Raw genomic sequence first — 48307 nt, 5'->3', positions numbered from 1 at the left:
AGTCGAGAGAGTCCCCTTCGTTTCGTGTGGAGAGAGTTGGAGACACCGGAACAGAGGGAGCGAGGAGTGCGTCAGTACCGTCGTTAGTGAGCATCAGCGCTCTCCGGTGCGTCCAGTTGAACCACATGAACCGTACCGTGAGTCGATATTAAATATTTCGGTACACCACCCATGAAACATATATGTTGGCATATTTATGAGTGCTCCCGCATGGGTTCCGTTGTCGTAAAGAGGACTATAGCTTCAGTTTCACTGGGTTAGACGGGCATGGCACGGCAGGGGTATGAGTGGAGGGGAAGGGGAGCCATGGAGTGGTTCCGGGAGCTGGTACGCTGTGTGAACACGAGTGGTGGTACCACGGCAGGACGGGACCTGTAGGACAAAGCGACCGTAACGGGCCAACCCCCCCCACCCCTCCGTTTCCGGTGGAACGGGAAACAGGCCCGGGGGGAGGGGGTGAGGGTGACGAAAATGTCCTCTAGTAAGGGGAAAGGTTTAATACACTACCTCATAAACCAAAGCCGCACTAGATAAAACAAATCCCTAGTAGAGGGTAGTATACAGTTTTCTAGTGTCTAGGCCGTTCTAACTAGCGGTATGGCGAGTCGCGCCGATTTGAACAGCTGGTCCGCTCCCGATTTGATCGGTAATTCTCCACCCCCTCCCCAGGGATGTCTGTCGTTCCACCTGAAACAAAGGGGTGGGGGGCTAGGATGGTCCACCCCTAATCCGAATCGCTGGGTTTCGGATGACCGGACTCCACCCGAACAGTTCCCGTCCCGATTGCATCCGCGGAAACGCGCACACGCTGATCTGTGCTATGCCTCCCCATGTCAGAAAAAGGACTAATGTCTGACGTAGGCTTAAGTGAATTCGCCTATCTTTTACGGGCAGAGCCGCCATACCGGACGACTCCGGGCGGCGGGAGGATAGGATGGGATTGTTAACAAACCTCAAAGATAGCATCTCACGCGCGGCATCGACGCTGTTCTCCGAAGAGGATCCGAAGCGGATCGGTATCTACGGCCCGCCGAACGCCGGCAAGACGACGCTGGCGAACCGCATCGCACGGGACTGGACTGGCGACGCCGTCGGTCCGGAGAGTCACGTTCCACACGAGACTCGCCGTGCGCGCCGAAAGGAGAACGTCGAGATCGAACGCGACGGGAAGAAAGTGACAATCGACATCGTCGACACGCCCGGCGTGACGACGAAGGTCGATTACACCGAATTCCTCGAACACGACATGGAGAAAGACGACGCCGTCCGTCGCTCCCGCGAAGCGACCGAGGGCGTCGCCGAAGCGATGCACTGGCTCCGCGAGGACGTCGACGGTGTCATTTACGTGCTTGACTCCGCGACCGATCCGTTCACGCAGGTCAACACCATGCTCATCGGCATCATCGAGAGTCAGGACCTGCCGGTGTTGATTCTTGCAAACAAGATCGATCTGGAGGAGTCCTCCGTCCAGCGCATCCGAAACGCCTACCCCCAGCACGAGACGATTCCGCTCTCGGCGCTCGAGGGAGACAACATGGACGAAGTCTACGACAAAATCGCGGAGTACTTCGGGTGATATAATGGCAGAAGTCAAAGACCCAGACGACGGCGTCCAAATCGACCTCATCAGCGGCGAACGCATGGCCGGACTGGCCTCGATGGAGAAGATCCGAATGATTCTCGACGGGGTTCGTGACGGCAACATCGTCATTCTCGAAGAGGGACTCTCCCCCGACGAGGAGTCCCGCCTGATCGAAGTCACGATGACGGAGATCAGCCCCGACGAGTTCAACGGCATCGAAATCGAGACCTACCCCAAGTCCGAGGCCGCCGACGCCAGCATCCTCGACCGGCTGATGGGCAAACAGTCGACCCAGAAGCTGACAGTCATCGGGCCGGCGAACCAGATAGAGACGCTCCACAAGGACGAAACGCTCATCAGCGCCCTCGTCTCCCGGAAATAATGCCCCACCAGTGTACGGACTGTGGCCGTGGCTTCGACGACGGGTCGAAGGAGATGCTCTCGGGCTGTCCCAACTGCGGCGGGAACAAGTTCCAGTATCAGCCCGAGGGGGCCGACATCTCCGAGACGCCGGACGCGGAGCCACCGGAACCACCGGGACCTGACAGCACTGTCGCCCGTACCGTCGGCAAGACCGCCGCCTCGGTACGTGACTTCGTCAGTGGCTCCGCTCCGGACGGCGACCGTCCCGCCGAGCAGTCCCATCTCGACGCCGACCGGTCGGCTGACTCACAGCCGAGTGACCCATCCCACACGTCCGGCTCGCCGTCGACCGAACCCGACCGCACGTCTGCGACCGAGGATTCAGCCCAGGCTAGTGCCCGCGGCGATATCGTCGAACCGGACGAACTTCCGTCCGACGCACCGTCGGCGTCCGAAGCAGAACACCAGTTCCGCCCTGTCGGTGCGGACCCTGACCCACCGGCGGAACCAGAGCAGGAAGACCGGCCCGACCTAGAGGAACTGCGCGCGGAACTCAACGACCAGTTCGAGTCGATCAAGGTACTGGAACCCGGCCAGTACGAACTGAACCTGATGGAACTGTACGACCGCGAGGAATACATCATCGCGCTGCAGGAAGACGGGCACTACTCGATTCAGGTCCCCGAAACCATCCGTTCCGAGTGACCGACACGGTCTTATTGCCGCTTTCATATATTCGTTAGCCCGAATTACGCCGTAGAACGGCTGCACACTCCATTGAGTATCAACGCGGGCACAACCATTATATAATATGCCGTGGATGCTTCGGATAACGCCATGAGCCACCGAGAACTCTCGACATCGGATTCACACCTCGAAGAGTGGGCGTCACTCCTCGGTGCTGATCTCGACGACGACGGGCGCGACAGCGATTTGCTTGAGGACCAAGACGAACCCGCGTAACGGCCACTGTTCGTCAGGGAGCACCTCTCGCAGTTACAGCCACGTCTCTCACACCGCTGGCGAGGCGAAAAATACAGCTCGGGACGGATGCCGTCCCGAAACCCGACGGTTGCGAGCGATGCCGGGTTACGAGATCTTGTCGTACTGGTCCGAGAGCTTCTCGGCAGCGTCGGCCATCAGGTCCTGCTCGTAGTCGTCAAGATCCCACTCGACGATCTCTTCGACGCCGTTGCTCCCGAGACGGACCGGGACACCGAAGGCAGTGTCCTCGTGCCCGAACTCGCCTTCGAGCTTGACCGACGCCGGTAGCACTTCGCCGGTGTCGTGGAGGATGGCTTCGACCATGTGCGCGACGCCGCGTGCCGGCCCCCACTCGGTCGCGCCCTTGCGCTCGATGACGTCCATCGCCGATTCCTGCAGGTCGCCGAGCAGTTGCTCTTTCTCGTCGTCGCTGAACTCGGGGTCGGTGCCGTCGACGCGGACCTTCGAGAACACGGGGACCTGTGCATCGCCGTGTTCCCCGAGGATTGTCCCTTCGACGTTCTGGACCGGGGCGTCGAACTCCTCGCTCAGCACGTAGCGGAACCGCGCGGAGTCCAGGCGGCCGCCGAAGCCGATGACCTGCTCACGCGAGCGGTCGCCGGCCTCGTAGAGGTGGCGGTTGAGCAGGTCGACGGGATTGGAGGTGGTCAGCGAGACGTAGTCGTCGTTGTGCTCGTCCAGCGAGGACTGGATGTCCTCCATGATCGGCGCGTTGTCGCCGGCGAGGTCGATACGGGTCTGTCCGGGCTGGCGGGGAATCCCGGCCGTGATGACCACGACGTCCGAGCCGGCGGTGTCCTCGTAGCCGCCCTGGCGGACACGCGTGTTCGAATCGTAGGCGATGCCGTGGTTCGTGTCGGCGGCCTGCCCGACCGTGTCGTCTTCCTTGTCCGGGATGTCCACGAAAACGACTTCGTCAGCGATGTCACGGAGCGCGATGTTGTACCCTGCGGCTGCGCCGACTGTGCCGGCTGCGCCGACTACGCTTACCTTTGTCATACCATTCGGAAAGGCTCGGGCGCGAACGTTAAACGTGTCGAAACCCCGATTCCGCCGCACAGCGTTCAGCCAGTACCGACGTCTCGCACCCGTAAACTGTTTTCAGCCCCGTGACGTTGTGACTCGTATGAGTGATTTCGACAAGGAAGCCGAACGCGAGAAACTCCGCGAGAAATTCGAGCAGGAGGAGGACAACCGGGCGGCGACCGAGCAGATGAGTGAGCTCCTGTTGAAGGGCGCGACGATGACGAACGCCCACTGCAGCGAGTGTGGCGACCCCATCTTCCGCTACGACGGCCAGGAGTTCTGCCCGACCTGTCAGAAGCCAGTCGCTCGCGACGCGCAGGCCGACGGGGCGGAGACGGACGACGGCGACGAGGAGACGGCGGACAGTACGGGCGACGGGGACAACATCGAGATGGCCGCCCCCAGCGACGAGGCCCGCGTCCAGTTCGGCGACGACAGCAACGAGCCGGACCAGACTGCAGCCGAAGCCGGAGCGGCGGACGGGCAGACCACACCGGACGCTGCTCCCTCCGCACCTCAGGAACCATCCCAGTCGGACTCGTCGACGAACGCATCGCATTCTCCACCCGAAGCGGGGGGCGATAGGACCACACAACCCCGGAGCCAGCCCGATTCACCCGCCCAGAACGCCCGAACCGGCGCTCCGAACCCCGCTGACCGGACCACTGAATCCGAGCGGCAGCCCGGGAACAGTTCACAGGACCCCCCCGCTTCCGCTCGACAGCCCGCGCCATCCGAAGGTGGGGCCGGTGACGTTGCGGCAAATCTGGATGCGGCGTCTGCGCTACTGGCCGAGACTGTCCACCGCTTCGCCGAGCGCGCCGCGGCGACCGAGAACCCACGCGAGGCTCGCGAGCATCTGCAGGCAGCGAGAGAAGCGGCGGAAGCGCTGGACGCGACGCGGTTCTGAGCGGAGCTACGGGTCGTAGTCGCTGGCGATGACTTCTCGAATCCGGTCGGCGGTCACGTCGCCGATGCCAGACACCTCCAGCAGGTCGTCTTTGTCGGCGGTCATCACCGCCTCGACGCTACCGAAGGCTTCCAGCAGCGTGCGCGCGGTCACCGGCCCGACTTCGGCGATTGCGGCGACGACGTACTCCTGTTGCTCCGGGAGCGTCTTCGACTGTTTCTCGCCGTGGACGCTCACCTCGCGGTCGGCCACCTCCTGCTCCCGCCCGGCGATGACTTCCAGCAGGTCGGCGGTCTCGTCCTCGTCGCTGGTCCGCAGCACGCTCGCGCCGAAATCGACCGCGAGCGACGCGAGCGCGCCCTGGATCGCCTTGTGATGGACGTTCCGCGCGCCGAAGAGGTCTTCGCCCTCGATGACGACGACGGGCCGACCGTAGTTGCGCGTGGCGTCCCCGACCTGCTCGAACATCGACCGGTCGCCGCCGGTCAGCGTGTCCATGAAGTCAGCGACGGTCTTGCGCTCGACGACCACGCGGTCCGAGAGGACGTAGTCGCCGACGGCCAGCGTTTCGAGTCGGGTCTCGATACCGTCCCGCGTCGAGAGGTCCCGGGCGATGTTCGAGTCGAGTTCCCGCTGGTCGGCGACGATTTCGACGGGGTCGTCCTCGTCGTCGCGTCCGGCGCTGGCGACCGTTCCCTCGTCGTCCCCTGTTCCGGTATTCTCCTCGTTGGCCGTGGCCGCTTCGCTGTCGACCTCGGCTGCTTCCGACGGGTCGTCTGCGAAGGCGTCCAGTCCGGCCTGACCGTCACTGCCATCGTCATCCTCGACTGACTTGTTAGCTCCGCTACCCCTTTTGTTTCGAGTGGAATCCCCGCTCTGTGTAGCGGTTTCATCCTCGCTGGTTCCACCCGAAGCGGTCCCTTCGCCGTCCTCGTACTCGTCGAGCCCGGTCTGGTCGAGGCGGGCCTCCAGTTCGCCGGCGACGCTTTTGAGTTCGTTCAGCTCGCGTTTCATCCGCTTCTGGTCGTTGCGGGCCTTCCAGAAGTACGCCTCGTCGCGGGTGTCCTCGGCCAGCAGGACGACGACCCGGCCCTCGGCCTGTCGGCCGGTTCGGCCTTTCCGCTGGATGGCCCGAATCGCGGTCGGCACCGGTTCGTAGAACAACACCAGGTCGACTTCGGGCACGTCAAGCCCCTCCTCGGCGACGGACGTCGAGACGAGCACCTCGAACTCGCCATCCCGGAACCTGTCCAGCGTCTCCTGTTGCTGACTCTGGCTCATCCCCTCGCTGCCGTCGGTGTCGCTCTGGCCGACGAACTTCTGGGTCGTGAAGTGGTCCGAGAGGAAGTCGACGAGCGTTTCGGCGGTGTCGCGGGACTCGGTGAAGACGATGACGCGCTCGCCGTTCTCGATGCCCAGCGTCTCGGCGAGCAGCATTCGCGTCTGGCGGAACTTCGGGTGCAGGTCGTCGTAGTCGCTGGCCTTCCGCATCGCCTCCCGTACTTTCGGCTCGCTGACGAGGCGCTGGTCGGCCTTCGACGCGCCCGAGGAGCGGGCGGCCTCCTTCAGCCGCTCGAAGTACCGCCGCAGGGACTCGACGCTCTGCGTTTCGACGTACGTGACGGCAGTCCGGAGCTTGCGGACCTCCGCGAGAAAGCTCATCCCCTGGTAGCCCTCGCTCTGGTCGTTGTTCATCAGGTCCCGAAGCTGGCCCTGAATCTGCTGGATTTCGCGCTCGGAGATGTCCGCCGAAGACTTGTTCGTGACGCCGAGTTCCCGCAGCTGGTCCAGCCGGTCCTCGATGACCTCATTGATTGCGTCACGGATCTCGACGACGATATCGGGCAGTTCGATGCGGTTCCAGTCGACGCTGGTGTCGTGGGTGTACTCGGCCACGTCGGCGTCGTTTTCGGTCATCACCGCGACCTCGTTCAGCCCGAGGTTCTCGCACACTTCGAGTATTGCCTCCTCGTCGTCGCCGGGGGAGGCGCTCATCCCCGTCACCAGCGGGTTCTCGGCGTCGGCGTGGTAGCGGTCGGCGATGTAGTTGTAGGCGTAGTCGCCGGTCGCCCGGTGGCACTCGTCGAAGGTGCAGTGGGTCACGTCGGCAAGGGAGATGCGGTTGCCCACGAGGTCGTTCTCGACGACCTGCGGCGTCGCGATGACGATGCGGGCGTCCTCCCAGAGGGCGGCCCGGTCGTCGGGTCGGACCTCACCGGTGAACACGACCACATCTTCGTCATCCAGTTCCAGCGCTTCGCGGTAGAACTCGGCGTGTTGCTGGACCAGCGGCTTCGTCGGGGCCAGCATGAGTGCTTTCCCGCCGACGGCGTGCAGCCGTTCGGCGGTCACCAGTAGCGAGACGGTCGTCTTGCCCAGCCCGGTCGGGAGACAGACGAGCGTGTGGTCTCCGCTCGCCGTTTCCGCCAGTTCGGTCTGGTAGCGGCGGTTCTCCAGGAACTCCGGCGTCACCAGCGGGCGCTCGACGTGCTCGCCACCGGCGTCGGTGGTCGCCATTACCCACGCGTTCGTCCCGCCGGTGGTTAAGGGTTCAGATACCGCGGTGAAAGTGAACGGACGGCCTTAGAGGCCGAAGCCGGGCAGGTACTGGACGCCGACCCACATCGCCAGCGCCCCGAGCACCGGAATCGAGAAGTTGTCGTCGATGACGTAACCGGCGATACGCGGCTTGACGCCGTCGGCGAACGTCGCAGCGATACCGCCAAGCACTGCGGCGGCGGGGGGAACGAACGGCGCGGCGAGTAGCGTACAGACGCCGAACATCACCAGCAGGACCCAGGCCTGTTTGACGTTGCTGGCATCAGCCGAGCCCAGCAGGCCGCTGATGGGGTCGCCGATAGCGAGCATCAACATCGCCGGGACGGCGACCGTCTCGGTCATACTCGGGAGTTCGACGGCGAAGGCGACGATGGCGATCCCGACGATGTACAGCGCGTAGCCGGCGGGGTTGTCCTGCTCGTACTCCCGGGTGAGCCGGTCGTACACCACCCAGTCCAGTCCGGTGGTCAGCCGCACCGCTTCGAGAATCAGCACCACGACCAGCGCCACAGCCAGGAATCCCTGGACGACGCGCCATGTAATCAGGTCCGGCCGGAGCAGGTGTGCGAGCGGGACCGCCGCACCGGTGACGTGGACGAGCCGCCGGGATACCTCGTCGGCCATCTACAGGTCGTCGAAGGTCAGATCGCCGGTTGCGAGCCGTTCGAGCCGGTCGGCGAGCCCGTCGATGGGGAGGCGTTTCTGCTCGGTCGTGTCGCGCTCGCGCACCGTGACCTCGCTGTCTTCCAGACTCTCATAATCCACGGTGACGCAGTAGGGCGTGCCGACCTCGTCCTGCCGGCGGTAGCGCCGCCCGATGGCCCCGGAGTCGTCGTAGGTGACCGAGAGACCGGCGGCCCGGAGGTCGTCGGCGATGTCGGTCGCGAGGTCGGCCATTCCGTCCTTGTCCATCAGCGGGAAGACGCCGACCGTGGTCGGGGCCTGCTCCGGCGGGAGGTCGAGGTAGGTCCGCTCCTCGCCGTCGACCTCGTCGGTCTCGTATGCGTGTGCGAGCACGGTGTAGATGATCCGGCCCACGCCGAAGGAGGGTTCGACGACGTGTGGGCGGATGTGCTCGCCGTTCTCGGTGACCTCGTCGACGCTGAAGTTCGTCTGTTCGACGGGGACGGTGTGGGACTCGCCGTCGACCTCGACGGTGACCTCGTCGTCATCGAAGGCGTCAGGATTCCTCTCGGCCAGCGCTTCGAGTGCGTCGGCGACCGCGCCGGCGTCCCCGCCGAACTCCGGCCCGAGGTAGCTCATGTCGGGATCGACGGTCGCGCGCTCGACGGTAATCGGCTCGTCGTACTGCTTGAACACTGTGTAGTCCTCGCCGGAGTGCTCGGCGTGTTTCGAGAGGTCGTAGTCGCCCCGGTAGGCGAAGCCCGTGATCTCGATCCAGTCGCCGTCGACCTCGCTCTCGGCGTCCCAGCAGTCGGAGGCGTAGTGGGCGCGCTCGCCGGCGAGGTGCTGACGGTAGCGAAAGCGGTCCATGTCGACGCCAACGCGCTCGTACCACTCTCTGGAGACGCCCAGATAGTAGGCGACCCACTCGCTCTCGACGACGCCCTCGTCGACGGCCTCGCGGACCGTGAGTTCGCGCTGGCCGCCGTCCTCGCTCTCCTGTGCTGCGGCGGAGTACAGCGGCAGCACCACGTCCTCGACCTCGGCCAGCGGCGGATCGTCTTCCTCGGGGTCGACGAAGTGCTCCAGTTCGGCCTGGGTGAACTCCCGGACGCGGACAAGCGACTTCCGCGGGGAAATCTCGTTCCGGTAGGCCTTCCCAATTTGTGCGACGCCGAAGGGGAGCTGATTCCGGGCGTACTCGGAGAGCTGCGGGAACTCCACGAAGATGCCCTGTGCGGTCTCCGGCCGGAGATAGCCCGGCGACGACGACCCCGGACCGATGTTGGTCTCGAACATCAGGTTGAAGTTGTCGACCGGCTGGTCGGCCAGGGACGTGTGACAGGAGGGACATTCGATGCCGTGCTCGGCGATGAGGTCCATCACTTCCTCGTTGGGGAGGGATTCGGCCTCCTCGATGTCCGTGTTGTCCTCGACGAGGTGGTCGGCGCGGTGGGTCGCGCCACACTCGCCGCACTCGACGATCATGTCGTCGAAGCCGTCGAGGTGTCCCGAGGCCTCGAAGACGGGCTCGGGCATCACGTCGGGTGCTGAGATCTCTTGATGGCCTTCCTTGACGACGTAGCGGTCCCGCCAGGCGTCTTCGATGTTCGATTTCAGCGCAGCGCCCTGTGGCCCGTAGGTCCAAAAGCCCGCCGCGCCGCCGTAGGCACTCGACGAGGGGAAGTAGAAGCCGCGACGCTTGGCCAGCTCGGTGAGGCGTTCGCCTTCGCTCATAGGCCTCGCAGCAGGTCGATGTCCCGGACGATGCCGGTGAGTTCGTCGCCCGACAGCAGCGGGATCTGTTCGATGTCGTGCTCGATCATCAGTTGGGCCGCCTCCTCGGCGGTGCGGCGCTTGTTCACCGTCACGACCTCGGCGGTCATGAACTCGCGGACGGGCTCGGCAGGGAGCTCGACGTTGCGGGTGGGCATGTACCGACCGCCGACGGCTTTGATGCCCTCCCAGGCCCAGTCGTCGTCCTGATTGGCGATGGAGTCGCCGGTGTCGTCCTCGCCCTCGACGACGCGGGCGACCGCGATGATGTCGACCTCGGTGAGCATCCCCGACATGTCGCCGTCGTCGCCGAGCACGACGCCGTATGGGACGTTCGCGTGGGAAAGCTCCCGTTCGGCGACGGTCAGCGGCGTGCCTTCGTACACGCAGTTGATGTCGCGGTTGGCGAGATCACCGACGATCTTGTCGCCGTCGACGTCGCCGTTGGCGATGGACCGAATCACGTCGGTCACTGTGATGATCCCTTTGAGCTGGCCGTCGACGATGGGGAGGCGTCGCTCGCCGTCCTCGACCATCACCTGCGCGGCGGCTTCGATAGACGTGTCCTCGCTGATCGCCGGGACTTCCTCGACGAGCAGGGCTAGCTGGTCTTCGTCGGGGCTCTCGATGAGCGCATCGCGTGAAATAATCCCTCTGAACTCCTCGCCCTCGTCGGTCTCCTTGATGACCGGGACCGACGAGAAGGCCTGCTCCTGGAGGTACTCCAGTGCGTCATCACGGGTCCCAGGAATGGTGACCGTGACGACCTCCGAGCGTGGCGTCATAGCGTCTGCGACGTTCATACTGCCAGAACTTCCTTCCCGCATCTACTAAGTCCTTAACATCCGTCCGTTTTCGGCATCCGGGTAGCACGCCGGGCGGCCATCGGCTATCGCCGGCGACCGCGCAGACGCCATCTCGGAAACCCAGGGACTGCACCGCCTCGGAAACAACTACGTCTTCTGTCACATTGATGTTCCGAATCTGGGTATGAATAGAACTGCGGAGACAGACTCTAATGGTTGAGATGTAAGGCCCTATCCGTATTGGGCCACGAACCATTTCGTCCCAGTACTGACAGGGTACGAACTATTGTCAGACAGTTGGCTCTGGATCATACTCCTGCCCTCTATGGGTTTCGCTAAGTTTTTATATGGTTGTTACATATTATCATGCATGGAGTCGGATACTGTCGCTCCGGTTGAGATGGTCGCGGACGGAGACATCATGGCATCCGTCGAAGAGGGTCCAACGGATCAGTTTATCGTCGCTGACGTGACCCGAGACGACGCCTATCTCACAACCCCGCTCGCGGACGCTGCCTCGCTCCCGGCCTGGCGATAGGCCGCTGTCTGTCGGTTCGATTTTCGCTGACGGTCCCACCAAGCAGGATACCCTATCAGCGGCGCGATCGCTCCGCCCCGACTGTCCGTACGCAGTCGTTCGGACGGAGAAAACAAGCGTTATGCCGCCCCAGTAAGTTCGATTCGGTATGAAGGTACTCGTCACGGACCCTATCGCTGATGCCGGTCTCACGCGGCTCCGTGAGGCAGGCCACGATGTCGAAACAGCCTACGAGGTCGAGGGCAACGCGCTCCTCGACGCGGTGGCCGACGCGAACGCGCTCATCGTTCGCTCGGGCACCGAAGTCACCGAGGAAGTGTTTGCGGCCGCGCCCGACCTCATCATCGTCGGCCGGGCCGGCATCGGTGTGGACAACATCGACATCGACGCCGCCACGGACCACGGCGTCATCGTCGCCAACGCCCCCGAGGGCAACGTCCGCGCCGCCGCAGAACACTCCGTCGCGATGGCGTTTGCCACGGCTCGCTCCATTCCGCAGGCCCACGACCGCCTGAAAAGCGGCGAGTGGGCCAAAGGCGAGTTCCTCGGCACGGAAGTCAACAACAAGACGCTCGGCGTCGTCGGCTTCGGCCGCGTCGGCCAGCAGGTCGCCAAGCGACTCGGCAGCCTGGGCATGGACATCGTCACGTTCGACCCGTACATCAGCCAAGAGCGCGCTGACCAGTTCGGAGCGGAACTCGTCGACGAGCTCGACGACTGTCTCGCCAAGTCCGATTTCATCACCATCCACACGCCGCTGACCCCCGAGACGGAGAACATGATCGGCGAGGAAGAGCTCGCCGAACTCGAAGGCGGCTACGTCGTCAACTGTGCCCGCGGCGGCATCATCGACGAGCCGGCCCTGGCCGAAGCCGTCGAGGACGGCGTCCTGAAGGGCGCGGCGCTCGACGTCTTCGGTGAGGAACCCCTGCCCGAGGACAGCCCGCTGCTCGACGTCGAGGACATCATCGTCACGCCCCATCTGGGCGCGTCGACGGAGGCCGCTCAGGAGAACGTCGCCACCTCCACGGCCGACCAGATCATCGCTGCGGCCAACGGCCAGCCCGTCGCCAACGCCCTGAACGCGCCGTCGCTGGACGAGGCGACGTTCAAGCAGGTCGGGCCGTACCTCGACCTCGCCGACACCGCCGGCCGCATCGCCGTCCAGTTGTTCGGCGGCCACATGTCCGAAGTGCAGGTCACCTACGCCGGCGACATCGCCGAGGAAGACGTGGAGTACGTCACCGCCAGTGCGCTGAAGGGTGTGTTTGCGCCCTCGGACCTGCAGGTCAACGCCGTCAACGCCCCACAGATAGCTGAAGACCGGGGCATTGACGTGACCGAGTCCAAGACCCGCTCTTCCGAGGACTACCAGAGCCTCATCACCGTCACCGTCTCCGACGGTGAGGAGTCTGTTTCCGTCTGTGGGACCCAGTTCGGCGGCGAGGAGCCCCGCATCGTCCGCATCGACGACCACCGTATCGAAGCGGTCCCCCACGGCCACATGCTGGTCGTCCGCAATCGCGACGAGCCCGGTACTATCGGGTTCATCGGGACCGTGCTGGGCGAGGCCGACATCAACATCGCCGGGATGTTCAACGGCCGCGAGACCATCGGCGGGGAGGCCCTGTCCGTCTACAACCTCGACGAACAGCCGCCACAGGACATCATCGAGCGACTCAACGGCGACAGTCGCATCATCGAGACCACCTACGTCGAACTCGGCGACGAATAACGTCAGCGGAATTTTTCGAAAGCCAGTCGCAGTTTATTTGCCGTCGATAAGGCGCTCGTACCGGTCGACGACGGCCTGGCGGTGTTCGCGCTCCTGTTCGAGCGCGGTTTCGAGTGTCGCCACCTGCGAGCGCAACAGCGCGATCTGTATCTGATAGATCGTACTGGGCGTCTGTCGGGACGATGGTGACGGGGAGCCCGACCGGTCCCCGGAGTCGAACGGCGGCGCTGAATCGCGGGACGAGGCCATACCCGTGACAGGACCGCCACGGGCAAAAACACCCGTCGGACGACCGTCACGCGCCCGTCTGTCGACCTGATAAGTCCGGGTGACGCTGTCGCTCACATGAAGTCGGCGATGCCCGACTGCTTGTTGTGGTCGTTTTCGAACACCGACTCTATTTTCCGTTCCAGGATCTTGAGCCGCTGTTTCGTGTAGTCGCGGGCTCCGAACTCGTCGGCGACGCGGATGGCCGTGTCGATGTACTTGTTGACCGAGCCCTCGTGGACGGTGAGGTTGACGCGGCCGCCACACTCTCGGCAGTCGCCGGTCAGGGGCGCGCGGCGGAACGACTCGCCGCAGTCCAGACAGCGAGTCTCTTGCCGGGAGAACGCCCGGAGGTTCCCGATGAGGTCCGGCAGGAAGTGGTACTCGATGATGCGCTCGGCCACGTCGCTCTCGACGACGGCCCGGAGCTTCCGGGAGATCTCAAGCTGGGCGTCCATCTTGTCCTCCATCGACCCGAGCGTCTTGTACGCCGAGAGGTCCGGCCCGGCGGCGATGTTCGCCGTGTCGTGGGTGTGGCGAAACTCGGTGTACTCGCGGTCGGTCCCCAGTGTCTCCTCGGCGATTTTCATCACGTCTTCGACCTCGGTCGGGTCTTTCATCTCGCGGGTGGCTTCGTAGAACTCCCGGGGATAGCTCTCCATGATGTCCATGTTGTGGGCCTCGTCGTCGATTTCGCTGGGGTCGATGCGCGAGGACATCACCAGCGGGGCGTCCATCTGTCCGCCACGCTGGTTCGGGAGGTAGGACTTCGAGAAGTTCAGCAGGCCGTCCATCAGTAGCATTACGCAGTCCTCGTCACCGTCGCACTGGCCGACATAGGTTCCTTCGACGGCAACGCGGTGCGTGTCGGCGACCGTGAGACAGTAGACGTGGTCCACGTTGCTCTCGACGTACTCGACAGTCTCGACGGTGTCTGTCGGGGCTGCGCCGTCGGTTGCTGCCGTCGAGGCCTCGCCGCGTGCCGTCATCGTGGTCGTCTCGCCGCCATCGTAGGCAGGGAGTTCGTCGCCGGCAGTCAGGTCGCCCGCCGGGACTTCCTCAATCCCATCGGAGCCGGCACGGAGCATCGTGTGGTCGGGCGTAACCCTGAGGGTTCGGTCGCCGACGGAAATCTCGACGAGGTGGTCCGGCGCGGGGTGTTTCGAGACGGCGTCGACGGGCTGGCGACAGGGACCGTTCTCGCCCAGCGACGACACGGTGAGGTCGCCGTCTAACTCTTGAACGAGCGTCCCGAAGTCGTCCTCGTCGGGGTCATCCAGTCGGTTTTCGACCAGTTCCTCGATGGTCCCGTACTCCCAGTCGTCATTCTCGTCTTCGTACCACAGCCGCGTGTCCGGGTGGAAGCAGTTCCGGCGTTTGGCGGCGTGGAAGTACGGATGCGCGTAGCCGACGGCGGCGGAGGTGAAGCCGACCACGCGCCCGACCGTCGCCGCGCTGGTGTGGGGGGCCATCCCGAAGACGAGTTCGCCGACGAGGTCCTCGCGGTCGTCGAACTCGTAGAACCGCTCCAGCCCGTAGTACTGCTCTAAGAGGTCGTCGACGAAGCGAGCGGTCTGGAGCATGTGCTCGGCCGCGCCGTCCGAGAGGACGATGTCCTGGACCTTCAGTTCGACCAGCTGGTCATCGTGAGTCAGCGGATCGCCGTGGATGTCCTCCGTGTAGCCCAGCCCTCGGAGTCGCTCGGCGGAGACGTCCAGTTCCGAGGCTCGGACCGCCGTCACCGGCAGGTCCGTCATGTCGTAGCGCACTGTCCCGTCCTTGAACGCCGACACGTCGTGTTTCGCTCGAAGGATACCTTTCTCCATCGGCTCCGGGACCTTCTCCTCGGAGGTGAGCCCCTTGACCGCTTTCAGTTGCTCGAAGGCTGTCTCGCGCTCGCCGACGTTCTGCAGGGCATCGCGGTAGGCCTCTTGCAGGTCGAGTACCTTGTACTGGGTCGGCGAGGCGAGCGTCTCACAGCGCGTACACTCCGCGCGGCCGGACTCGTCGCGTTCGACCTCGGCCTCGCAGTCGGGACAGACGTACACCGGTTCGGTGGTGCCGCCACAGTCGGGACAGCCCGCCTGGTGGGTCTCGGTTCCGCAGTCGGGACAGCGCCGGCGGGCGATCTCCACCTCGACGTGGCCGGGCGTGTCGCTCATCCCGTCCGCGTGCTTCGTCGCCTTGGCCACGTCCCGCTGTGCGCCGCCGGCCTCGCCGATGGGGCTGAGCGTGTGGACGGCCGGCGAGAGGTCCCGCCGCTCGGATTTCTCGGGGCGACCCATCCGGTTGCCGATGCGGGTCGGGGCTCGCTCCCGGACCTGAAACGGCGCGATTTCGTTGATTACCTCGATTGCGTTCTGGCCGTCTTCGCGTTCGGCGTCCTCGGCTACCCCGATTGCGTCGAGCGACTCGCTCTCGCCGTAGGTCCTGGCGCGCTCGGAGAGGTCCGCAGGCGTCCAGTCCCGCTCTAACGAGCGGGAGAACCCGAGTGTCCGCACCAGCGGCACCCAGTCGGTGACGGTAATCCTGTCGTCGTCTTGGGTGTGCTCGACGAGGAGGTGTTCCAGCGTCCGCTGGACGGCATCGGTGCGGGGCAGGACGAGCGCGCCGTCGTCGCTGTACGTCTCGCCCGCTGTGTCGTCAGCCTCCGCCTCTGGGTCGGCGTACGCCCCGTCGGCCTGTGCGACCTTTGCGTCCTCGACGGCGTCGGCGAGCGCGCACACCTGGTCGACGCTCACGTCGTGCCAGAGGTAGGTGTATTTCGGGTGCAACGGCACGTCGTAGTCGGTCGCCCACTCGATTGCCTCCTCGGCGCTCGGGTCGGCGAGGTCGACGTGGGGCGAGTCCTGCATCGCCTGCACGTCCGCGCCCGCGGCATTGAGGTCCTGCTCCCACCACTCGACAGTGTAAGAGGCCGGCGCGAGCGGGTGGTTGTTCTCGACGAACTCCCCGTAGTTGACCAGGTACTCGCCCAGGTCGAGTATCTTCTCGACGCCGTTGCGCACTTCCAGCGCCTCCTCGGCATCGTCGATGCGGCGCACGTCCCCGTTGGCCAGGCGGACGGTGGGTCCCTCGATGGTGTCGACCGGGACGACGCCAGCGGCTTTCCCCGGCCGCTCGGTCTTGATCTGGGTCCCGGTCGCGAGGAAGTCGTCGACGAGATGCATCGTCGCCGGATGGACGCCGGCGGTCGCGAAGCCATGGTTACGTGACCGCCCGTAACGAAGCCGGAATCCGCCCGCTTTCGACGGGTGAGAGAACACTGGCCGGCCGGCAATGAGGTCCCGGAGGTATTTGTCGGCTGGCTCGACGCGGGGCGGTCCGGCCTGCTCGTCACTCTCGTCTTCGCTGTCCTCGTTCGCTCCTTCGCTCCCGTCGTCGCTGTCCGCATCGTCCGAGCCGTCCGCCTGGTCGGCTTCGTCTTTGCCGATGGTCCCGTCGATGAGGTCCTGCAGCCACGGCCAGTCGACCTCGTCCAGGTTCCGGGTGTAGCGCTGGATCTTCGGCGCTTTCAGGGCAATCCCCTCGGCCAGTACCAGACACATCCCGCCGCGCGGCGAGTTCGAGTCGACGCGTTCGAGGTCCCGATAGCCCGAGACTTCCTCGTCGCCGGTCGCTTCGCCGTCGAGCATAATCGGCATGTGCTCGGCGATGAACTTCGTCTCCTTCTCCTTGGGTGAGTACTGCAGGCCGGTGTCCTTGTCGTAGAGGTCGATTTCCTCGGCGTAGCGCCCGATCTCGTCGTCGCGGGCCTTGTACTGGTCGATGCCCAGCAGTGCGCGGGCGTAGTCGGCGACCAGCACCGACAACGCCTGCGCGGTCCCGCCAGCCGACCGAATCGGGCCGGCGTAGTAGACGTTGATGAACTCCGTCCCGTCGTCGTTTTCCAGCAGTTCGACGCGGTCGATGCCCTCGATCGGTGCGGCGACGACGCCCTCGGTCAGCAGGGCAACGGCGGTCCGGACCGCGCCCTCGACTTTCCCTTCGCGGCTGTCGTAGTCGCCGACAGTCCCCTCGACGAAGTCCTCGACCAGTTCCAGCGCGGCCTCCTCGCGGGACATCTGCCCCTCCAGCTCTCGAACCCGCTCGGCAACGCCGTCGATGCCGAGGATGTTCTCGACCCGGTCTGCCATGTCGCGCGCGGTTGGAATCTCGACCTCCGGCTTCGGGTCACCGCCGCGCTCTTTGGCCCGCTCGGCGACGTCGAAGGCGGCTTCGAGTTGTGTTTCCAGCGTTTCGAAGTACTGTTCGTCGGCCTCTCGCATCTTAGATATTCCAGAGGTCCAGGTCGGTTGGCTCGTCGTGCTCCCGCTTGAGCTCTGTATCGAATCCGCGGACGTACAGTTCGCCCGCCCAGACGGTGCCGGCGTTCAGGTGGCCGGCAATCGCTTCGCCGTCGGGCCGCGAGAGAACAGCGTGGGTGTGGGCGAACCGCTCTCCGTCCAGCTGCGAGATGTTGCCCATACAGGCGGCGACTTCCAGCGGTTCGTCGAAGGTCACCGAGTCGTACTCGGTCCGGTCCTGATCGTAGAACATGAGCTCCGCGTCTTGGACCGCCCCGAGCCCGTAGAAGAAGCCGGCGTCGATGCCCTGTTCGTCCGCGAAGGCCTCGATTTCGCCCCGCCAGTCCGCGCCGTGTGCCAGTCGGCAGACGTACTCGGACGTACTGTCGACTTCCCGGTAATCCATATACGTACTCGATGGCAGGCCGCTCCAAAAGCGTTGCTTTCGGTGCGACCGTTTATATCCGAGGCCGGGATTACCGCCGCCGTGACGTAGCCACGACCCGGCGCGCTCAGCGATTGCGCGGCACACCGCGCCGGGACCGACCCGTGCCGCCTGTTCGCCATTGTGCCGGGACAGACGACCGACCGGCGTTATCCCGGCAGCGACACCCGACTGACCGGATGGTTCCGGTCGGCGTCGTAGAACGAGAGTTCGTCGACGGTCCACCGGATCGGCTCGATGTCCCGCTCGACCAGCCGAGCGGCCGCGTCGCGGTCCCCGCCGCGGGCGACGGTTACGTGCGGGACGTACGCGTCGCCCTCCATTTCGTCGACGGGATCGAACCGCTCGCAGAGCCGCTCGTGCAGGGCGACAAGCCCCGGGCTCTCGACGGCGAGATACACCACCGGTGATGGACCGGTCACGGCCGTCTCGAACTGCTCGACGCCCGAAATCCGTGCCTCGAACGCCGACTGGCCGCGAAGCGCCTCACGTCCCTGCGCTTCCAGCCGTGCGTAGGCCGTGTGGTCGCCGCCGCCCAGTCGCTTGGCGACCAGCGTGTGCTCGCCCCGTCCCCGCCGCTGTGCGAGCGGCAGGTCGGCCGCGAGGTCGGCCGCCAGCGACGTGACTGCCGACGGGAGCGGGACGTTGATGCTGTACACAGTGGGCGCTCGTCCGCTGTGGGCAAAAAGAGCGCGGTCCTACAGCCGGTCGAGCAGCCACAGGACGATGAGGACGATCAGAATCACGCCGAGGAACGGCTGTAGTATGCCGAGCAGGCCGGTCAACAGCCCGAGCGCTGTATCGAGCACTTCGAGCCCTAGCCAGACCACAATGAGGACAAGGACAATCTTCAGCAGAGTGTCCACGTCGAGTTTGGCTCTGTCCATGCTCGATAGGATTCCCTCGCGGGGCAAACCCCTTGTGGCCATGGGGGCAGGCGATCCAGTCCAACTACCAAACTTGCCTGGGATGTAAGGCCCCTGACTATCAGTTCACACAATCGGCAATAAACGATATACCTGCTGAGGGGATAGCCGCGGTAGGATGGGCCGGAGCGCTGGAACGCTAGTAGTCGTATTCGTCGCGATAGCATTGCTTGTACCGACAGCGACCGGAGTCGGTTTCGGCAGCCTCGGCCAGCAGTCCGTCGACGCGGATGTGGTCGTGATGACTGCTGACGTGGACCCCGACGGGACCGCCGACTGGACAGTTGCCTACCGCATCCGATTAGACGACGACAACGCCACGCAGGCTTTCGAGGACCTGCAAGCGGATATCCAGACGAACCCTGCAGCGTACACGGACCGCTTCGAGAACCGGATGCAGGACACTGCCGGGGCAGCCGAAAACACGACCGGCCGCGAGATGGCCATCGAGAACGTCACCGTGAGCGCGCGCGAGGAGACGTTCGGCCAGACGTACGGCGTCATCACCTATCGGTTCCAGTGGACGAACTTCGCCGGCGTCTCCGGCGACCGCATCGAAATCGGCGACGCGCTCTCGGGGCTGTTTCTGGACAGCGAGACCTCGTTGACCGTGCGCTGGCCGGCGGACTATCAGGCTGACTCCGTCGCGCCACAGGCCGACGAACGGGAGAACGCCTCTGTCACCTGGCGCGGCCAGCAGACGTTCGGGGAAAACGAGCCGCGAGTGGTCGTCAGTCCGGGGGACGCCGCTGACGGGGAGGACGAATCGAACGGACTCCTCGTCGGCGGACTCCTCGCGCTGGTCGGTATCGCCGCCGCAGCGTATGCCCTTCGGCGGTACGGCGTGCTCGGCGGCGGTAAGCCGGCCGAACCGCCGGCGTCGATGGTCGACTCGGACGAGTCTGAAGCGGAGCCGGCCGCCGTGACGGACGCCGACGCTGGCGCACCACCGGCCGAACTCCTGAGCAACGAGGAGCAGGTCCTGCAACTGCTCGAATCCAACGGCGGGCGGCTCAAACAGCAGCAGGTGGCCGGCGAACTTGACTGGACCGACGCCAAGACGAGTCAGGTCATCGGGGGCCTGCGCGACGAAGACAAAGTCGAGACGTTCCGCATCGGCCGCGAGAACGTGGTGACGCTGCCGGACACCGACGTGACTGGTGGGGAGGGTGACGGGAGCGACGGAGCCGACAGCGGCGGCGAAACCCAGTGATAAAGGAACCGACCGTTTACTGGAATCTGCCGTCTCATATCACTGCTGTCGGGCGGTTTTAATTCGGCTTAATCGGCGCTAACCCGGCATCACTGACTCCTATTTATAGGGTGTTCGGTGGTCAAGTAACGGCTATAATGAGACGAGCCACTCCGGTATTGCTGGCAGTCGTGCTCGTGGTGAGCACGCTCGCCGCGGTGCCCGCCGCGACGATGGCACAGGAGACTGAAACGGTGACCGAACAGGCCGACGAGAACGCGACGCCCCCCGGCGCACAGCTGGCGGGCGTCGTCAGCGTGCAGGAAGCCGAACTTGACGGTGAGGTCCAGTCCCGGACGTTCGGGGTCCGCATCGCGCAGGCGAACACTGACGACGCGAAGGCGTCCGTCGTCGCCGACCAGGTGAACGACTCCGAGGCCCGGCTCGCGGAACTCCAACAGCGCAAGCAGGCGCTCGCCGAGGCCCGCGAGAACGGCTCGATGAGGGAGGGCGAGTACCGGGCGAAGGCTGCACAGCTCCACGCCGAAACGAAGAACGTCCAGCGACTGGCGAACGAAACGAACGAAACCGCCAGCCAGCTCCCCGCCGAAGCCCTGGATAGGCAGGGCGTCGACGCGGCGGCAATCAAGACCCTCTCACAGCGCGCGAGCGAACTGAGTGGTCCGGACGTCGCCGCTATCGCACAGGGTATCGCCGGGCCGAACGTCGGACAGCAGGCTCGACCTGACGCTGCCGGCGACCGTGGCGGCGATGCGGTGAACCGCTCCGAGGCAGACGACCGTCCCGGGGTCGAGCGGGAACGAACTCAGGCAGGTGAACGGACAGACGATATCGATGCCACGCCGGCCAACGAGACGGCCACCGATGGCGGTGAAACTGAGCCGCCGACCGACGTCGGGTCCGACACTGTCGACGCTGGCCAATAGCACAAAAGAAGTCGAAGATACTGTTTAACCTCGTCACACAGCGGTCTGCGTGTCGCTACTGGCCGCTACGGGCGACGCGATGGCTACTGTGTCCATGTGTCTGGGGACCATACACACGCCACTGCTAACACGGAAACTATTAGTACTCGAATCACACAGCAGGTAGTACATGACGCGGACCTCTCGCTCCACGATGCTCGCTGCGGACAGCGAGGGGTCCCTCCGTTTCTCCCCACGACGACGACCGGGCCGTTTCTAGGCCCACTACTACTCACTCTTCATTCGACAGGTTCGTTTCGTCGCTAGACGCCATCGTCGTCGGTTCGATGGGATACTCGATCTGTTGTTCGATCGAGAAACCGACAGGCACACCACGGAACCAATTCAGAACACATCCATGCCAGAAGGAAACGGAACCGTCGCGCTCGCCTTCTCGGGCGGGCTCGACACGACAGTCTGCGTATCGCTGCTGAAAGAAGAGTACGGCTACGACGAGGTCATCGGCGTCACCGTTGACGTCGGCCAGCCCGACTACGAGTTCGAGGAGGCCGAGGAGACCGCCGAAGCGCTGGGTGTCGAACAATACGTCGTCGACGCCACCGAGGAGTTCGCTGACCTCTGTATGGAAGCCGTCAAGGCTAACGCCGACTATCAGGGCTACCCGCTCGGAACCGCCCTCGCGCGCCCGGTCATCGCCAAAGCCATTCTCTCAGTCGCCGAAGAGGAGGGCTGCTCGGCCGTCGCCCACGGCTGTACCGGCAAGGGCAACGACCAACTCCGCTTCGAGGCCGTCTGGCGCGACTCCGACCTCGATGTCATCGCACCGGTCCGTGAACTCGGACTGACCCGCGAATGGGAAAACGAGTACGCCGCCGAGAAGGGCCTGCCCGTCGAAGGTGGCGACGGCGGCCGCTACTCCATCGACACGAACCTCTGGAGTCGCTCCATCGAAGGCTCCGAACTCGAAGACCCGAGTACAATCCCGTCCGACGACATCTACAAGTGGACCGACAACCCCTCCGACAAGGACGCCGAACTAGTCGAGGTCGCGTTCGAGGAGGGCGTTCCCGTTGCCGTTGACGGCGAGGAACTTGACGGGGTCAAACTCATCGAGCAACTCAACGAGCAGGCGGGTGCCCACGGTATCGGTCGCACGGACATGATGGAGGACCGCATGCTCGGGCTGAAAGTCCGCGAGAACTACGAGCACCCCGCCGCGACGGTGCTGCTGACGGCCCACGAGGCGCTCGAAGGACTCGTCCTCACGCAGGAGGAGCGCCAGTTCAAGGCCCAGGTCGATCAGGAGTGGTCCCAGAAGGCCTACCAGGGCCTCGTCGACGCGCCGCTGACGGGGGCGCTCGAAGCGTTCATCGACGACACCAACGAGCGCGTCACCGGTACCGTCACGGTCAAACTCGAAGGCGGTCACTGCCGCCCGGTCTCCCGCGAGTCCGACTACGCCGTCTACAGCGAGTCGGCGGCCTCGTTCAACGAGGAGGACGTCTCCGGCGGGATCACCCAGCAAGACGCCACCGGCGTTGCGAAGTACCACGGCTTCCAGTCCCGCCTCGCGAACAAGATCCTCGACGACGCGAAGAAGGGCGCTGCCGTAACGGACGGCAGCGGCGACCAATCTGACGCCGCGACTGAGGACACGGAGGAGTAAGCGAATGAGCGACGGCGAGGACCACGAGACGGCGGACGCGGACCACGCGGCCACAGCGGGCGACGCCGACCGAAGCGGCGAGACGGTCGTCCGCCGCGACCGCTTCGCGGGCGGGCCCGCCCGGTCGTTCCTCTCCTCGCTGTCCGACGACGAGCGCATCTTCGCGGCCGACTTGGCCGTCGACCGCGCCCACGTCGTGATGTTGGCCGAACAGGAGATCATCGACCGCGAGACGGCCGGCGACGTGCTGGCCGCGCTGGCGGACGTGGAGGACGCGGGCCATGACGCGCTACCCGACGGCGAGGACGTACACGAGGCGATAGAGAGCGCCGTCATCGAGCGCGTCGGCCCGGACGGCGGGAAGATGCACACTGCCCGTTCGCGCAACGACGAGGTGGCGGCCTGCATCCGCTACCGCCTGCGCGAAGACGTTCTGGACCTCGTCGAGACCGTCGTCGGTGCCCGCGAGCAACTCATCGACGTGGCTCGCGCCGAACGGGAGACGGTGATGCCCGGCTACACGCATCTCCAGCCTGCCCAGCCGACCACGGTCGCCCACTGGGTGCTGTCCTACGAGCAGGCGCTCCAGCGCGACACCGCGCGCCTGCTGGACGCCTACGAGCGCGTCAACCAGAACCCGCTCGGGTCGGCCGCGTTCGCCGGGACGCCCTTCGACGTGGACCGCGAGCGCACGGCCGAGTTGCTCGGGTTCGAGGGCGTCGCCGAGAATTCGATGGATGCCTCGGCGACGCGGGATTTCCTCGTCGAGACGACCAGCGCTGTCGCGACGCTGGCGACGAACCTGTCGGGGCTGTCCGAGGACGTGGTCGTGATGGCGAGCAAGGGCCACGTCACCCTCGACGACGACTACGCCTCGACCTCCTCGATCATGCCCCAGAAGAAGAACCCCGACACGCTGGAGCTGGTCCGCGGTCGGACGGGTGACGCCGTCGCCGGGCTGAACGGCCTGCTGACCAATCTGAAGGGCCAGCCCCGGGCGTACAACCGCGACCTGCAGCGCGCCGGTCGCCACGCTTGGGACGCCATCGACAGCGTCACCGAGAGCGTGGCAGTCGCCGCGGGCGCGGTCGCAACCGCTGACTGGCCTGCCGAGACGCTCGAAGCCGCAGCCACTGATGGCTTTGCGACGGCGACTGGCGTGGCGGACTTGCTGGCGATGGCCGGTGTGCCGTTCCGCACGGCCCACGAGGTCGTTGCCGAGGCCGCCGCCGGTCTGGGGTCCGAGGAAGACGCGCCCGACTACGAGGCACTGTCGGCCGTCGCCGAGGACGTGCTGGGCGAGCCTCTGTCAGCCTACGTCGACCGCGACGCGCTGGAGGACGCACTTGACCCAGCGGAAAGTGTCGCGATGCGGGACTCTCGCGGTGGCCCGGCCCCCGACGCCGTCGCCGAGCAGGTGTCGGTAGCCGAAGACGCACTCGCCGCCGACAGCGAGGCACTGACTGACCGCTGGCAAGCGGTTTCACAGGCGGCTGACCGCCGCCAGACGGAGGTGGACCGATATGTCTGACCGACCACCGTCCCCTCGCGGGACAATTATACCATACTTCTGATACACGATTCGGAAACGTGGCGGATTTGGAGCTTTGATACGATTAGAAGGCAGTATATCTTGTTAAACTATTCTGATATGTTCGAAGGCTTTAAGTGGATCCCTGTCACAGGATGAACTACAATGGCAGAATGCATCGAGTGCGGGGCGGACGTGTCCCTGCACGACAACCTCGAAGTCGGAGAGATCGTTGACTGTGCCACCTGCGGTGCCGAACTGGAAGTCGTTGGCGCCGACCCTGTCGAGCTCGACAGCGCACCCGAGCTCGAAGAGGACTGGGGTGAGTGAGGTGTTCGCGGTGGCGCGGCGCTCGGCGCCGTACGTGACCGTGGCGCTCGACGCCGCGAGCCGCGAACCCACGGAGGACTCAGTATGAAAGTCGGACTCCTCTACTCGCGCATCCGCCGGGACGAGAAGCTCCTGCTGTCGGAACTGCGCGAGCGCGACCACGAGATCGAGAAGATAGACGTTCGCAAACAGCAGTTCAACATCCATGAGGCCCCCGAGGCCTTCGAGGACCTGGACCTCGTCGTCGACCGCTGTCTGGCGACCAGCCGCAGCGTCTACGCGACGAAGTTCGCGAAGGCCTACGGCGTCCCCGTGGTCAACGGCCCCGAGGTCGCCGACACCTGCGCGGACAAGGTCAACAACAGCCTCGCGCTGGAGGCCGCGGGCGTGCCGACGCCGAACACCGACGTGGCGTTCACGAAGGACGCCGCGCTGGAATCCATCGAGAAGTTCGGCTACCCCTGCGTCCTCAAGCCGGTCGTCGGCTCCTGGGGTCGCCTGATGGCGAAGATCGACTCCCGCTCGGCCGCCGAGGCCATCCTCGAACACAAGGAGACGCTCGGCCACTACGAGCACAAGATCTTCTACGTCCAGGAGTTCGTCGACAAGCCCGGCCGCGACATGCGCGTGCTGGCCGTCGACGGCGAGCCCATCGCGGCGATGGTCCGCTCCTCGGACCACTGGCTCACCAACGCCGCCAAGGGCGCAGAGACCGCCGAGTTCGAACTGGACGACCGCGCACTGGAACTGGTCGAGAAGGCCTCCGACGCGGTCGGTGGCGGCCTGCTCGGTATCGACCTGATGGAGGTCGGTGTCGAAGAGGGAGGCGAGGCCGACCAGCGGGAGGCCTCGGGACAGGCGAGCGGCGACGAGCCGCGAGCGCGCGAGTTCGAGGACTACACGGTCCACGAGGTCAACCACACCGTCGAGTTCAAGGCCTTGAACGAGGTCACCGACGTGGACGTGCCCGCGAAGGTCGTCGACTGGCTCGAACAGAAAGCGGCGACCGAGACTGACGCCGAGGTGACAGCATGACGTACACCGCGAGTGTCGTCGGCGGCTCCGGATTCACCGGCGGGGAACTGCTTCGCATCCTCGACGGTCACCCCGAGTTCGAACTGGCACAGGCGACCAGCCGCTCGAAGGAGAACAAGACTATCGGGCACTCGCACCCGAACCTTCGCCACTCGGACCTGCGCTTCTCCTCGCCGTCGGACCTGGAGTCGGTTGACGTGCTGTTCGCCGCGACGCCCCACGGCGTCTCGATGGAACAGATCGACGCGTTCCAGGAGGCGGCCGGCACTGTCGTCGACCTCTCGGCGGACTTCCGGCTCGATTCGGAGGCCCAGTACGACGAGTGGTACGACGGCCACACACGCCCGGAACTGCTTGACCAGAGCGAGTACGCGCTACCGGAACTCAACCGCGACAACCTCGCGGGCGCGGACCTCATCGCCTCCGGCGGCTGCAACGCCACGGCGACCATCCTGGGCCTGCTCCCGCTGTTCGAGGCCGACATCCTCTCCGGCGACGAGCAGGTCGTCGTCGACGTGAAGGTCGGGTCAAGCGAGGGCGGAGCCGGCGGCGGCGAGGCATCCTCGCATCCGGAGCGCTCGGGCGTCGTCCGTCCGTACGCGCCGACGGGACACCGCCACGAGGCCGAGATCCAGCAGTTCCTCGGCATCGACGTGTCCTTCACCGTCCACGCGGTGGACATGATTCGCGGCGCGAGCGCGACCTGTCACGTCTTCCCCGAGGGCCCGGTCTCGAAAGGCGACCTCTGGGGAGCCTACCGCGGCGAGTACGAGGACGAACCGTTCGTCGAACTCGTCGCGGGCGGCGGTGGCGTCTACCGCTACCCCGAACCCAAGTCGGTCGCGGGGACGAACCGCGCCGAGGTCGGCTTCGAACTCGACCCCGGCAACAAACGACTGGTCGTGTTTTCGGCCATCGACAACATGATGAAAGGGTCGGCGGGCCAGGCCGTTCACGCGGCCAACGTCGCCCTCGGCATCGAAGAGACGGCGGGGCTGGAGTTCCAGGGGCTCCACCCCGTCGGCGCACCGTAACCCCTGACCTGAGTTCTTATGACAGTCGTTATCAAAGTCGGTGGCGCTCGCGCGGTCGACCCTGCGGGGGCGCTTGCGGACGTGGCATCGTTAGTGGCCGATGGTGAGCGGGTCGTCGTGGTTCACGGCGGCTCCACCAAAGTCGACGAGACGCTCGAACGGCTCGGCGTCGAGCCCGAATACGTCGAGACGCCGTCGGGCGTCGTCGGTCGGTTCACCGACGAGACCACGATGGAGGTGTTCGAGATGGCCTTCGGTCACCTGAACACCCAGCTCGTCGCGGGCCTCCAGAGCGAGGGCGTCGATGCGGTCGGGCTCACCGGCGTCGACGGCAAACTGCTCTACGGACCGCGGAAGTCCGCAGTGCGGGTCGTCGAGGACGGCAAGAAGAAGATTCGCCGTGGCGACCACTCGGGCACGATCAAGCAGGTCAACGGCGACCTGCTGGAGACCTTGCTCGGCGATGGGTACACGCCGGTGGCTGGGCCACCCATGGCGGGAGACGATGACGGTGAGGTAATTCCAGTGAATACCGACGCCGATCGCTCGGCGGCGGCCATCGCCGGCGAACTCGATGCGCAGTTGGTGCTCCTCACTGATGTCGAGGGCGTTTACGCGGACCCCGATGACCCGTCGACGCTCATCGAATCGGTCGAGACGGCAAGCGACTGGGACGCTCTTGAAGACGCTGCAGAGGGATTCATGGGCCGGAAAATCATGGCCGCCGAGGAGGCGCTCGACGGCGGCGCATCGGAGGTCGTGGTGGCAGACGCCAACGCCGAGTCACCGATTCTCTCGGCGCTTGACGGCGGCGGAACCCACGTTCACGCGAGCGCACTCGAACAGGACACAGACCAGACAGCGACGGAGGAACAATGAGCGGATTCGTTTTCAACGAGAAACCTATCCAGATCGAACGTGGCGACGGTGCCTACGTCTACGACGACAGCGGCACAGAGTATCTAGACATGGGCGCGTCCTACGCCTGTGTCCCGCTGGGACACGGCCACCCGGCGGTCCAGAGCGCCGTCAGCGAGCAGCTAGAGAAGATCACGTACGTCCAGGCGTCGTACCCGAACGCCGAGCGGACGGCGCTGTACGACCTGCTCGCCGACACCGCACCGGACCCCATCGACAAGACCTGGCTCTGTAACTCCGGGACCGAGGCCAACGAGGCCGCGCTGAAGTTCGCCCGGTCGGCGACGGGGGACTCCAAGATCGTCGCGACGATGCAGGGCTTCCACGGCCGGACGATGGGCGCGCTGGCGACGACGTGGAAGAACAAGTACAAGAAGCCCTACGAGCCGCTCATCGGCGACGTGGAGTTCGTCCCCTACGACGACAGCGAGGCGCTCGACGAGGCCGTCGACGAGGACACCGCCGCGTTCATCGTCGAACCCGTCCAGGGCGAGGGCGGTATCAACCCGGCCTCGGACGGCTACCTCGAAGCCGCGCGGGAGATAACCGAAGACGCTGGCGCGGCGCTCATCTTCGACGAAGTCCAGACCGGAATCGGCCGGACGGGCGCGCTGTGGAACTCCCAGCGAGCCGCCGTCGCACCCGATATGATAACCGCGGCGAAGGGGCTCGGCAACGGCCTTCCCGTCGGCGCGACGCTGTGCCGGGACTGGATCGCCGAGGACTACGGCTCCCACGCCTCGACGTTCTCGGGCGGCCCGGTCATCTCGGCGGCCGCCGGCGCGACCGTCTCGACCGTCCTCGAAGACGACCTTCCCGAACACGCCGCCACGATGGGCGATTACCTCCAGACGGAACTGGAAGCGGCCATCGGCGACGACGTGCGGGACATCCGCGGCGAGGGTCTGATGATCGGCGTCGAGGTCGGCCGCGGCGCGAACGCGGCCCTGAAGGAACTCGCGCTGAACCACCAAGTGCTCGCGCTGCCGGCCGGCCGCACGGTCGTCCGCCTGCTTCCGCCGTTGACCATCGACGAGTCCCACGCCGACGCCGTCGTCGACGCGATGGCGGAGGTGGTGGGATGAGCGAAGCCGCGAGCCGCGAGGCCGACACGGAGGCCCGCGACCTGCTGGAAGCAATCGTTCGCACGCCGTCGGTGTCCCGCGACGAGGAAGCCGCGGCCGAACAGCTGGTCGAGTTCTTCGAGGCCCACGACCGCGAGGTGTCTCTCGACGAGGTCGGCAACGTCCGCGCGCCAGCCGATGACGGCGTCTTGCTCACTTCCCACATCGACACCGTGCCGGGTGACATCCCGGTTCGCGTCGAGGAAACCGACGAGGGCGACGTGCTGTGGGGCCGTGGCAGCGTCGACGCGAAGGGGCCGCTGTGTGCGATGGCCGTCGCGGCCGTCCGCACCGGGGCCTCCTTCGTCGGCGTCGTCGGCGAGGAAGTCGACTCGAAGGGCGCTCGCCATCTGGTCGAGGACCGTGAGACAGCACCCGGTGCCGTCGTCAACGGCGAGCCCTCCGGCTGGGAGGGTATCACGCTGGGCTACCGCGGCCTGCTGGCCGGGACCTACGTCGCCACCAGCGAGTCCGGCCACTCCTCGCGCCCGGAGAACAACGCCATTCAGGACGCCATCGACTGGTGGTCGGCGGTCGACGACGAGTTCGAGACCGACGAGTGGCACCCCGTCTTCGAACGCGTCACCTGCAAGCCCGTCGACTTCAAGGGCGGCACGTCCAGCGACGGGCTGAGCGTCGAAGCGACGATGGACGTCCAACTGCGGGTTCCGCCGGAGTACAGCACCGACGAGATCCGGGAGATTGCCGACGGATTCCTGGAGAACGGCACGGTCAACTGGGACGACAAGGTCGAGCCGGTGATGCAGAGCCCCCGGACCAGCGCCGCCCGGGCGTTCCGGGCCGCGATCAGGAAGCAGGGCGGCGAGCCCACGCTGCTTCGCAAGACCGGCACCAGCGACATGAACGTCTACGCGAAGGCGTGGGACTGTCCGATGGTGACCTACGGGCCTGGCGACTCCGACCTCGATCACGCACCGAACGAGCACCTCCCGCTCGACGAATACGACCGCTCCGTCGCGGTGCTGGAAACCGCGACCGAACGCCTGCTGGAGGACTGACATGGACATACTCGACGTCGACGACCTCACGACCGACGAACTGGCGACCGTCCTCGACCGCGCCGCGGCCATCAAGGCCGATCACGGCGAGGGGAGTCCGAGCGACCTGCTGGACCAGCAGACGCTCGGCATGATATTCGAGAAGCCGTCGACCCGGACCCGGGTCTCCTTCGAGACGGGGATGACGCAACTGGGCGGCCACGCCGTGTTCCTCGGTCCCGACGACATCCACCTGGGCCACGGCGAACCGGTCAAGGACACCGCCCGCGCGCTCGGGCGCTACGTCGATTTCATCATGGCCCGCGTGTTCGACCACGCGGACGCCGAGGAGTTGGCCGAATACGCCGAGGTCCCGGTCATCAACGGGCTGACCGACGACGCCCACCCCTGCCAGACGCTCGCCGACCTGCTGACCATCCGCGAGCGGTTCGGCGACTTCGAGGACGTCTCCGTCGCGTGGGTCGGCGACGGCAACAACGTTTGCCAGTCCTTCGTCATCGGCGCGGCGATGGTCGGACTGGACCTTACTGTCGCCACCCCGGAGGGCTACGGCATCTCCGATGACGTGGCCGACCGCGCCGCCGCCTTCGGCAACGCGCCCGAGACGACCCACGACCCCGAGGCCGCCGTCGCCGACGCCGACGTGGTGTACTCCGACGTGTGGGTCAGCATGGGCCAGGAGGACCAGCGCGGCCAGAAACTCGAAGACTTCGAGGGCTTCCAGATCACGACGGACCTGCTCGAAGATCGGCCGTTCATGCACTGCCTGCCCGCCCACCGCGGCGAGGAGGTCACCGACGACGCCATCGAGTCGGACAACGCCATCGTCTGGGCGCAGGCAGAGAACCGCCTGCACGCCCAGAAAGGACTTCTGGTGTGGCTGTCTGAGCAGGCGTAGACCCGTCCCGAGCGGGAAAACGTGGCCTAGAGAAACACCGACGAGGCCCGCTTGACGAAGTCAACTGGATCTGACCTGAGCTGATCGACGTACCTGAGCGGGTCGGATTTGACGGCCTCGATGGACATCCGGCCGTTTCTGGCGACGCGGGTCAGATACCCTTGCTGGAGCATCCGGTTTTGCTCCTTGCTGTAGACGGGTTTGTTCGTCTGCATAGCGATCGTTCGGGCCTGGGAGTGTGAGCTCTCGATGAACAGCTTGGCGTCCGAAGACCCGTACACCTCGGCCTTGTACTCGCCGTGGTTGCCCGCGGCGACCCGCGTAGCCTTGTCCGGGTACTGCATCATCACCAGCTCGTCGTACTCGATTCCGTGCTTGTCGAGCCAGTCGGCAGTCTCGCTGCGATACTTCTCCAGTCGGCAGGTGACGATCTGCCCGATTTCCACCGAGGGAACACAGATCGGGTCGACGGTCGTGATGAACTCCCGGTACTTCGCCCCGTCGTCGTTCTCTTCGGGCGTGGGGTCACGACAGAGAATGCCGTCCAGATCGACGCAGGACTTCCCGAGGAAGTCGTGGTGCATCATGTTCCACTCGAATACCCTCGGGAACGGCAGGGTCTGGGCGTAGGTATCGACGAACCGCTCGGACCCCTCGTCCACGTACACAGCGCCGTAGTACACGTCCGCGGACAGATCAAACCCGTCAATGGTCGACTGCGCATCGGTCATTTCGCTCCCGGTGTAGACGGTGTCGTCGACGACCAGTATCGTCGAGAACTCCGTGAGGTCGAACTCACCGTCGTACCGTTCTCCCGTCTGTAGGAGTCTGCCCTCCCGCAACCCGTCGATATCCGTCATCGGGAGATTGAGATGCAGCGAAAGTAAGTTTGACACTAGCATCCCGCTTCTGGGTATTCCGACGATCAGATCCAGGTCGTCTGGTAGATCGACGATCCACTCCTGCGTATCAGCACTGAGGTGGTCGAAACTCCTGTAGTTCATTGGTTTCTGGGATCGGGAAGTATTAGCATCCTCGTCGTAGCTCGGACACCACGAGGAGAAATGCGCTTACTTCTTTTTAAAGTGACATTAGTCAGTGAGTATTAATGCTTTTGATATGTACTCCGACGAGACATTCTTATGCGGATATAGGTGATCTGTGGCAGCACTGGTTCGTATGAGGACAATCTCCACCCGAAACAGCACCCTTTTCGATAGGTTTGGTACTGTTTTACACAGTACTAGTTGCTGTTGGAATCCTGCTAGCTGGTCCCTCTAGCTGAAACAGTAACTAGACCTATATCTTCGACAACTGTTCACAGGGGTCTGTTTCCCGAGCCGCTGCCGACAGCTCGGAACCGGATGGAAGCGGACAGCGACGATTCCGTCGCGGTGAGGTTGAGGTAACGACCCAGTTTATCCGGGTTGGAATACTACAGAGGGGTATGTCTGTCAACCCCTCTCCGGACCAGTTCCACGAGCTGATGGTCGACGACGAACCGACCCTCTCGGACGTGATGGCCTGTGTTTTCGGCGTTCAGGAACACGAAGTACGGACGTACCAGACATTGCTTGAGACTCCTGCAAGCACTGTCGAGGAACTCGCTGATGAACTCGGTCGGGACCGCTCGAACGTCAACCGGTCGCTGTCGACGCTCCGCGAGAAGGGGCTCGCGACGCGGAAACGACGGTTGCTCGACGGCGGCGGCCACGTATACCAGTACACCGCGACACCCCTGTCTGAGGCCCGCGAGTTGATGCACAAGACACTCGATGAGTGGACTGCCGCGGTCCATCACCGTATCGACGAGTTCGACGCCTCGCCCGAAGCGTAACGCTGCGCTCACGTCCCGCAACCGTCCGACTTTTGCCCGGTGGGAGCATGGTCCCGACAATGGCTGACCTGCAACTCACCGACGACGTGCCGCCGGTTGCCGACGACGGCGTCTGGCTGGCCTGCATCGAGTGTGGTGAGACGTTCGCTCCCTTCGACGCGATTCGCTACACCTGCGACGACTGTGACGGCCTGCTTGAAGTCCGCTACGACGACCTGCCGACCTTCGACGAGTTCGATGGCTCGGGGGTCTGGCGGTACAACGCTGCCCTGCCCTTCGAAGAGGGTGTCACGCTCCCCGAGGGTGACACGCCGCTGCACGAGATGCCGCGCCTGAAAGACGACATCGGCGTGGACGCGCTCCGCGTGAAACACGAGGGGATGAACCCCACTGGCTCGTTCAAGGACCGCGGCATGACCGTCGGTGTCCGGGTCGCCCAAGAGGTCGGCGTCGACCGACTGGCCTGTGCCTCGACGGGCAACACGTCTGCGGCACTGGCGGCTTACGGCGCTCGCGGCGGGATGGAGACGCTCGTGCTCCTGCCTGCCGGGAAGGTCGCAGCCGGCAAAATCGCACAGGCGAGCCTCCATCGCGCGCGCATCCTCGAAGTCGACGGCAACTTCGACCAGTGTCTCGACATCGTGCAGGACCTCGCACAGCGCGGTGAGGCGTACCTGCTGAACTCCCTGAACCCCTTCCGCCTGGAAGGCCAGAAGACCATCGGGCTGGAGATCATGGAGGAGTTCTACGCCGACCACGGCGAGTACCCGGACCGCATCGTCCTGCCGGTCGGCAACGCCGGCAACACCGCGGCGCTGTACAAGTGCTTCCGCGAACTCGTCAAGGCCGGCGCAATCACCGAGGAGCAGGTGCCCAAACTCACCGGCGTGCAGGCAGAGGGTGCCGCTCCGATGGTCGAGGCTATCGAGAATGGATACGAGGACACCCGCCGCTGGGAGGACGTCGAGACCCGCGCGACCGCCATCCGCATCGGCAATCCGGTCAACGCGCCGAAGGCGCTGCCGGGCATCCGGGAGACCGGCGGCACCGCCGTCGCTGTCTCTGACGAAGAGATCACCGAAGCGCAGCGCGACATCGCCGGGGAAGGCGTCGGCGTCGAACCGGCTTCCGCGGCCTCCGTCGCCGGCCTCCGGAAACTCCGGCGCGAGGGCGAGGTCGATAGCGACGAGTCGGTCGTCTGCCTGACCACGGGCCACCTGCTCAAAGACCCCGAGGCGGCCGCTGAGGCCGGGAACGAGCCGGAGCCGGTCGAAAACAGCACCGAAGCCGTGCTGGACCTCATCGAAGAACCGTCGTCGGTCGCCCAGACGGTTCGGCGACAGGCGTCGAAGGCCGCCGACGCGCCGCTGGTCCCGGCGCTGGTCGCCAGCGGTCTCGGTGTCGCGTATCTCTACCGCAAACTCCGCTCGAAGAAGTAACGTCGGCGAACGGGCCGCCAACGGCGAGGCCCTGCCCGACTTTCTGGTCGAAAACTGACTGCGCTGGCTCTTTACTCAGTATTTTCCGTCTTCTACCCAGTAGAAATATCTATCTTCCCCGGGAACAGCCAACCAATGGACGCACAGACGCGAAGTGCAGTACGACTGAGCGCTGCCGTCGAACCGTCGATTGCGTTGCGGATGCCACCAGCGCGGGTGAGACTGTGACGGGCGTCTACGAGCGGGCGCTGGGCGAGGCCGCGGCCGACCTCCATCCGAAGGTCCGCGACCGGTACAGCCTCGGCCCGGACGACGGGACGGTCTGTGTCGGTCGCGGCGAGATGGATATTACCCGCGGGACGCTGGTCCTCCCGGCGCTGTACGCGATGACGACCCAGAACATGCTGTTTCCCGAAGCCGGCGAGGACGTGCCGTTCTCGGTGACGACGGTGGCCTACACGACGGACGGCGGTCACGAGGCGATGACGACCCGCCGCGCCTTCGACTTCGGCGACACCACCCGCCTGTTCGACTCGCTGACCGTCTGGGACGCCGAGGCCGAGCGACTGCTCGACTTTCTGGGGACACACGGCCGGATCGCCAGCGAACTCCACCCGCGGGTCGAGGACGGGGCGCTCGTGGTCGCCGGCGGCCGACAGTGGGCCCGCCTGGGCAACCACTACGTTCCCCTGCCGGGACCGCTTGCCGCCGACGTGGAGGTCCGGGACCGCTACGACGAGACCGACGAACGCTACCACGTCACCGCGACTGTCGAGAACGACCTCGTGGGCCACATGCTCGGCTACCGCGGGACGTTCACGCAGGACCAGACTGCCAGCGACGGGACGCCCGACGAGCTACGCATCGTCCGCGGGCTCGACCGGCTCCCGCCGCGATGAGCGACCGCGCCGGCGGGTCCCGGCAGCCAGCACTCGGCAGTGTCGCCAAGCCGTCTATCCGGGGCATCGCCGTGGCGGACCTGAGCGCGGTGCTTGGTGCGGTGGTCTGGCTGGCGATGACGGTCACAGGCGAACTGGCCGCTATCGAACGGGCGCTCGCCCTCGCGCCGCTTGTGCTGGTCCCGCTCGCCCTCCGCACGGCGGTGACCGGAGCGTTCGAGGCACCTGTCAGTCGGCTCACGACCACAGCCATCTGGCTCCAGCCGGTCGGTGCACTCCTGTTTGCGGTATCGCTGGTCGTTCCGTCACCAGCACTGCTGGCCGCCGCGCTCGCAACGCCGTGGCTTGCGGTCACCGGCCTCCTCGGACTCGCCGCGCTCGCACGGATCCGGGTTCGAAGCGGCCTGACGCTCCCGGAGACGGCTATCGACGCCGGCTTCGCCTACGTCTCAGTTGGCGCGGTCGCGCTCCTGCTGGCCCATCTCGACCTGACGTTCTGGTTCGACCGCGTCATCATTCGGCTGACGGCGGTCCATTTCCACTACGCCGGGTTCGTCCTCCCGGTCGCGGCGGGACTGACCGGCCGACACCTCGGTGACCGCTCGCGGGGATTCCGCACCGTTGCGGGTGTCATCCTCGTCGGCCCGGCACTCATCGCGGTCGGCATCGCCTTCTCGCCGCTGGTGGAGGTCGTCGCAGTGAGTCTCTTCACCGTCGCCGTCGCGGCCTTCGGCGTCGTGGTCCTGCGTCGCGTCGTCCCCACCTGCTCTCGACCGCAGAGGCTCTTGCTCGGCATTTCGGCCGTGGCGCTCCCGATCTCGATGGCGCTTGCGCTCGGCTACGGGGTGTCGACGTTCACCGGCCGCTCGCTGGGTCTGACGATTTCGACGATGGTCGCGCTCCACGGCTCGCTCAACGCCTTCGGGTTCGGGCTGTGTGCGACGCTCGGGTGGCGGCTCTCGGTCCAGTGACGCCGGTCAGTGCTCCGCTCGCTCCGGCTCTAACCGGTAGCGCGTCGTCTCCTGTCCGTCGAACCGGGGGCCGTTTCCGGTCGAGGTGAACCCAACCGCCTCGACGGCGGCCCGGACTGCTGATTCGTCTTCCGGCAGCAGTAGCTCCACGGACATGTGTTCCCGGCGCGCGAACTCAATAGGGTCGGTCAGGAGTACTTCGCAGGCGTCGCTCGACCCGGCCAGTTGCGTTACGTGGACGGTCCCACGCTCGGCGTCGAAGCTCACGAACCCCACGATGTCGTCGTCCTCTTCGGCCACGCGGACGGTGCGGTCGTGAACGAGGTTCTGCATCACGTCCGGCGGCCCGTCAGCGAGGGCGGCCAGTCGCTCGGCGTCGTCCTCGATAGCGTCGCGGATATCCATGCATATGTGTGGGAACCCCACGCAAATAAACGGTGTGTCGGACGCTTCGGGTCGCGTTCGCTTCCGTAGCAGTAGGTCGTCACGCGACGGACTCTGTCGGGTCCTGCCGACAGTGCGGTGTGGAAACAGATGGACACAGTTATCCCGAGCGACGGATAACGCGAGGGCAATGACTCACGTACACATGGACACGGTGGTAGCATGCGCGTAGTCGCCAAGTTCGGTGGGACGAGCCTCGGCAGCGGCGACCGCATCAACCGGGCCGCTGACTCGATTGCTGCGGCCGTCCAGCAGGGCCACGAGGTCGCGGTCGTCGCCTCGGCGATGGGCAACACGACCGACGAACTGCTCGACGAGATCAACTACGACGCCGACTCCGCGGACCGCGCCGAAATCGTCTCGATGGGCGAACGGACCTCCGTTCGGATGCTCAAGGGCGCACTCGCCGCCCGCGGTATCGAGGCCGTCTTCCTCGAACCCGGCAGCGAGGACTGGCCGATCATCACCGACGAGTACGGCGAGGTCGACGTCGAGGAGACACAGAAGCGTGCCCACGCGCTGGCCGGCCAGCTCAAGGACGTCGTCCCGGTCATCACCGGCTTCCTCGCCGAAGATTATCAGGGCAACGTGACGACGCTCGGCCGCGGCGGCTCCGACACCAGCGCCGTGATGATGGGCGACTACATGGACGCCGACGAAGTCGTCATCGTCACCGACGTCGAGGGTGTCATGACCGGGGACCCGCGTGTCGTCGAAGGCGCACGGAACGTCGGCAAAATATCCGTCGACGAACTCCGTTCGCTGTCGTTCCGCGGGGCCGAGGTGGTCGCGCCGTCGGCGCTATCATACAAGAGCGACGACCTCGGCGTTCGCGTCGTCCACTATCAGCACGGCGACCTGCTCTCCGGTGGCACGTCCATCGAGGGCGAGTTCCAGAACCTCATCGACCTGCAGGAACAGCCAATCGCCTGCGTGACCGTTGCCGGCCGCGCTATCCGGAACAGCCCGGGCATCCTCGCGGACCTGTCAGGCGCTATCGCCGACGAGGAGATAAATATCGAGGCCAACTCCTCGGGGATGGACTCGCTGACGTTCTACGTCGACGAAGACGACGCCGAGGAAGCCGAGGCGCTGCTGCACGCCCGTATCGTCGACGACGAGACGCTCTCGTCGGTCACCGTCGAGGACGATATCGCCGTCATCCGTGTCACCGGCGGCGATCCGAGCCAGTCGGCGCTCGCCCATCAGGTCGTCGAACCGCTGGCCGACGCGCACATCCACCTCTACGACGTGATTACGTCCGCGACGTCGGTCTCCGTGTTCGTCCCGTGGGAGGACCGCGAACAGGCCCTCTCGCTCGTGCAGGACGTATTCTGATCGCTGGGTACTTGTTAGTCGGTTGAGGAGGCCTGCTCGAACCGGCTCGCGGGCAGCAGGAGTTCGCTGACTTCGGGCAGGTGTTTCAGGTTGTAGACGATTTTCGCGTCGTCAGACACCGGTGCGGCGATACACGAGAGCCGAATCCCCTTTTCGGTGAGGTCCGGCGGGAGAATGTGGCTCGCCGGCGACGGCATCTCGCCGTCGACGACTGCGACGGCGCAGTTCGTACACGCGCCGCCGCGGCAAGCAAAGGGCCACGCAAAGCCGTTCTTCTCGGCCGCTTCCAGCAACGTGTCGTTCGGATCGACGTAGAACCGCCCGAAATCAGACGACCGCAAGTTCGCGTCGGCGGCTTTCTCGAACAGATCCTCGTCTTCGAGCGCCCAGCCGTGGTCCTCCAGCACCTCGAAGTTGAGAAACTCCACCAGCGGGTCGTCCGGTTCCGGCGGGGCTTGCTCAGTCTCGGACCCGGGTTCGCCCGTCGGTGACTCGTCCGGTAGCGGGTCCCCGGGCTCGTAGCCGTTCTGCAGTCGCTCGTAGGCGTCTTTGACCGCCTGGAACTCCTCCGTCGAGCCGCCCTGGTCCGGGTGGGCTTCCTTCACCCGCTCGCGGTACGCATCGACGATCTCCCCGTCGTCCGCGTCCGGCGGAATTCCGAGGACCTCGAATGGGGACTCCACACCACACGGTAGCGGTCACGGACATAAATTCCCTCCTCCCGCTGCAGTTTCTGCAGGCTGCCGGCGACAGGCGACGTACACTCCCTGTGGCTACCGGCCCTGCGTCAACCGGAAGCCGATTTGCCGCGGCAGGTCAGCGTCGGTAACCGCGTCGATGACCTCGCTCGTGTCGTAGGCCACGCGGTGCTCCTCGACAGTCAGGTCCGCGAGGTCGAGCACGGCGTAGGCTGCCCGGTGGTCCTTGTCGCGGGGCTGGCCCACGCTTCCGGGGTTCATCACGATGCCGTCCTCGTACACCTCGTGGTGCTGATGGTGTGTGTGCCCCATCACGAGTACGTCCTCGTCGCCCAGCAGGTCCGGGCCGAATTCCTCGGGGAACGTATAGTGGTCCGGGTCGTCCGGGTGGCCGTGGACGAGTTTTACCCGGCCGTCACACACGCGGCGCTCGTCGGGCAGCGCCGCCAGCCACTCGATCTGCTCGTCGGATAACTGCTCCGTGGCGTGTTCGACGCCGGCCTGGGCCATCCCGTTGAACGCGAACGGCGTCTCGGCGGCGACCGCCCTGTCGTGGTTGCCCATCACCGTCGGGACTTCTTCGGTCGGCCAGGGAACGTCTGCGGGGAGCCCGTCAGTGTGCCCCCGCATCGCGTCGACACAGTCGGCGTGCCAGGGGTTGTAGCCGACCACGTCGCCCGCACAGACCAGCCCGTCAACCGGCGGCATATCCGCAAGCACCGCCGCTAGCGCCACCCGATTGCCGTGGATATCAGAGAGGATGCCGAGTTCCATTGCTAGTGTCTACCCCCTGTGGGGTCTTGAGTGTCGGTCCTGGCTCAGTATCTGTGTCCGCTGCGTGGCCATCTGCTCACTCCCCGTTGTACACTGCCACGTCGAACTCGCCAGCCGACCCCGCGACGCCGGCCGAACAGACGGCGTGCTCGTACTCGTGGTCGTACACCTCGCGGGCCACATCGCTGGCGTCGGTCGCGGCCAGGTCGAACGCCGTCGGACTGTCCTCCTCGTAGGTCGCCACCAGCGTCGGCTCGGTGACTTCCTCGACCAGCAGCGCGTCCCGGCGGACGGTCCCGATGACCGCCCCCGGCCCGTCGGCGTTGGTCGTCGGGTCCGCCCCGTCGACGCCGACGATGCCGGCGACCCGCGGCGTGTCGTAGTCGTCCTTCTCGAAGTCGAGCGAGAGGAGCGGCTCCGCGATAGCGTCCCGTGCCGGATAGCCGAGTTCGAGCTTTTCGGCGATTGGGTCGACGTGTGAACCGTTCCCGATGACCGCGCCGCGCTCGGTGACGCGGACGCCGTTGTAGGAGATGTAGGGGTTGTCCGTCTCCGGCGCGTCTGGCGTCGGCTCGACGGTCACTGTCCCGTCGCGCTGGACTGCCTGGCGGTTGGGGAACGAGCGCGAGGAGACACGGTACGCACCGACCTCGGGACTGACGACGACAAATCGTCCAACGTACATACGCGAGTGTGCACAGCACCCCGAAAAAGCGCTGTCGATGTCTTGCCGTCTAGCGTAGGCATGACGCTATTGTTCTCCTGGCGGTGTTGTGTGGGCTGCTGACACGCTTCATGTCCGACCGAATCGCGCAACGCTTACAAAGGGGCACCCGATACTGTAGAGTGCACACAGTCCATTGGGGTAGAGGCCAATCCTGAAGCCTTCTGGGGGCTTCGACCCTGGTTCGAATCCAGGATGGACTATTTCTGTGGCGAGCAAACTCGCGAGCCGCGAAATCGTAATTACTGATTCGAACCCCGCCAGTCGCGCACAGCGAAGCGAGCACGTCTGGTTCTGGTTCGAATCCAGGATGGACTATTCTTGTCGCGAACAACCCGTGAGCGACAGTGTCGTGATTAGTGGACTCGAGCCTTGGAAGACGAGCGAAGCGAGTCTTCCACTGGTTCGAACTCATGTGGGACAGGCTTGACACACATCTGGCAAGCGCCGGCTTGCCCGTGGCTACTTGTAGCTTCCTGCCAGAGAGAACATATGGCACCGACGCACGTCCTCGTCCCGCTGGACGGCTCACCGCTGGCTGACGAGGCGCTGACGTACGCGCTGGAGACGTTCGACTGTCGGATTACGGTCCTGAACGTCGTCGCGCCGCTCGATACCGGGATGAGCGAAGGCGGGATGCTCGAACCGGACGAGGACCGCCGGGCGGCGGCCGACGAGCGGGCCGCGAATCTCGTCGACCGGGCGTCACAGCAGGCCAACGAAGTCGGCCGGCAGGTCGAGACAGCCGTCGAGACCGGTGATCCAGCCGAAACGATTCTGGACTACGTCGAGGAGGTCGACGTGGACCAGGTAGTGATGGGTGGTCACAGCGAGACGCGAAACGAGATCGCCAGGCGGTTGCTCGGGACCGTTGCGACGGCGGTCGTCAGCGAAGCCCCGGTGACGGTGACGGTCGTCCGGTAGTCGTCGACCCGGACAGCACGCGGGAGCTTTTCACGCTTGGCTGCCGAGGGCCGCTTCCAGAACCTGATACACGCCGTAGCCGAGCACGACGCTGGTGACGAGTGTGCTGAGCCAGAACCCGACAGTCACGCCAATTTTCCGGCGCGAGACGCCGGCGGAGCCGCCAGCCAGGCCGCCGCCGATGACCCCGGAGATGATGATGTTGTTGAACGAGATGGGGATGCCCAGCGCGATGGCGGCCTGTGCGATGATGAACCCGGGAACCAGTGCGGCGATTGAGCGCCGGACGCCCAGCTGTGCGTACTCGCGGGAGGTCGCCTGTAGCAGGCGAGGCGCGCCCATCCACGCCCCGCCGAGGATGCCCACCGCACCGAGTGCCAGCAACACGAACCCGGGCAGGCCGAGTTCGGTGCCGTAGAGGTTCTCCAGCGGGCCGGTCGCGAGGCCGACCTGACTGCCACCACTGGAGAAGGCGACGACGCTGCCGAGAACGACGAGAAAGGTCTTGATGCCCTTGTCGACGGAGGCCTGGGTCTGCCGGCGGATGTAGTAGAAGCTCCCGGCGGCGACCAGTAGCGTCGCGGCGACGGCGGCGATATCCGTTCCAGCGACCATCGCGGCGAAGCCGGCCAGCGAGCCCTGGTCAGTGCCGGTCGGCGACGGGATGATGCTCAACTGGACGTTGGCGACGATACCGCCGACGACGCCGGCGAGTAACGGGACGCCGACCGTCTCGGGGATGTCGTCCCGGCGCAACACGGTCGCGGTGAGATAGGCCAGGCTCCCCGACACTGGCGGGACGAGCAGCCAGAACGTGATGATGCGGCGGTAGGTGTCGAAGACCGGCTGACCGCCCAGCGAGAGCCCGACGCCGACCATCGCGCCCGTCGTCGCGAACGCCGCTGGAACGGGGTAGCCCGAGTAGATCCCGAACGCCATGAACCCCGTCGCGGTCAACAGGCCGGCAATGGCTGCGAGCGATGTGATGGCGACACCGTCGATGAGGCCGGCTCCGACTGTCTCGGAGATACTCCCGCCCTGGGTCAGTGCGCCCAGCGCGGCGAGGATGCCGATCATGAAGGCGGCGCGCATCGTCGAAATGGCGTTCGCGCCGATAGCCGGGGCGAAGGGCGGTGAGTTGCTGTTCGCACCGAGTGTCCAGGCTGTCACCAGCCCGGTGAGCGTCGCGAGGGCGACCAGCGCCCCGAAGACGACGGTAGTCACCGCGTGCTGGGCCCCGTCAGGGCCTGCCAGTTGCTGCTGTGTGAACGCGACCAGATTGTCATTGCCAGCCGTTCACACCCAGTACATAAAATGTCCGCGGCGTCGGTATCGACAGCCGATCGGCCCGCCTTGCCATGATTTGTCGCCGGTGTGGCTAATGTGCGACACCGAAGTCTTTAACGCCTATCGACACCGCTGGTGGGACATGTCACAGCGGAGACGCACGTTCATCAGTAGTGTTGGTACCGCAACTGCAATCGGGTTAGCCGGATGCCTCGGTGGCGATGGCGGGGACGGCGACGGAGGCGACGGCGGGGACACCGACAGCGACGGCGGGGACGGCGGCGACAGCGGCCCGGCCGCTCGTGTCGGAATGGTGTACGCGACGGGCGGGCTCGGTGACGGGTCGTTCAACGACCAGGCTCAGACCGGCGCTATCCGAGCGGCAGACGAGCTGAGTATCGAATACGACGAGTCTCAGCCGGAAGCGGTACAGGACTTCGGTAGCCTCCAGCAGCAGTACGCGCAGTCCTCGAACCCGGACTACGACCTCGTCTGCTGTATCGGCTTCCTGCAGGCGGACGCCCTTACAGAAACCGCCGAACAATACCCGGACCAGAACTTCATGATCGTCGACTCCGTCGTCGAGGCGGACAACGTCGGCTCGTACGTGTTCGGTGAGCATCAGGGCTCGTTCCTCATCGGACTGATGGCCGCGAAGCTGACCAGCCAGGACTTCTCGGCTGGAGCCGGATCCACGCAGGGTGACTCCGCGAGCGTCGGTTTCGTCGGCGGTGTCGAGGGTGACCTCATCGGTCGCTTCGAGGCCGGCTACAAAGCCGGCGTCAAGCACGCGGAGGAGGACGTCGAGGTCCAGTCGGCCTACGTCGGCGACTTCAACGACCCCTCCGGCGGACAGGAGGCGGCCCTCTCGATGTACGAATCCGGTGCTGACATCGTCTACCACGCGGCCGGTAACACCGGGACCGGCGTGTTCCGTGCGGCCCAGGAGGCGGGGCGCTTCGCAGTCGGCGTCGACCGCGACCAGTCGGTCACGAAAGCGGACTTCAGCGACGTCATCCTCGCGAGTATGGTCAAACGCGTCGACAACGCGGTGTACACGTCGGTCGAATCCGTCGTCAACGACAACTTCGAGGGCGGTGCCGTGAACACGCTCGGTCTCGAACAGAACGGTGTCGAAGCGGTGTACGGCCAGCAGCTCGGCTCGGAGATCCCACAGGGCGTCAAAGACGAGGTGTCCGAGGTCCGCCAGAGTATCATCGACGGCGACATCAGCGTTCCGACTGACCCCGACAACGCCTGAGACGGATCGTTAAAGCGATTTGCCGATCTGTTCCGCCCCCGCGGTCGGAATTATCCGAAAATAATATACAACAATCCGTCCGAGTCACCGCGGCCACACACGCGGTTGCCGCATATTTTTGCCAGACATGTGGAACCGTGAAGTTAAAACAACGGGAAGGTAACGGCTCAGAGTATGGAACAGGCCGTCCACCTCGATGGTATTACAAAGCGGTTTCCGGGGGTAGTCGCGAATGACGACGTCGATCTGGCGGTTGAGAAGGGGACGGTTCACGCACTGCTCGGCGAGAACGGTGCGGGAAAAACCACCCTGATGAACGTCCTCTACGGGCTCTACCAGCCCACCGAGGGGACGGTCAACGTGCACGGCGAGACACAGCAGTTCGACTCGCCACGCGACGCCATCGACGAGGGTGTCGGTATGATCCACCAGCACTTCATGCTGGTCGATCCGATGACCGTCACCGAAAACATCACGCTTGGGAACGAGCCCCGCAAGTGGCTTGGACTCACGGTTGACAGCGAACAGTCCCGAGAACAGGTCCGTGAACTGTCCGAGCGATACGGGTTCGACGTGGACCCCGACGCCCGCATCGAAGACGTCGGCGTCGGCGTCCAGCAGCGCGTCGAGATCCTCAAAGCGCTCTACCGCGGCGCAGACGTCCTGATTCTGGACGAACCGACGGCAGTACTCACGCCACAGGAAGTCGAGGACCTCTTTCGCGTGCTCGAAGAGCTGACCGACCAGGGCAAGACGATTATCTTCATCACGCACAAGCTCGGCGAGGCGATGGAGGCTGCCGACGAAATCACCGTCCTGCGCGAGGGGAAAAACGTCGGGACGGTGCCCGCCGACGATATTACTCGGGAGGAACTGGCCGAGATGATGGTCGGCCGAGAGGTGCTGCTGGATCTCGACCGGGAGCCCGCCGAGCCGGGCCGGTCTATTCTTGCGGTTTCGGACCTCGTCGTGGAGGACGACCGGGGTGTCCGCGCAGTCGACGGGATTTCGCTCGAGGTCCGGGCCGGCGAGGTACTCGGTATCGCCGGCGTCGACGGGAACGGCCAGTCGGAACTGGTCGAGGCAATTACCGGGCTCCAAATGCCTGACGAGGGGACGATTACCTACGACGGCGTCGACCGGACCACCGACAGCCGCCGGGAGCGCATCGAGGCCGGGCTGGCCTACATCCCGGAAGACCGACAGGAGCGGGGACTGGTGATGGACTTCGACCTCGTCGAGAACGGCCTGCTAGGGAGCCAGCACGCGGCCGACTACACCTCGAAGGGGCGCATCGACTGGAACCACACGCGCGACCACGCGGAGGAGATAATCGAAGAGTACGACGTTCGGCCGCCGGATGCCAACGCCCACGCCAAGTCCCTCTCCGGCGGGAACCAGCAGAAGTTCGTCGTCGGCCGGGAGTTCGCCCGGGACCCGCGTCTCGTCGTCGCCTCCCACCCCACCCGCGGCGTGGACGTAGGGTCGATGGAGTTCATCCACGATCAGATCAACGCGCTCCGCGAAGCGGGCCGGGCCGTGTTGCTCATCTCCTCGAACCTCGACGAGGTCCAGTCGCTCTCGGACCGTCTCGCCGTCGTCTACGAGGGCGAGATCGTCGACATCGTCGACCCCGAGCGCGTGACCGAGGAACAGCTCGGACTGCTGATGGCCGGGCAGCAACCTGACGCCGTCCCGACCATTGCGGCGAACGGGGAGGGTCACCAATGAGCGACGACGGCCCGTCGCGGAACGGCGACGACCCGCCGGCACCGGCCTCGGACGACCGGTGGTCACAGTACCGGCAGCGACTCATCAGGCTGGGCCAGACCTCCGTCGGCGAGCGGATTCTCATCGCCGTCTCGGCGCTGTTGCTCTCTCTCGTCGTCGGGACGGTCATCGTCACCGCTGCGGGACTGATGGCGACGTGTCGGTCGCCGGTACTTTCCTTTGGTTCCACGACGCTGTGCTACGACCCGTTCTACGTGTTCAACCGCCTGTTCCTCGGCGCATTGGGTGACCCCTTCACGGGCGGCTGGTCGCCGCTGAACGCGCAGTTCGCGGCGACGCTTCGGGAGACGACGATTCTGGTGTTCACCGGACTCTCGGTCGCCTTAGCCTTCCGTGCGGGCATCTTCAACATCGGGACGCAGGGCCAGCTCATCATCGGCGCGCTGGCGGCCGCACTGACGGTGTTGTGGGCCGGCTCGCTGGTCTCCGGAACAATCGCCCTCGTTCTGTTCATCCCGCTCGGGCTGCTCGCCGGCGCAATCGGTGGCGGCCTCTACGGTGCGATACCCGGCGCGTTGAAAGCTTACGCCGACGCGAACGAGGTAATTACCACTATCATGCTCAACTTCGTCGCTGTCCGGGTCTCGCTGTATCTCGTCCGGAACCACTTCGCCGACCCGACGAGCCAGGCGACACAGACCCGAACACTGCCCGTCGAGGGACAGTTCCCCTCGATCCTGTTCGACCCGCGGACGGACTTCTCCTTGCTCGCGCTCCTGATTGCGCTCCTGTTCGTCGGCGGCGTCTACTACCTGCTCGAACACACGGCCTTCGGCTACGACCTGCGGACCGCCGGCATCCAGCCCGCGGCCGCGGAGTACGGCGGTGTCGACTCCGCCCGGACCATCCTGACGTCGCTGACGCTGTCCGGTGCACTCGGTGGTATCGGCGGGGCCGTGTTCGTGATGATGACGCTCGGGAAGTTCCAGACTGGCATCCCGAGCTACGGCTTCGACGGGATCACCGTCTCCATCCTCGCCGGCAACAACCCCATCGGGGCCGTCTTCGCCGCGCTCCTGTTCGGCGTCCTCAAGTCCGGTTCGAACGTGGTGGCGTTCGCGACTAACGTGCCGCCACAGCTGGTCGGTGTCCTGCGCGGGCTCATCATCCTGTTCGTCGCGATGCCGGAGTTCTTCCGTATCATCGGTCGGCGGCTCGCAAGGGGACAGCGCGACAGACAGGCCACCGCGACCGCGGGAGGTGGTGCCGATGACTAACGACAGCGCCATGGAGCGACTCTCGTCGATGTCAGGCCGGCTGTTCATCGCCGCCGCGGCGTTCCTCCTACTGGCCATCCTCGCCGGATTCGGCCTCCTTGCGCCGGCGTCGACTCCCGGTCAGATATTCTGGGTACTGGCCTCGAAATCGACGCTGTCCTCGACGCTACGGCTCTCGGTCCCGATCGTGCTGGCCGCGCTTGGCGGCATCTTCGCCGAGAAGAGCGGCATCATCAACATCGGGCTCGAAGGCCTGCTCATCATCTCGGCCTTCGCAGCTATCTTCGGGGCCGACGCCACCGGCTCGCTGTGGCTCGGGTTCCTCATCGGCATCGTCGCGTCGACGCTGCTCGCTGCCGTGTTCGCCGTCGTCTGTATCGAGTTCCGCGCCGACCAGATCATCGCCGGCCTGGCCGTCTGGCTCATCGCGCTCGGCCTCGCGCCGTTCGCCTCGCAGGTGTTCTACGGCGGGCCGAACACCAGCAACGTCGGCACCTTCGATACGATAACAGTCCCGGCGCTGGCCGACATCCCGTTCTTCGGCGCGCTGTTCGACGCCTCGCCCGCGGTGTACATCATGTTCCTCGCCGTGGCGGCGTCGTGGTACGTGCTGAACCGCACCACCTTCGGCCGCTGGGTCCGGGCCGCCGGCGAGAACCCGAAGGCGCTGGACACCGCTGGCGTCGACGTGTCCCGCGTCCGCTACGCAGCCGTCCTCCTCTCCGGCGTCCTCTCGGGGATGGGTGGGGCCGCGCTGGCCATCAACATCGGCCAGTTCACCGGCAACGGCCCGACGATGGTCAACGGCAAGGGGTTCATCGCCATCGTCGCCTATCTGTTCGGCAACTACAACCCGGTCGGCGCGCTGCTGTCGACGACGCTGTTTGCCGGCCTCGACGCCGTCCAGTTGCGCCTCCAGACAGCCGATGTCATCGCCGTCCCCGATTCACTGGTCCAGGCCATTCCGTTCGTCGCCGTCATCGTCGTCCTCGCCCTAGTGGGCAAAACCCGCCTGCCAGAAGCCGCTGGCGAGCACTACGAGTCCGGCGAGGAATGAGCTAGACACAACCTTCTCTGGACTTGTTTCTGCCCGCAGCAGTTGATCAAATGCGAACAGCCAGAAAGCCCCCGCACTATCGACTCCCGCGGCTTGCTGCGCCCTTCACTCACTGCGTTCGCGCCAGTGCTTGCTGCGCCGGGGTTCGCCGATGGTGCGGCCCCTTTCAGTCCCGCCCAGCGTGGATTGGCCAACCGGCTATGGGTGGGGATGAAAGGGGCGAGGCGCTGGGCGTTCGAGATCGTCCGAAAATCTTCGATTTTCGGGATGATGAGAGAGCTCTGCTCTCTCGGACCACGACACAAGCACCGCAACGAAGTGAGGAGCGAGGGACCTGCGGTCCCTCGGAACGTGCGAACGGCGTTCCGCGCCGTGAGCAGAGAGCGCAGCGAGCCGCAGGAGCCCAGCGCCTCGGGACTTTCTGGTAGCCACTGGAAGAGAATAGTCCAATCCTAGCCGAACACTCATGTGCGCGGCAGGCACAGGACGAGGTAGCAAATGTCGCGCCGATATGACCACGCCCGGGTTCAAGAATACTGGCAGCAGGCCTGGGAGCGAGACGGAGTGTTTGAATGCCCCACTGACGCCGAGAACCCGACGTACGTGTTGGGAATGTTCCCCTATACCTCTGGCTCGTTGCATATGGGGCACATCCGGAACTACGCCATCACGGACGCGTATGCTCGGTACCGGCGGATGGCCGGCGACGACGTGCTTCACCCGATGGGGTGGGACGCGTTCGGCCTGCCGGCGGAGAACGCGGCCTACGAGCGGGACACGGACCCCGAGTCCTGGACTCGGACGTGTATCGACCAGATGAAAGCCGACCTCCGGGAGATGGGCTTTGGCTACGACTGGTCCCGGGAGATCACCACCTGCGACCCCGAATACTACCAGTGGAACCAGTGGCTGTTCACCCAGTTCTACGACGCGGGGCTGGTCGACTACGGCGCGGCGACGGTGAACTGGTGTCCGGACTGCGAGACAGTGCTTGCCGACGCACAGGTCGAGACGCCGCCGGAAGCAGACGAAGGCGAGACGACCGCCGGCACCGGCCACAGCCACACCCACGGCGGCGGTGTCTGCTGGCGCTGCGGGACCGGT

The 48307-nt window shown here is 65.3% G+C and carries 45 protein-coding genes (1 of these 45 only partly in view); 29 read left to right on the top strand and 16 right to left on the bottom strand.

Translation table 11 applies throughout. The features are described 5' to 3' along the window. Positions 1-934 precede the first annotated feature (934 nt). The 4 genes from HAH_RS15115 to HAH_RS20350 all read left to right on the top strand — a co-directional run bounded on the left by HAH_RS15115 (position 935) and on the right by HAH_RS20350 (position 2908). Positions 935-1576, top strand: coding sequence for an Era-like GTP-binding protein (locus HAH_RS15115; protein WP_004590329.1), 642 nt, complete (start codon positions 935-937; stop codon positions 1574-1576). Positions 1577-1580: 4 nt separating this feature from the next. After that, positions 1581-1964: a DUF2073 domain-containing protein gene (locus HAH_RS15110; protein ID WP_004517591.1), complete on the top strand. Its 384-nt coding sequence runs from the start codon at positions 1581-1583 to the stop codon at positions 1962-1964. After that, a complete protein-coding gene (locus HAH_RS15105) occupies positions 1964-2650 on the top strand; it encodes an OapC/ArvC family zinc-ribbon domain-containing protein (protein ID WP_014041707.1) in 687 nt (228 codons plus the stop codon). Before HAH_RS15110 ends, HAH_RS15105 begins: the two co-directional genes overlap by 1 nt. Before the next feature lie 132 nt (positions 2651-2782). Continuing rightward, complete coding sequence (locus HAH_RS20350) at positions 2783-2908, top strand: hypothetical protein (protein WP_014041706.1); 126 nt, start codon at positions 2783-2785, stop codon at positions 2906-2908. Between the two features lie 126 nt (positions 2909-3034). On the opposite strand, the gene mdh is transcribed toward HAH_RS20350, so the two are convergent. Beyond that, positions 3035-3949: a malate dehydrogenase gene (gene mdh / locus HAH_RS15100; protein WP_014041705.1), complete on the bottom strand. Its 915-nt coding sequence runs from the start codon at positions 3947-3949 to the stop codon at positions 3035-3037. Positions 3950-4076: 127 nt separating this feature from the next. Between mdh and HAH_RS15095 the strand changes: the two genes are divergently transcribed. Continuing rightward, positions 4077-4886, top strand: a complete 810-nt coding sequence (locus tag HAH_RS15095; protein WP_014041704.1) for an Sjogren's syndrome/scleroderma autoantigen 1 family protein — start codon at positions 4077-4079, stop codon at positions 4884-4886. Between the two features lie 6 nt (positions 4887-4892). Here the strand turns inward: HAH_RS15095 and HAH_RS15090 are convergent, their stop codons facing one another. The 4 genes from HAH_RS15090 to HAH_RS15075 all read right to left on the bottom strand — a co-directional run bounded on the left by HAH_RS15090 (position 4893) and on the right by HAH_RS15075 (position 10648). Further along, positions 4893-7403 (bottom strand): DEAD/DEAH box helicase, encoded by a 2511-nt coding sequence (locus HAH_RS15090; RefSeq protein ID WP_014041703.1) that lies wholly within the window; start codon positions 7401-7403, stop codon positions 4893-4895. 66 nt (positions 7404-7469) lie between these two features. Then, a complete protein-coding gene (locus tag HAH_RS15085; protein WP_014041702.1) occupies positions 7470-8069 on the bottom strand; it encodes a diacylglycerol/polyprenol kinase family protein in 600 nt (199 codons plus the stop codon). Next, a complete protein-coding gene (glyS, locus tag HAH_RS15080; RefSeq protein ID WP_014041701.1) occupies positions 8070-9806 on the bottom strand; it encodes a glycine--tRNA ligase in 1737 nt (578 codons plus the stop codon). Further along, positions 9803-10648 carry a CBS domain-containing protein gene (locus tag HAH_RS15075; protein ID WP_014041700.1) on the bottom strand — a complete coding sequence of 282 codons (846 nt, stop codon included), beginning with the start codon at positions 10646-10648 and terminating at the stop codon, positions 9803-9805. Before HAH_RS15075 ends, glyS begins: the two co-directional genes overlap by 4 nt. A 373-nt stretch (positions 10649-11021) precedes the next feature. On the opposite strand from HAH_RS15075, the gene HAH_RS20025 reads away from it, so the two are divergent. Then, on the top strand, positions 11022-11189 hold the full coding sequence (locus tag HAH_RS20025; RefSeq protein WP_014041699.1) for a DUF7556 family protein: 168 nt from the start codon (positions 11022-11024) through the stop codon (positions 11187-11189). A 148-nt stretch (positions 11190-11337) separates the two neighbouring features. After that, positions 11338-12924 (top strand): phosphoglycerate dehydrogenase, encoded by a 1587-nt coding sequence (gene serA / locus HAH_RS15070; RefSeq protein WP_014041698.1) that lies wholly within the window; start codon positions 11338-11340, stop codon positions 12922-12924. 33 nt (positions 12925-12957) lie between these two features. On the opposite strand, the gene HAH_RS15065 is transcribed toward serA, so the two are convergent. From HAH_RS15065 to HAH_RS15045, 5 genes are all read right to left on the bottom strand, one after another. Further along, positions 12958-13173: a hypothetical protein gene (locus HAH_RS15065; RefSeq protein ID WP_014041697.1), complete on the bottom strand. Its 216-nt coding sequence runs from the start codon at positions 13171-13173 to the stop codon at positions 12958-12960. A 92-nt stretch (positions 13174-13265) separates the two neighbouring features. Continuing rightward, the gene (locus tag HAH_RS15060) at positions 13266-17459 is read right to left on the bottom strand and encodes a DNA-directed DNA polymerase II large subunit (protein ID WP_014041696.1); all 4194 of its coding nucleotides are present in this window, start codon (positions 17457-17459) and stop codon (positions 13266-13268) included. A 1-nt stretch (position 17460) separates the two neighbouring features. Next, positions 17461-17883, bottom strand: a complete 423-nt coding sequence (locus HAH_RS15055; protein ID WP_014041695.1) for a PPC domain-containing DNA-binding protein — start codon at positions 17881-17883, stop codon at positions 17461-17463. Between the two features lie 188 nt (positions 17884-18071). Next, positions 18072-18581 (bottom strand): 2'-5' RNA ligase family protein, encoded by a 510-nt coding sequence (locus HAH_RS15050; RefSeq protein WP_014041694.1) that lies wholly within the window; start codon positions 18579-18581, stop codon positions 18072-18074. 39 nt (positions 18582-18620) lie between these two features. Beyond that, entirely contained in the window at positions 18621-18809 is a 189-nt protein-coding gene (locus tag HAH_RS15045) for a DUF7554 family protein (RefSeq protein ID WP_014041693.1), read from the bottom strand. Positions 18810-18966: 157 nt separating this feature from the next. On the opposite strand from HAH_RS15045, the gene HAH_RS15040 reads away from it, so the two are divergent. The 11 genes from HAH_RS15040 to argF all read left to right on the top strand — a co-directional run bounded on the left by HAH_RS15040 (position 18967) and on the right by argF (position 30542). Further along, a complete protein-coding gene (locus tag HAH_RS15040; protein ID WP_014041692.1) occupies positions 18967-20061 on the top strand; it encodes a helix-turn-helix transcriptional regulator in 1095 nt (364 codons plus the stop codon). A 137-nt stretch (positions 20062-20198) separates the two neighbouring features. Beyond that, positions 20199-20987, top strand: a complete 789-nt coding sequence (locus HAH_RS15035) for a hypothetical protein (protein ID WP_014041691.1) — start codon at positions 20199-20201, stop codon at positions 20985-20987. 397 nt (positions 20988-21384) lie between these two features. Next, positions 21385-22653, top strand: a complete 1269-nt coding sequence (locus tag HAH_RS15030; protein ID WP_014041690.1) for an argininosuccinate synthase — start codon at positions 21385-21387, stop codon at positions 22651-22653. A 4-nt stretch (positions 22654-22657) separates the two neighbouring features. After that, positions 22658-24184: an argininosuccinate lyase gene (gene argH, locus HAH_RS15025; RefSeq protein ID WP_014041689.1), complete on the top strand. Its 1527-nt coding sequence runs from the start codon at positions 22658-22660 to the stop codon at positions 24182-24184. Positions 24185-24349: 165 nt separating this feature from the next. Beyond that, positions 24350-24514, top strand: a complete 165-nt coding sequence (lysW, locus tag HAH_RS15020; RefSeq protein WP_004959888.1) for a lysine biosynthesis protein LysW — start codon at positions 24350-24352, stop codon at positions 24512-24514. An 84-nt stretch (positions 24515-24598) separates the two neighbouring features. Continuing rightward, the gene (locus tag HAH_RS15015; protein WP_014041688.1) at positions 24599-25549 is read left to right on the top strand and encodes a RimK family alpha-L-glutamate ligase; all 951 of its coding nucleotides are present in this window, start codon (positions 24599-24601) and stop codon (positions 25547-25549) included. Beyond that, positions 25546-26583, top strand: a complete 1038-nt coding sequence (gene argC, locus HAH_RS15010; RefSeq protein WP_014041687.1) for an N-acetyl-gamma-glutamyl-phosphate reductase — start codon at positions 25546-25548, stop codon at positions 26581-26583. Before HAH_RS15015 ends, argC begins: the two co-directional genes overlap by 4 nt. Before the next feature lie 18 nt (positions 26584-26601). Beyond that, on the top strand, positions 26602-27462 hold the full coding sequence (locus HAH_RS15005; protein ID WP_014041686.1) for an acetylglutamate/acetylaminoadipate kinase: 861 nt from the start codon (positions 26602-26604) through the stop codon (positions 27460-27462). Next, on the top strand, positions 27459-28586 hold the full coding sequence (locus HAH_RS15000) for an aspartate aminotransferase family protein (protein ID WP_014041685.1): 1128 nt from the start codon (positions 27459-27461) through the stop codon (positions 28584-28586). The genes HAH_RS15005 and HAH_RS15000 overlap by 4 nt, the downstream gene beginning before the upstream one ends. After that, positions 28583-29644, top strand: coding sequence for a [LysW]-lysine hydrolase (locus HAH_RS14995; RefSeq protein WP_014041684.1), 1062 nt, complete (start codon positions 28583-28585; stop codon positions 29642-29644). Before HAH_RS15000 ends, HAH_RS14995 begins: the two co-directional genes overlap by 4 nt. Position 29645: 1 nt before the next feature. After that, the gene (argF, locus tag HAH_RS14990) at positions 29646-30542 is read left to right on the top strand and encodes an ornithine carbamoyltransferase (protein WP_014041683.1); all 897 of its coding nucleotides are present in this window, start codon (positions 29646-29648) and stop codon (positions 30540-30542) included. A gap of 26 nt (positions 30543-30568) precedes the next feature. On the opposite strand, the gene HAH_RS14985 is transcribed toward argF, so the two are convergent. Beyond that, on the bottom strand, positions 30569-31546 hold the full coding sequence (locus tag HAH_RS14985) for an orotate phosphoribosyltransferase (RefSeq protein ID WP_014041682.1): 978 nt from the start codon (positions 31544-31546) through the stop codon (positions 30569-30571). A 443-nt stretch (positions 31547-31989) separates the two neighbouring features. Between HAH_RS14985 and HAH_RS14980 the strand changes: the two genes are divergently transcribed. The 4 genes from HAH_RS14980 to HAH_RS14965 all read left to right on the top strand — a co-directional run bounded on the left by HAH_RS14980 (position 31990) and on the right by HAH_RS14965 (position 35688). Next, a complete protein-coding gene (locus HAH_RS14980; protein ID WP_014041681.1) occupies positions 31990-32379 on the top strand; it encodes a helix-turn-helix domain-containing protein in 390 nt (129 codons plus the stop codon). Positions 32380-32426: 47 nt separating this feature from the next. Further along, positions 32427-33818: a threonine synthase gene (gene thrC, locus HAH_RS14975; protein ID WP_014041680.1), complete on the top strand. Its 1392-nt coding sequence runs from the start codon at positions 32427-32429 to the stop codon at positions 33816-33818. Positions 33819-34042: 224 nt separating this feature from the next. Then, positions 34043-34717, top strand: coding sequence for a DUF4166 domain-containing protein (locus HAH_RS14970; RefSeq protein WP_014041679.1), 675 nt, complete (start codon positions 34043-34045; stop codon positions 34715-34717). After that, a complete protein-coding gene (locus HAH_RS14965; protein ID WP_014041678.1) occupies positions 34714-35688 on the top strand; it encodes a YndJ family protein in 975 nt (324 codons plus the stop codon). The genes HAH_RS14970 and HAH_RS14965 overlap by 4 nt, the downstream gene beginning before the upstream one ends. 6 nt (positions 35689-35694) lie before the next feature. Here the strand turns inward: HAH_RS14965 and HAH_RS14960 are convergent, their stop codons facing one another. Next, entirely contained in the window at positions 35695-36093 is a 399-nt protein-coding gene (locus tag HAH_RS14960) for a GNAT family N-acetyltransferase (protein WP_014041677.1), read from the bottom strand. A 201-nt stretch (positions 36094-36294) separates the two neighbouring features. Between HAH_RS14960 and HAH_RS14955 the strand changes: the two genes are divergently transcribed. After that, positions 36295-37470 carry an aspartate kinase gene (locus HAH_RS14955; protein ID WP_014041676.1) on the top strand — a complete coding sequence of 392 codons (1176 nt, stop codon included), beginning with the start codon at positions 36295-36297 and terminating at the stop codon, positions 37468-37470. 14 nt (positions 37471-37484) lie between these two features. Here the strand turns inward: HAH_RS14955 and fer are convergent, their stop codons facing one another. From fer to HAH_RS14940, 3 genes are all read right to left on the bottom strand, one after another. Further along, on the bottom strand, positions 37485-38153 hold the full coding sequence (gene fer / locus HAH_RS14950) for a ferredoxin Fer (protein WP_014041675.1): 669 nt from the start codon (positions 38151-38153) through the stop codon (positions 37485-37487). Between the two features lie 90 nt (positions 38154-38243). After that, positions 38244-38942 (bottom strand): metallophosphoesterase family protein, encoded by a 699-nt coding sequence (locus HAH_RS14945; RefSeq protein WP_014041674.1) that lies wholly within the window; start codon positions 38940-38942, stop codon positions 38244-38246. 76 nt (positions 38943-39018) lie between these two features. Beyond that, a complete protein-coding gene (locus tag HAH_RS14940) occupies positions 39019-39627 on the bottom strand; it encodes an IMP cyclohydrolase (protein WP_014041673.1) in 609 nt (202 codons plus the stop codon). A gap of 531 nt (positions 39628-40158) precedes the next feature. On the opposite strand from HAH_RS14940, the gene HAH_RS14930 reads away from it, so the two are divergent. After that, on the top strand, positions 40159-40590 hold the full coding sequence (locus HAH_RS14930; RefSeq protein WP_014041672.1) for a universal stress protein: 432 nt from the start codon (positions 40159-40161) through the stop codon (positions 40588-40590). Between the two features lie 30 nt (positions 40591-40620). Here the strand turns inward: HAH_RS14930 and HAH_RS14925 are convergent, their stop codons facing one another. Then, positions 40621-41814 (bottom strand): inorganic phosphate transporter, encoded by a 1194-nt coding sequence (locus HAH_RS14925; protein WP_014041671.1) that lies wholly within the window; start codon positions 41812-41814, stop codon positions 40621-40623. 157 nt (positions 41815-41971) lie between these two features. On the opposite strand from HAH_RS14925, the gene HAH_RS14920 reads away from it, so the two are divergent. From HAH_RS14920 to leuS, 5 genes are all read left to right on the top strand, one after another. Continuing rightward, complete coding sequence (locus HAH_RS14920; RefSeq protein ID WP_079891628.1) at positions 41972-43138, top strand: BMP family lipoprotein; 1167 nt, start codon at positions 41972-41974, stop codon at positions 43136-43138. A gap of 174 nt (positions 43139-43312) precedes the next feature. After that, complete coding sequence (locus HAH_RS14915; protein ID WP_014041669.1) at positions 43313-44869, top strand: ABC transporter ATP-binding protein; 1557 nt, start codon at positions 43313-43315, stop codon at positions 44867-44869. Then, positions 44866-46146: an ABC transporter permease gene (locus HAH_RS14910; RefSeq protein ID WP_014041668.1), complete on the top strand. Its 1281-nt coding sequence runs from the start codon at positions 44866-44868 to the stop codon at positions 46144-46146. The genes HAH_RS14915 and HAH_RS14910 overlap by 4 nt, the downstream gene beginning before the upstream one ends. A gap of 10 nt (positions 46147-46156) precedes the next feature. Then, entirely contained in the window at positions 46157-47203 is a 1047-nt protein-coding gene (locus HAH_RS14905) for an ABC transporter permease (protein WP_014041667.1), read from the top strand. Positions 47204-47701: 498 nt separating this feature from the next. Continuing rightward, positions 47702-48307 carry the start of a leucine--tRNA ligase gene (gene leuS / locus HAH_RS14900; RefSeq protein WP_023843471.1) on the top strand. It continues 2073 nt past the right edge of the window, so the window shows 606 of its 2679 coding nt (coding positions 1-606); it begins with the start codon at positions 47702-47704; its stop codon lies off the right edge, out of view.

This window comes from Haloarcula hispanica ATCC 33960 (genome assembly GCF_000223905.1).
Taxonomy (GTDB): domain Archaea; phylum Halobacteriota; class Halobacteria; order Halobacteriales; family Haloarculaceae; genus Haloarcula; species Haloarcula hispanica.
This window is presented reverse-complemented; position numbering and strand designations above follow the sequence as displayed.

Bases quoted from the DNA above. Each gene is read 5' to 3' on its own strand.
- HAH_RS14985 (WP_014041682.1), bottom strand. From the start codon at position 31,546: ATGAACTACAGGAGTTTCGACCACCTCAGTGCTGATACGCAGGAGTGG.
- HAH_RS15095 (WP_014041704.1), top strand. From the start codon at position 4,077: ATGAGTGATTTCGACAAGGAAGCCGAACGCGAGAAACTCCGCGAGAAA.
- HAH_RS15115 (WP_004590329.1), top strand. From the start codon at position 935: ATGGGATTGTTAACAAACCTCAAAGATAGCATCTCACGCGCGGCATCG.
- HAH_RS15060 (WP_014041696.1), bottom strand. From the start codon at position 17,459: ATGCGAGAGGCCGACGAACAGTACTTCGAAACGCTGGAAACACAACTC.
- argF (WP_014041683.1), top strand. From the start codon at position 29,646: ATGGACATACTCGACGTCGACGACCTCACGACCGACGAACTGGCGACC.
- argC (WP_014041687.1), top strand. From the start codon at position 25,546: ATGACGTACACCGCGAGTGTCGTCGGCGGCTCCGGATTCACCGGCGGG.
- HAH_RS15005 (WP_014041686.1), top strand. From the start codon at position 26,602: ATGACAGTCGTTATCAAAGTCGGTGGCGCTCGCGCGGTCGACCCTGCG.
- HAH_RS15030 (WP_014041690.1), top strand. From the start codon at position 21,385: ATGCCAGAAGGAAACGGAACCGTCGCGCTCGCCTTCTCGGGCGGGCTC.
- HAH_RS14980 (WP_014041681.1), top strand. From the start codon at position 31,990: ATGTCTGTCAACCCCTCTCCGGACCAGTTCCACGAGCTGATGGTCGAC.
- HAH_RS15045 (WP_014041693.1), bottom strand. From the start codon at position 18,809: ATGGACAGAGCCAAACTCGACGTGGACACTCTGCTGAAGATTGTCCTT.
- lysW (WP_004959888.1), top strand. From the start codon at position 24,350: ATGGCAGAATGCATCGAGTGCGGGGCGGACGTGTCCCTGCACGACAAC.
- HAH_RS15055 (WP_014041695.1), bottom strand. From the start codon at position 17,883: ATGGATTACCGGGAAGTCGACAGTACGTCCGAGTACGTCTGCCGACTG.
- HAH_RS15110 (WP_004517591.1), top strand. From the start codon at position 1,581: ATGGCAGAAGTCAAAGACCCAGACGACGGCGTCCAAATCGACCTCATC.
- serA (WP_014041698.1), top strand. From the start codon at position 11,338: ATGAAGGTACTCGTCACGGACCCTATCGCTGATGCCGGTCTCACGCGG.
- HAH_RS14955 (WP_014041676.1), top strand. From the start codon at position 36,295: ATGCGCGTAGTCGCCAAGTTCGGTGGGACGAGCCTCGGCAGCGGCGAC.
- HAH_RS15105 (WP_014041707.1), top strand. From the start codon at position 1,964: ATGCCCCACCAGTGTACGGACTGTGGCCGTGGCTTCGACGACGGGTCG.
- glyS (WP_014041701.1), bottom strand. From the start codon at position 9,806: ATGAGCGAAGGCGAACGCCTCACCGAGCTGGCCAAGCGTCGCGGCTTC.
- HAH_RS14910 (WP_014041668.1), top strand. From the start codon at position 44,866: ATGAGCGACGACGGCCCGTCGCGGAACGGCGACGACCCGCCGGCACCG.
- HAH_RS14995 (WP_014041684.1), top strand. From the start codon at position 28,583: ATGAGCGAAGCCGCGAGCCGCGAGGCCGACACGGAGGCCCGCGACCTG.
- HAH_RS14945 (WP_014041674.1), bottom strand. From the start codon at position 38,942: ATGGAACTCGGCATCCTCTCTGATATCCACGGCAATCGGGTGGCGCTA.
- HAH_RS15035 (WP_014041691.1), top strand. From the start codon at position 20,199: ATGAGACGAGCCACTCCGGTATTGCTGGCAGTCGTGCTCGTGGTGAGC.
- HAH_RS14965 (WP_014041678.1), top strand. From the start codon at position 34,714: ATGAGCGACCGCGCCGGCGGGTCCCGGCAGCCAGCACTCGGCAGTGTC.
- HAH_RS15000 (WP_014041685.1), top strand. From the start codon at position 27,459: ATGAGCGGATTCGTTTTCAACGAGAAACCTATCCAGATCGAACGTGGC.
- HAH_RS14905 (WP_014041667.1), top strand. From the start codon at position 46,157: ATGGAGCGACTCTCGTCGATGTCAGGCCGGCTGTTCATCGCCGCCGCG.
- HAH_RS15065 (WP_014041697.1), bottom strand. From the start codon at position 13,173: ATGGCCTCGTCCCGCGATTCAGCGCCGCCGTTCGACTCCGGGGACCGG.
- HAH_RS14915 (WP_014041669.1), top strand. From the start codon at position 43,313: ATGGAACAGGCCGTCCACCTCGATGGTATTACAAAGCGGTTTCCGGGG.
- HAH_RS14940 (WP_014041673.1), bottom strand. From the start codon at position 39,627: ATGTACGTTGGACGATTTGTCGTCGTCAGTCCCGAGGTCGGTGCGTAC.
- argH (WP_014041689.1), top strand. From the start codon at position 22,658: ATGAGCGACGGCGAGGACCACGAGACGGCGGACGCGGACCACGCGGCC.
- HAH_RS14930 (WP_014041672.1), top strand. From the start codon at position 40,159: ATGGCACCGACGCACGTCCTCGTCCCGCTGGACGGCTCACCGCTGGCT.
- thrC (WP_014041680.1), top strand. From the start codon at position 32,427: ATGGTCCCGACAATGGCTGACCTGCAACTCACCGACGACGTGCCGCCG.
- HAH_RS15075 (WP_014041700.1), bottom strand. From the start codon at position 10,648: ATGAACGTCGCAGACGCTATGACGCCACGCTCGGAGGTCGTCACGGTC.
- HAH_RS14920 (WP_079891628.1), top strand. From the start codon at position 41,972: ATGTGCGACACCGAAGTCTTTAACGCCTATCGACACCGCTGGTGGGAC.
- HAH_RS20350 (WP_014041706.1), top strand. From the start codon at position 2,783: ATGAGCCACCGAGAACTCTCGACATCGGATTCACACCTCGAAGAGTGG.
- HAH_RS15015 (WP_014041688.1), top strand. From the start codon at position 24,599: ATGAAAGTCGGACTCCTCTACTCGCGCATCCGCCGGGACGAGAAGCTC.
- HAH_RS14960 (WP_014041677.1), bottom strand. From the start codon at position 36,093: ATGGATATCCGCGACGCTATCGAGGACGACGCCGAGCGACTGGCCGCC.
- HAH_RS15040 (WP_014041692.1), top strand. From the start codon at position 18,967: ATGGGCCGGAGCGCTGGAACGCTAGTAGTCGTATTCGTCGCGATAGCA.
- HAH_RS15085 (WP_014041702.1), bottom strand. From the start codon at position 8,069: ATGGCCGACGAGGTATCCCGGCGGCTCGTCCACGTCACCGGTGCGGCG.
- HAH_RS20025 (WP_014041699.1), top strand. From the start codon at position 11,022: ATGGAGTCGGATACTGTCGCTCCGGTTGAGATGGTCGCGGACGGAGAC.
- mdh (WP_014041705.1), bottom strand. From the start codon at position 3,949: ATGACAAAGGTAAGCGTAGTCGGCGCAGCCGGCACAGTCGGCGCAGCC.
- HAH_RS15090 (WP_014041703.1), bottom strand. From the start codon at position 7,403: ATGGCGACCACCGACGCCGGTGGCGAGCACGTCGAGCGCCCGCTGGTG.